General features: G+C 69.6%; 54 protein-coding genes, 1 tRNA gene and 1 other RNA gene (2 of these 56 only partly in view). 22 read left to right on the top strand and 34 right to left on the bottom strand.

What is annotated here, in order from left to right:
- Positions 1 to 876, top strand: the 3' portion of a protein-coding gene (locus RC2_RS16375) for an EamA family transporter (protein ID WP_082895536.1). Its footprint begins 78 nt before the window's first position; the window shows 876 of its 954 coding nt (coding positions 79-954); the start codon falls outside the window, past its left edge; the stop codon is at positions 874 to 876.
- On the opposite strand, the gene RC2_RS16370 is transcribed toward RC2_RS16375, so the two are convergent.
- The 10 genes from RC2_RS16370 to RC2_RS16325 form a co-directional block, all read right to left on the bottom strand.
- The gene (locus tag RC2_RS16370) at positions 867 to 2,354 is read right to left on the bottom strand and encodes an MFS transporter (RefSeq protein WP_082895534.1); all 1,488 of its coding nucleotides are present in this window, start codon (positions 2,352 to 2,354) and stop codon (positions 867 to 869) included. The genes RC2_RS16375 and RC2_RS16370 overlap by 10 nt on opposite strands.
- Complete coding sequence (locus RC2_RS16365) at positions 2,351 to 3,157, bottom strand: MBL fold metallo-hydrolase (RefSeq protein WP_139277436.1); 807 nt, start codon at positions 3,155 to 3,157, stop codon at positions 2,351 to 2,353. Before RC2_RS16365 ends, RC2_RS16370 begins: the two co-directional genes overlap by 4 nt.
- Positions 3,158 to 3,301: 144 nt before the next feature.
- Entirely contained in the window at positions 3,302 to 3,901 is a 600-nt protein-coding gene (locus RC2_RS16360; protein WP_068148957.1) for a TetR/AcrR family transcriptional regulator, read from the bottom strand.
- A gap of 66 nt (positions 3,902 to 3,967) precedes the next feature.
- The gene (locus RC2_RS16355) at positions 3,968 to 5,104 is read right to left on the bottom strand and encodes a thiolase C-terminal domain-containing protein (protein ID WP_068148960.1); all 1,137 of its coding nucleotides are present in this window, start codon (positions 5,102 to 5,104) and stop codon (positions 3,968 to 3,970) included.
- Positions 5,101 to 5,565 (bottom strand): Zn-ribbon domain-containing OB-fold protein, encoded by a 465-nt coding sequence (locus RC2_RS16350; RefSeq protein WP_068148965.1) that lies wholly within the window; start codon positions 5,563 to 5,565, stop codon positions 5,101 to 5,103. The genes RC2_RS16355 and RC2_RS16350 overlap by 4 nt, the downstream gene beginning before the upstream one ends.
- Before the next feature lie 59 nt (positions 5,566 to 5,624).
- The gene (locus RC2_RS16345; protein WP_083529700.1) at positions 5,625 to 6,431 is read right to left on the bottom strand and encodes an acyl-CoA thioesterase domain-containing protein; all 807 of its coding nucleotides are present in this window, start codon (positions 6,429 to 6,431) and stop codon (positions 5,625 to 5,627) included.
- Positions 6,428 to 7,270 carry a MaoC/PaaZ C-terminal domain-containing protein gene (locus RC2_RS16340; protein WP_068146290.1) on the bottom strand — a complete coding sequence of 281 codons (843 nt, stop codon included), beginning with the start codon at positions 7,268 to 7,270 and terminating at the stop codon, positions 6,428 to 6,430. The genes RC2_RS16345 and RC2_RS16340 overlap by 4 nt, the downstream gene beginning before the upstream one ends.
- Positions 7,267 to 8,199: an SDR family oxidoreductase gene (locus RC2_RS16335; protein ID WP_068146287.1), complete on the bottom strand. Its 933-nt coding sequence runs from the start codon at positions 8,197 to 8,199 to the stop codon at positions 7,267 to 7,269. The genes RC2_RS16340 and RC2_RS16335 overlap by 4 nt, the downstream gene beginning before the upstream one ends.
- Positions 8,196 to 10,367, bottom strand: a complete 2,172-nt coding sequence (locus RC2_RS16330; protein WP_068146314.1) for an acetate--CoA ligase family protein — start codon at positions 10,365 to 10,367, stop codon at positions 8,196 to 8,198. Before RC2_RS16330 ends, RC2_RS16335 begins: the two co-directional genes overlap by 4 nt.
- 16 nt (positions 10,368 to 10,383) lie before the next feature.
- On the bottom strand, positions 10,384 to 11,556 hold the full coding sequence (locus RC2_RS16325) for an acyl-CoA dehydrogenase family protein (RefSeq protein WP_068146284.1): 1,173 nt from the start codon (positions 11,554 to 11,556) through the stop codon (positions 10,384 to 10,386).
- 328 nt (positions 11,557 to 11,884) lie between these two features.
- Here RC2_RS16325 and RC2_RS16320 point away from each other — a divergent pair, with 328 nt between their 5' ends.
- From RC2_RS16320 to RC2_RS16290, 7 genes are all read left to right on the top strand, one after another.
- Positions 11,885 to 13,438, top strand: coding sequence for an ABC transporter substrate-binding protein (locus RC2_RS16320; protein WP_068146281.1), 1,554 nt, complete (start codon positions 11,885 to 11,887; stop codon positions 13,436 to 13,438).
- Positions 13,439 to 13,472: 34 nt separating this feature from the next.
- Positions 13,473 to 14,417, top strand: a complete 945-nt coding sequence (locus tag RC2_RS16315; protein WP_068146278.1) for an ABC transporter permease — start codon at positions 13,473 to 13,475, stop codon at positions 14,415 to 14,417.
- Positions 14,414 to 15,346 carry an ABC transporter permease gene (locus RC2_RS16310; protein WP_068146276.1) on the top strand — a complete coding sequence of 311 codons (933 nt, stop codon included), beginning with the start codon at positions 14,414 to 14,416 and terminating at the stop codon, positions 15,344 to 15,346. Before RC2_RS16315 ends, RC2_RS16310 begins: the two co-directional genes overlap by 4 nt.
- Positions 15,343 to 16,491 (top strand): ABC transporter ATP-binding protein, encoded by a 1,149-nt coding sequence (locus RC2_RS16305; protein WP_245811156.1) that lies wholly within the window; start codon positions 15,343 to 15,345, stop codon positions 16,489 to 16,491. Before RC2_RS16310 ends, RC2_RS16305 begins: the two co-directional genes overlap by 4 nt.
- Entirely contained in the window at positions 16,488 to 17,477 is a 990-nt protein-coding gene (locus RC2_RS16300) for an ABC transporter ATP-binding protein (RefSeq protein WP_068146274.1), read from the top strand. The genes RC2_RS16305 and RC2_RS16300 overlap by 4 nt, the downstream gene beginning before the upstream one ends.
- Positions 17,478 to 17,555: 78 nt before the next feature.
- Positions 17,556 to 18,866, top strand: a complete 1,311-nt coding sequence (locus RC2_RS16295; protein WP_068146309.1) for a Mur ligase family protein — start codon at positions 17,556 to 17,558, stop codon at positions 18,864 to 18,866.
- Positions 18,859 to 19,563 carry a type 1 glutamine amidotransferase gene (locus RC2_RS16290; protein WP_072681639.1) on the top strand — a complete coding sequence of 235 codons (705 nt, stop codon included), beginning with the start codon at positions 18,859 to 18,861 and terminating at the stop codon, positions 19,561 to 19,563. Before RC2_RS16295 ends, RC2_RS16290 begins: the two co-directional genes overlap by 8 nt.
- A gap of 88 nt (positions 19,564 to 19,651) precedes the next feature.
- On the opposite strand, the gene RC2_RS16285 is transcribed toward RC2_RS16290, so the two are convergent.
- The 4 genes from RC2_RS16285 to RC2_RS16270 all read right to left on the bottom strand — a co-directional run bounded on the left by RC2_RS16285 (position 19,652) and on the right by RC2_RS16270 (position 23,605).
- Positions 19,652 to 20,737, bottom strand: coding sequence for an AbrB family transcriptional regulator (locus tag RC2_RS16285; protein ID WP_169818362.1), 1,086 nt, complete (start codon positions 20,735 to 20,737; stop codon positions 19,652 to 19,654).
- 5 nt (positions 20,738 to 20,742) lie between these two features.
- On the bottom strand, positions 20,743 to 21,141 hold the full coding sequence (locus tag RC2_RS16280) for a universal stress protein (RefSeq protein ID WP_068146269.1): 399 nt from the start codon (positions 21,139 to 21,141) through the stop codon (positions 20,743 to 20,745).
- 27 nt (positions 21,142 to 21,168) lie between these two features.
- Positions 21,169 to 22,548, bottom strand: coding sequence for a CitMHS family transporter (locus RC2_RS16275; RefSeq protein WP_068146266.1), 1,380 nt, complete (start codon positions 22,546 to 22,548; stop codon positions 21,169 to 21,171).
- Positions 22,549 to 22,621: 73 nt separating this feature from the next.
- The gene (locus RC2_RS16270; RefSeq protein WP_245811155.1) at positions 22,622 to 23,605 is read right to left on the bottom strand and encodes a Bug family tripartite tricarboxylate transporter substrate binding protein; all 984 of its coding nucleotides are present in this window, start codon (positions 23,603 to 23,605) and stop codon (positions 22,622 to 22,624) included.
- A 143-nt stretch (positions 23,606 to 23,748) separates the two neighbouring features.
- On the opposite strand from RC2_RS16270, the gene RC2_RS16265 reads away from it, so the two are divergent.
- Together RC2_RS16265 and RC2_RS16260 are read left to right on the top strand one after the other, a co-directional pair.
- Entirely contained in the window at positions 23,749 to 25,425 is a 1,677-nt protein-coding gene (locus tag RC2_RS16265) for a sensor histidine kinase (RefSeq protein WP_245811154.1), read from the top strand.
- A gap of 1 nt (position 25,426) precedes the next feature.
- Positions 25,427 to 26,107, top strand: a complete 681-nt coding sequence (locus RC2_RS16260) for a response regulator (RefSeq protein WP_068146264.1) — start codon at positions 25,427 to 25,429, stop codon at positions 26,105 to 26,107.
- 3 nt (positions 26,108 to 26,110) lie between these two features.
- On the opposite strand, the gene recR is transcribed toward RC2_RS16260, so the two are convergent.
- From recR to RC2_RS16240, 4 genes are read right to left on the bottom strand one after another with little or no spacing between them, the layout of a single operon-like run.
- Positions 26,111 to 26,722: a recombination mediator RecR gene (gene recR / locus RC2_RS16255; RefSeq protein WP_068146261.1), complete on the bottom strand. Its 612-nt coding sequence runs from the start codon at positions 26,720 to 26,722 to the stop codon at positions 26,111 to 26,113.
- Positions 26,723 to 26,732: 10 nt separating this feature from the next.
- Entirely contained in the window at positions 26,733 to 27,071 is a 339-nt protein-coding gene (locus RC2_RS16250; RefSeq protein WP_068104098.1) for a YbaB/EbfC family nucleoid-associated protein, read from the bottom strand.
- 39 nt (positions 27,072 to 27,110) lie between these two features.
- Positions 27,111 to 27,416, bottom strand: coding sequence for a hypothetical protein (locus RC2_RS16245; RefSeq protein WP_068146259.1), 306 nt, complete (start codon positions 27,414 to 27,416; stop codon positions 27,111 to 27,113).
- Positions 27,413 to 27,847 (bottom strand): SRPBCC family protein, encoded by a 435-nt coding sequence (locus tag RC2_RS16240; RefSeq protein WP_068146257.1) that lies wholly within the window; start codon positions 27,845 to 27,847, stop codon positions 27,413 to 27,415. Before RC2_RS16240 ends, RC2_RS16245 begins: the two co-directional genes overlap by 4 nt.
- Positions 27,848 to 28,005: 158 nt before the next feature.
- Here RC2_RS16240 and RC2_RS16235 point away from each other — a divergent pair, with 158 nt between their 5' ends.
- Genes RC2_RS16235 through RC2_RS16225 form a run of 3 tightly spaced genes read left to right on the top strand, consistent with a single transcriptional unit; the run spans position 28,006 to position 31,901 of the window.
- Complete coding sequence (locus RC2_RS16235; protein WP_211266792.1) at positions 28,006 to 29,442, top strand: FAD-binding oxidoreductase; 1,437 nt, start codon at positions 28,006 to 28,008, stop codon at positions 29,440 to 29,442.
- Positions 29,439 to 30,752, top strand: a complete 1,314-nt coding sequence (locus RC2_RS16230) for a class I SAM-dependent methyltransferase (protein WP_068146254.1) — start codon at positions 29,439 to 29,441, stop codon at positions 30,750 to 30,752. The genes RC2_RS16235 and RC2_RS16230 overlap by 4 nt, the downstream gene beginning before the upstream one ends.
- Positions 30,753 to 31,901: an alpha/beta hydrolase family protein gene (locus tag RC2_RS16225; protein WP_068146251.1), complete on the top strand. Its 1,149-nt coding sequence runs from the start codon at positions 30,753 to 30,755 to the stop codon at positions 31,899 to 31,901.
- Positions 31,902 to 31,968: 67 nt separating this feature from the next.
- Here the strand turns inward: RC2_RS16225 and RC2_RS16220 are convergent, their stop codons facing one another.
- The 4 genes from RC2_RS16220 to RC2_RS16205 form a co-directional block, all read right to left on the bottom strand.
- Positions 31,969 to 34,119 carry a 3-hydroxyacyl-CoA dehydrogenase NAD-binding domain-containing protein gene (locus RC2_RS16220; protein ID WP_068146248.1) on the bottom strand — a complete coding sequence of 717 codons (2,151 nt, stop codon included), beginning with the start codon at positions 34,117 to 34,119 and terminating at the stop codon, positions 31,969 to 31,971.
- Between the two features lie 14 nt (positions 34,120 to 34,133).
- Entirely contained in the window at positions 34,134 to 35,345 is a 1,212-nt protein-coding gene (locus tag RC2_RS16215) for an acetyl-CoA C-acetyltransferase (protein WP_068146246.1), read from the bottom strand.
- A 148-nt stretch (positions 35,346 to 35,493) separates the two neighbouring features.
- Complete coding sequence (locus RC2_RS16210; protein ID WP_072681637.1) at positions 35,494 to 36,180, bottom strand: GAP family protein; 687 nt, start codon at positions 36,178 to 36,180, stop codon at positions 35,494 to 35,496.
- Complete coding sequence (locus tag RC2_RS16205; protein ID WP_072681659.1) at positions 36,177 to 36,368, bottom strand: hypothetical protein; 192 nt, start codon at positions 36,366 to 36,368, stop codon at positions 36,177 to 36,179. Before RC2_RS16205 ends, RC2_RS16210 begins: the two co-directional genes overlap by 4 nt.
- 109 nt (positions 36,369 to 36,477) lie before the next feature.
- On the opposite strand from RC2_RS16205, the gene RC2_RS16200 reads away from it, so the two are divergent.
- Positions 36,478 to 37,623: a sensor histidine kinase gene (locus RC2_RS16200; protein WP_072681636.1), complete on the top strand. Its 1,146-nt coding sequence runs from the start codon at positions 36,478 to 36,480 to the stop codon at positions 37,621 to 37,623.
- Positions 37,620 to 38,255 (top strand): response regulator, encoded by a 636-nt coding sequence (locus RC2_RS16195; protein WP_072681658.1) that lies wholly within the window; start codon positions 37,620 to 37,622, stop codon positions 38,253 to 38,255. Before RC2_RS16200 ends, RC2_RS16195 begins: the two co-directional genes overlap by 4 nt.
- On the opposite strand, the gene RC2_RS16190 is transcribed toward RC2_RS16195, so the two are convergent.
- The 5 genes from RC2_RS16190 to ffs all read right to left on the bottom strand — a co-directional run bounded on the left by RC2_RS16190 (position 38,252) and on the right by ffs (position 43,980).
- A complete protein-coding gene (locus RC2_RS16190) occupies positions 38,252 to 40,504 on the bottom strand; it encodes a DNA polymerase III subunits gamma/tau (RefSeq protein WP_072681634.1) in 2,253 nt (750 codons plus the stop codon). The two genes, RC2_RS16195 and RC2_RS16190, sit on opposite strands and share 4 nt — an antisense overlap.
- A gap of 38 nt (positions 40,505 to 40,542) precedes the next feature.
- Positions 40,543 to 41,127, bottom strand: coding sequence for an HhH-GPD-type base excision DNA repair protein (locus tag RC2_RS16185; protein ID WP_068150972.1), 585 nt, complete (start codon positions 41,125 to 41,127; stop codon positions 40,543 to 40,545).
- A gap of 185 nt (positions 41,128 to 41,312) precedes the next feature.
- Positions 41,313 to 42,224 carry a hypothetical protein gene (locus RC2_RS16180; RefSeq protein ID WP_068150974.1) on the bottom strand — a complete coding sequence of 304 codons (912 nt, stop codon included), beginning with the start codon at positions 42,222 to 42,224 and terminating at the stop codon, positions 41,313 to 41,315.
- 339 nt (positions 42,225 to 42,563) lie between these two features.
- Positions 42,564 to 43,844: an aspartate aminotransferase type Ic gene (locus RC2_RS16175; protein WP_068150977.1), complete on the bottom strand. Its 1,281-nt coding sequence runs from the start codon at positions 43,842 to 43,844 to the stop codon at positions 42,564 to 42,566.
- 41 nt (positions 43,845 to 43,885) lie between these two features.
- An RNA gene (gene ffs / locus RC2_RS16170) (signal recognition particle sRNA small type) lies at positions 43,886 to 43,980 on the bottom strand.
- A gap of 94 nt (positions 43,981 to 44,074) precedes the next feature.
- Here ffs and RC2_RS16165 point away from each other — a divergent pair.
- Positions 44,075 to 44,162, top strand: a tRNA-Ser gene (locus tag RC2_RS16165).
- A gap of 39 nt (positions 44,163 to 44,201) precedes the next feature.
- Here the strand turns inward: RC2_RS16165 and RC2_RS18985 are convergent.
- Together RC2_RS18985 and RC2_RS16160 are read right to left on the bottom strand one after the other, a co-directional pair.
- Positions 44,202 to 44,354 carry a hypothetical protein gene (locus RC2_RS18985; RefSeq protein ID WP_156509765.1) on the bottom strand — a complete coding sequence of 51 codons (153 nt, stop codon included), beginning with the start codon at positions 44,352 to 44,354 and terminating at the stop codon, positions 44,202 to 44,204.
- A gap of 39 nt (positions 44,355 to 44,393) precedes the next feature.
- Positions 44,394 to 45,305 (bottom strand): DUF2797 domain-containing protein, encoded by a 912-nt coding sequence (locus RC2_RS16160; protein WP_082895661.1) that lies wholly within the window; start codon positions 45,303 to 45,305, stop codon positions 44,394 to 44,396.
- Between the two features lie 28 nt (positions 45,306 to 45,333).
- Here RC2_RS16160 and RC2_RS16155 point away from each other — a divergent pair, with 28 nt between their 5' ends.
- Both RC2_RS16155 and RC2_RS16150 read left to right on the top strand, forming a co-directional pair.
- A complete protein-coding gene (locus tag RC2_RS16155) occupies positions 45,334 to 45,873 on the top strand; it encodes a hypothetical protein (RefSeq protein WP_068150979.1) in 540 nt (179 codons plus the stop codon).
- Between the two features lie 157 nt (positions 45,874 to 46,030).
- Positions 46,031 to 46,939, top strand: coding sequence for an alpha/beta fold hydrolase (locus tag RC2_RS16150; RefSeq protein ID WP_245811153.1), 909 nt, complete (start codon positions 46,031 to 46,033; stop codon positions 46,937 to 46,939).
- A gap of 77 nt (positions 46,940 to 47,016) precedes the next feature.
- On the opposite strand, the gene RC2_RS16145 is transcribed toward RC2_RS16150, so the two are convergent.
- The gene (locus RC2_RS16145; RefSeq protein ID WP_072681656.1) at positions 47,017 to 48,396 is read right to left on the bottom strand and encodes an MFS transporter; all 1,380 of its coding nucleotides are present in this window, start codon (positions 48,394 to 48,396) and stop codon (positions 47,017 to 47,019) included.
- A gap of 145 nt (positions 48,397 to 48,541) precedes the next feature.
- Here RC2_RS16145 and RC2_RS16140 point away from each other — a divergent pair, with 145 nt between their 5' ends.
- From RC2_RS16140 to RC2_RS16125, 4 genes are all read left to right on the top strand, one after another.
- Positions 48,542 to 49,480: a LysR family transcriptional regulator gene (locus RC2_RS16140; protein ID WP_245811152.1), complete on the top strand. Its 939-nt coding sequence runs from the start codon at positions 48,542 to 48,544 to the stop codon at positions 49,478 to 49,480.
- The gene (gene gluQRS / locus RC2_RS16135) at positions 49,477 to 50,370 is read left to right on the top strand and encodes a tRNA glutamyl-Q(34) synthetase GluQRS (RefSeq protein WP_072681632.1); all 894 of its coding nucleotides are present in this window, start codon (positions 49,477 to 49,479) and stop codon (positions 50,368 to 50,370) included. The genes RC2_RS16140 and gluQRS overlap by 4 nt, the downstream gene beginning before the upstream one ends.
- A gap of 120 nt (positions 50,371 to 50,490) precedes the next feature.
- The gene (locus RC2_RS16130; protein WP_072681631.1) at positions 50,491 to 51,120 is read left to right on the top strand and encodes an RDD family protein; all 630 of its coding nucleotides are present in this window, start codon (positions 50,491 to 50,493) and stop codon (positions 51,118 to 51,120) included.
- 88 nt (positions 51,121 to 51,208) lie between these two features.
- Positions 51,209 to 51,946 carry a queuosine precursor transporter gene (locus RC2_RS16125; protein ID WP_068150161.1) on the top strand — a complete coding sequence of 246 codons (738 nt, stop codon included), beginning with the start codon at positions 51,209 to 51,211 and terminating at the stop codon, positions 51,944 to 51,946.
- Positions 51,947 to 51,989: 43 nt separating this feature from the next.
- Here RC2_RS16125 and tgt read toward each other — a convergent pair whose 3' ends face one another.
- The 4 genes in view from tgt to RC2_RS16105 are tightly spaced (at most 38 nt apart) and all read right to left on the bottom strand, a layout consistent with a single transcriptional unit that may run on beyond the window.
- The gene (gene tgt, locus RC2_RS16120) at positions 51,990 to 53,219 is read right to left on the bottom strand and encodes a tRNA guanosine(34) transglycosylase Tgt (protein WP_068150164.1); all 1,230 of its coding nucleotides are present in this window, start codon (positions 53,217 to 53,219) and stop codon (positions 51,990 to 51,992) included.
- A complete protein-coding gene (locus RC2_RS16115) occupies positions 53,216 to 55,096 on the bottom strand; it encodes an ABC transporter ATP-binding protein (protein ID WP_083529704.1) in 1,881 nt (626 codons plus the stop codon). The genes tgt and RC2_RS16115 overlap by 4 nt, the downstream gene beginning before the upstream one ends.
- Positions 55,097 to 55,134: 38 nt before the next feature.
- Positions 55,135 to 56,868: an ABC transporter ATP-binding protein gene (locus tag RC2_RS16110; protein ID WP_068150173.1), complete on the bottom strand. Its 1,734-nt coding sequence runs from the start codon at positions 56,866 to 56,868 to the stop codon at positions 55,135 to 55,137.
- 4 nt (positions 56,869 to 56,872) lie between these two features.
- A protein-coding gene (locus tag RC2_RS16105) for an MMPL family transporter (RefSeq protein ID WP_068150177.1) crosses the window boundary here: on the bottom strand, positions 56,873 to 57,671 show its final stretch. The gene runs 1,517 nt beyond the window's last position; only the last 799 of its 2,316 coding nucleotides appear in the window; its start codon lies off the right edge, out of view; the stop codon is at positions 56,873 to 56,875.

The following is a 57,671-nucleotide window of genomic DNA, read 5'->3' as shown; positions in this document are numbered from 1 at the left end:
CTCGACCAGTACCCCCCGTTCTTCTTCGCCGCGCTGCGGTTCGCCGTCATCGCCGTCCCCGTCGTGCTCTTCGTCCGCCCGCCTCGCGTGCCGATACGCTGGCTTCTGCTGTACGGAACCGGATTCGGACTCCTCCAGTTCGCCTTCCTGTTCGCCGCCATGAACGCGGGCATGCCCACCGGACTCGCCTCTCTCGTTCTGCAGTCCTCCGCGCCCTTCACGGTGGTGCTCGGGGCGCTGCTGCTGCGCGAGCACGTCGGACCACGTCAGTGGCTCGGCATCGGCGTCGCCGTCGGCGGCATGGTCCTCATCGGCTGGGACCGCGCGCAGACGGCCACCCTCATTCCCGTCCTCCTCACCCTCCTCGCCGGCCTGAGTTGGGCCTTCGGCAACCTCGGCAACCGCCTGGCCAAGTCCACCGAACCGATGCGTCTCATGCTGTGGATGACCGTCGTCCCGCCGCTCCCGCTCTTCGCGCTCTCCGCCGCCGTGGAAGGCCCGACGGCCGGCTGGTCCGCCCTCGCGGTGTCCGTCACCACCGGACAGCTCTGGGGCCTGGTCGGACTGGCCTACATCGTCTTCCTCGGCACCATCGTCGGCTCCGGGCTGTGGACCGTGCTCATCGCCCGCAACCCCGCCGGGGTGGTCGCGCCGTTCTCTCTGCTGGTGCCGGTGGTGGGCATCGCCGCCTCCTGGATCGTGCTGGACGAGACACCGTCGGTGCTGTCCCTCGTCGGCGCCGCCGTCGTCATCGGCGGCTGCCTGTGGGGACTCGGGACCACGCGGCGCAGCGCCGAACTCGTGCGGCCCGAGCTGGCCGCAGTCGCACGCTCCGGTCAGCAACACGAACCCGTCGCACGCTCCGGTCAGCGCTGATCCAACGACCGAGAGCGCCTCGCCACGATCGACGTCACCACGGTCAGCATCGCGACGCCGATCATCGCGACGAACGTCCGCCCGTACCCCTGCAACAACTGGTCGACGGCGGAATCGCCGATCTCACTGATGGTTCCGGCGAACACGAAACGACGCAGCTCGATCGGCAACGTACTCGTGACCACCGACAGGATCACGGCCGTGCCCACCACGAATCCGCTCGACTGCAACAGCAGCCGCATGGCGTTCGCGATGCCGAGGCGTTCGTCGGGAAGGTCGCGCATCAGAGCGGTGGCGTTGGACGGCATGAACAGACCGGATCCGATACCGGCGAGCGACAGTCCGACGAGCAGCACCGCGACGTGCAGCCGACCCGTCGCGGCCGCGAACAGGACGACGAGCGCGACCACGGTGACGACGTTTCCGGTCACCGTCAGGGTCGACGCGGAGATCCGTCGTTGCAGCGGCCCCGACGACAGGGACGCGATCAACGCTGCGATGGCCACCGGCAGCACCATCACCCCCGCGACGACCGGCGACACTCCCAGCACCGCTTGGAAGTAGAGCGCCATCAACAGGACCACGCCGCTCTGCGAGATGGAGTTGAGGAAGGACGCGATCAGGCCGAAACCGAAGGGCCAGTAGAGGAACAGCGCCGTGTCGATCAACGGATCCGGCACGGTGCTCTCGTACCAGAGGAACAGCGGTATCACCACGCAGCTCAGGGCGATGCCGCCGATCACCAGGGGGTGGCTCCACCCCAGCGACGTCGCCTGCGACAGCGCAGCGAGGCCACCGGTCAGGGCCACCAGAATCATCGCGTTGCCACGCAGATCCAGAGACTGCCGAGCACGCTCCGTCGGCACGGACTTCAGGGCCACCGCTCCCCAGATCAGGCACAGCACGCCGATGGGCACGTTGAACCAGAACACCCAGCGCCAGCCGGCCGACTGCGCGAGCAGCCCGCCCAGGGTCGGGCCGGCCAGTTGCGCGATGGAGAACGAGGCGAGGTAGATGCCCATCCCCTCGCCCAGTCGGTGCCGAGGGAACGCGGCGGTCACCAGCGCCGCGCTGTTGGTGAGCAGCATGGCGCCGCCGGCCGCCTGGATCACTCGGAACCCGACCAGCCACCACGCGCTCGGCGCCAGCCCGCACGCCACGCTGCCCAACGTGTACAGCGCGAGACCGGTCAGATACATCGTGCGCCGCCCGAACATGTCCGCCAGTCGGCCGAAGATGACGAGCAGGACGGTGTTGGTCAGGAGGTACGCGAGCAGGATCCAACTGGCCGCGACGCTGCTCGCATCGAAGTGCCGAGCGACCGTCGGCAGCGCCACGTTCAACGCACTTCCGGACATGCCCGAGACCATGCTGGCGAAGGCGACCACGCTGAGCGTCCGCCAGGCGTCGCGCATGACCTGGGGATCGTCTCGCGTCGGCGCGTCGTCGGCGCACTCGAGGTCGGCTCGAGCGGTCACGCGCGGGCCTCCGACCCCACCGGTTCGGACGTCGCGAGGTAGCGCAGTATGGCTTCCACGGACGACGCCGCCGCGCGGCGGACGTCCGGGTCGTCGAGATGCGGGTACATCGCCGTCACCAGCTCGTCGACCGTCAGCCCACTGTTCTCGCCGGTGAGGGCCTCGACCTGGGCGATCCGACGCAGGCGTGCCGCCAACCGTCGGTCCGCGGCGTCGGCCAGGCTGTCCAACACGGGTCCGTGCCCCGGGCGCACGGTCAGGTGCGAGCGGGTGCCCAACTCCGCCAGGCTGCGCAGGGTGCGCAGCATGTCGGCCATGAGCGACGGCCGAACCATCGGCGATCCGGAGCCGAGAATGGTGTCACCGGTGAAGATCTCGCGATGGGCCGGGAGCACGATGCACACCGAGTCGCGGGTATGGCCGGGCGTCGACAGGACCGTCGCGTCGATGCCGTCCGCGACCGTTACGCTGCGCTGCTCGGCGGCGGTCGCGTCCAGCAGGGTCGCCCCGCTCCACCGCAGTACGGCGTCGGTGGCCCCGTGGTGATCGTCGTGGTCGTGGGTGATCAGCACGGTCGTCACGGACCGGCGACCCACCGCGCGACGCAGGGCGTCGACGTGGCGGGCGTCGTCGGGACCCGGGTCGATCACCGCGCACGTCGACCCGCCGGGCACGCCGACGATCCAGGTGTTGGTCCCCTCGAAGGTCCAGGCACTCGGGTTCGGCGCCAGCAGCCACTCCACACACGACGCCACGCGCATCGGCTCGCCGGCCGCGGGTACCTCGCCGAGAAACGTCCCCATGTCGAGCACCTCTCTAGAAGTTACTTCTAGAATCGTACTCGACTATTGACGGTTGGCGCACAGAAGATCTCGAGATCGCGTGCCGGTCCACGCACGCGAGAAGGGCCGGCTCCCGTCACGGGAACCGGCCCTTCTTCCTCTCGGTCAGACCGAGAGCTTGCGTATCAACTCGCACATGAAGTCGGCCACCACCGTGGCCTGCTTGCGGGTGCGACAGTGCACCACCACTTCTCGCGACGACTCGACGATCACGTCCGTGAGGACGCCGAGCGTGATGCGATTGCGGCTGGTGTCCGCGGGACCGAGCAGCGCCGAGTTCTGCCGGATCCACTCGATCCGACCTTCCCGCCGGCGACGCTCGAACCCGGGCGGTCCGTCGTTGTCCAGGAACACCGCGGCCACGTCACGGCGCTGCCAGCTCCCGGCGAGGAATGCCCGGGCTCCGACACAGAACAGCTCGAGAGGATCGTCGGTACCGGCCCGACGCTCGGCGGCCACAGCCGCCCGAACCTGCTCGAGGTGCGCCGAGTTGTGTCGGTCCCAGAGGGCGGTGTAGAGCTCGGACTTCCCACCGAAATGGTGGTAGAGACTGCCCGTGCTGGATCCGGCGCGCTCGACGATGTCCGAGATGTTCGCATTGAGGAAACCGGATTCCGCGAAGACGTCCTGGGCGGCGTCGAGCAGCCGACGCTGCGTCTCTCCGGTCTTGCTCCACTGCCACGACGCGGCCTGCTTCTCGGCCATGGTTCCCCCCTGGTTCTCCGACCCGATGACAAAGCGTAATTCTAGAATTCGGGTCCGTCAACCAGGTCAGGCGGCGCCCAGCACCAGGGTCGCCCCTGCAGCGAACATCCCTCCGTTCCCCTGGACGAGCGAGGTTCGGACATCCGACACCTGCGCGGCGGCCCGACCCTGCAGCTGACGGACGGACTCGATCACGGCGAACATCCCGTACATCCCGGTGTGGGTGTAGGACAGTCCACCACCGTTGGTGTTGACCGGGAGCGAGCCCCCGGGGGACGTGTGACCCTCACGCACGAACTCGCCGGCCTCGCCTCGTCCGACGAACCCCAGATCCTCGAGACCGTAGAGAGGCAGGTGCGCGAACGCGTCGTAGATCATGACGTGGTCGATGTCCTTCGGCCTCAGGCCCGCGGAGGCGAACGCCGCCGCGCCGGATCGCGCGAAACCCTTGAACGACGTCATGTCCTCCATCATCGAGATGCCGGGGCCCTCGTAACCCTCGCCGGTGCCGAGGACACGCACCGGCGCGACGTCGAGGTCGCGGGCACGATCGGCCGTGGTCAGGATCAGGGCGCCACCCCCGTCCGTGACCAGACAGCACTCGAGCAGGTGGAAGGGCCAGGCGATCCACGGCGACGCCTCGACGTCGTCCACCGTCAGCGGGTCCCGGAACTTCGCCCGCGGGTTCATCGACGCCCACTTGCGTTGTGCCACTGCCACGTCGGCCAGGTGACGCCGTTCGGTTCCCGTGTCCTTCATGAACCGGGCGAAGGGGAGGGTGAATCGGCTCGGCGGACCCGTCACCCCGTACGGTGCCTCGAACTGCCCCACCGGCGACGCCGGGTCCGGCGCGTACCGCGGCGCCCCGACCCGGGAGCGGCCCGATTCACCGTGCGTGATCAACACGACCGAGCACTGCCCGGCCTCGAGTGCGGCGACGGCGTGCCGCACGTGGGTCAGGAACGAGGTCCCGCCGACGCTGGTGGTGTCCATCCACCGCGGCTCGAGTCCCAGGGCGTGGGCGACCGTCAGCGGCCCCGGCGCCGAGACGCCGGCGATACCGTCGATGTCCCTCGGATCGATCCCGCTGTCCGCGATGGCGTTCCGCGCAGCCTCGGTGTGCAACATCAGCGTCGAGTGGTCGGGGAGACGCCCCAGGGTGTCGGTCTCGGCCGCGCCCACGATCACCACCCCGCCGCTCATCGCGCCGCTCCGGTCGCCGGCTCGAACATCGGGACCGCGATCTCGCCCCGTCGTTCGAAGACCACCGTCAACGGCATGTCGAGCTCGAGCGAGTCCGGATCGGGATCGACCCCCACGATGTTGGTCATCATGCGGGGTCCCTCCTCGAGGTCCACGACGGCCACCACGTAGGGCACGTCGTCCTCGTAGCCCGGGCCCGGCCGATGCTCGATCACGAAGGTGTGCAACGTCGCCCGCCCCGAGCACGGCATCCAGTCGACGTTCGTCGACAGGCAACCGGGGCAGAAGTCGCGGGGGTAGAAGTACGCGACGTCGCAGTCGAGGCACCGCCGGACCACGAGACGGCCGGCGGCCGCCTCCGTCCAGTAGAACTCGGTGTCGGGGGTCGGAGTGGGCACCGGGCGACGGGACCGGGTGCCGGTCGCGTCCGTCGTCCGGGCCGTGGAGATCGTGCTGGTCATGCTCGCTCGCTTCTCTTCGAGGGCGGAGCCCGGGCACACGGCGCCGGGCGTGAGGTGGGTCAGTACGGGAGTGCCGCGGCGGAGGCGCTGCCGATCCGACCCGTGACGTCGTGCAGGGCGCAGGTGGAGACGGCCACTCCGTCGGTGACGACGCGGTCGATGTTCTCGAACCCGATCCACGGTCCGACCGGCAGTCGCGACAGATACAGCGTCACGTCGCCGTTGATGTAGTGCAGGCGCGTCGCACCCATGTTGGTGAAGGGGCTGACCCAGTCCGCGGCCATGGCCGCCACCTCGAACGGACTGTCCGCGGAGTTCTCCACCATCGGTGCCGTCTCGCGGAACCAGGCGAAGCGGCGGTCGTCCGGATCGGTCACTCGACGGACCTCCCCGAAGTGACGCGGCGCCGTCCGCACCGGCGGTTCGACCAGATCGGGGTCCGGCGGCCGATGCGAGGTGTGGGTCCAGGCCACCTCCTCGTCGGCGGCGCCGGAGCGCAGGGCCAGGACCGAGGCCCGTGCCACCACCACCCCGTCGACCGACGCGTCGACGTCGACCACGCGGATGCGGCGACCGTCGCGCACGGTGTGCGCCGCGATCGTCATCGGCCGCAGCGGAATGGGGCGGAACAGGTCGACGGTCATCCGACTGGGCACGAATCCCTCGGCCGGTAGGGCGTTCTCGACCTCCCTGGCCATCACGCCGCACACGAGCCGGCCGGCGACGAGGCTCTCCGACCAGGGGCTGCGGGCGTGCGGCCGGGGCTCGTACCGGCCGTCGCCGCCGACGAAGAACGCCTCGGTGGAGCCGCTCGGGGCCTCCGCGGAGCCACCCGCCGCCGTCCCGTCCCCCACGGTGGCGGTCATGCGACCACCGCGCTGCCACGATCGAGGACCACGGTCCCGTCGTCCAGCGACGTCCGGAATCGGATGCCGCCCGGCATGTTCCACACCTCGACGGTGAGACTCTGGCCGGGGCGGACGGGACGGGTGAAGCGTCCCGACATCGAGGTGAGGCGGTCTCCGTCGGATTCGCAGGCCGTGCGGATCAGCGCCCGTCCGGTGATCCCGTAGGTGCACAGCCCGTGCAGGATCGGGCGATCGAATCCCGCCCTCGCGGCGAACGTCGGATCGGAGTGCAACGGGTTCCGATCCCCCGAGAGTCGGTACAGCAGAGCCTGTTCCGGCCGGGTCGGGTAGGTGACGACGGCGTCGGGTGACGTCGTCGGCAACGCCTCGGCGGTCGGCGGCGCGGCACCCCGCCCGGCCACGCTCTCGCCCCGGACGAACATCGAGGACCGGGTCGTGACCACCGGGACGCCGTCGGCCGTACGCGACGACGACTCGACGGTGATCAGCGCACCCGACCCCTTGTCCACCATCGAGGTCACCGTGGACGTGACCTCGACGTCGCCCTCCACGGGCAGGGGGGCGTGCAGGTCGAACGATTGCTCCGCGTGCACGAGCATCGCGGGATCGAAGGATCCCATCGGGCGGCCGAGTCCGCCCTGCCCGACCAGGACGCCGTAGGTCGGCAGTACCTTCTGCTCGATGCCGGCCGAGTTCTCGGTGACGTAGGGCAGCTCGGCCGGGTCGGCGTCCTGGCCTGCCCCGACGCCGACCGCGTACAGCAGCGCGTCCGCCGACGACCACCGACGTCGGCGGGTGGGGCCGGGCGACCCCACCAGGTCGGTGTCGAGACTCATGGTCCGACCGTCTCGGGGACGAGTCCGTTCATGCCCGCGTTCGGTGCCGCCTCGGCCACCAGGCCCGGGATGACCGACCCCAGCTCACCCGGGTTCCACCGCCCGCCCCGGTCGACCGTCGGGCCCGCGCGCCACCCTTCCGCGACGCTGATTCGACCACCGCGCACGTTGAAGACCCGGCCCGTCACCCCCGCCGCCTCCGGAGAGGCCAGCCAGACCACGAGCGGCGCGATGTTGTCGGGCGCACTCTCGTCGAACGCGCCCTCCGGCAGCGGCGTTCGCGCCGAGGCACCGGGAAGGTTCTCGGTCATGCGAGTCAGGGCGGCCGGCGCGACCGCGTTGACGGTGACGCCGTAGCGCGCGAGTTCCATCGCGGCGATGATCGTCAGGGACGCGATGCCGGCCTTGGCGGCGCCGTAGTTGCCCTGGCCGATGTTGCCGTAGATGCCCGACGACGACGTGGTGTTGACGACGCGGGCGTCCACCGCGGCACCGGCCTTCGCCCGGTCCTTCCAATGGCGGGCCGCGTGGTGCAGGCAGAGGAACGTCCCGCGCAGATGGACTCGGATCACGTCATCCCACTCGGCTGCGGACATGTTGACCAGCATGCGATCCCGCAGGATTCCGGCGTTGTTCACCAGCGCGTGCAGTTCGCCGTACTGCTCCACCGTGCTCTCGATCAACCGGCGTGCGCCGTCCTCGTCGGACACGTCCGATCCGTCGACGCGCGCGGTGCCGCCCATCGACCGGATGAGGTCCACCACCTCGCCGGCGGGCCCGGCGGCGGTACCGGACCCGTTCACGTCCGCGCCGACGTCGTTCACGATCACCGTCGCGCCCTCGCGGGCGAATTCGAGCGCGTGTCCGCGACCGATGCCACGGCCGGCGCCGGTCACGACGACGACGCGTCCTTCGCACACTCCACTCACAGCGTGTTCTCCGTTCCGGGGTTCGGCAGAGTCCAGGTGATGAGCGCGTCGAGTGCCTCGCACTCGCCGCCCGTCACGGACAGGGGATTGATCTCGAGGGCCTGCAGACGGTCACCCAGTCCGTGGGCGACCGCAGCGATGCGCTCGACGACGAGGGCGAGCGCCTCCACGTCGACCGGGGCCCGTCCGCGCGCACCGCGCAACAACGCCGTGCCGCGCAGGCTCTCGATCGCCCGCACGATGTCGCGTCGACCGACGGGGAGAACTCGGATCGCGGCGTCGTCGAGGATCTCGACCCAGACGCCGCCCAGACCCACGGCGAGCGTCAACCCCCACACGGGGTCCCGCACCACGCCCACCAGCATCTCGAGGCCATCCTGCGAGCGGTGCGGCTGCACCAGGAGCGCGACGGGCGCCGTGGTGCGCTCGGACAGGGCGTCGAACACGGACCGGGCTGCCTCCGAGACCTCCTCCGGCGTCCGCAGATTCAGCTTCACGCCGCCGATGTCGCTCTTGTGGCCCAGTCCGTCCGCCGAGGCCTTGACCACCACGGGGTATCCGAGAGCGTCGGCCGCCGCGACGGCCTCCGTCACCGTGGTGACCCGCTCGGTGGGGACGACGGGAACTCCGTGCGACGCGAGGAATCGACCCGCGTCGTACTCGGTCCACATGCCGCTGGGTTCGGAGTCGAACACGCTGGGCCGAGGCTCGGGTGCATCGTCCGCGCCCGCGGCGCGGCGGCGCACCTCCTCCCACCGAACGGCATTGGCGATGGCCGAGATCCCGTGCTCGATCCCGCCGACGACGTGCGGGAAGTTCGTGCGCCGGGCGACCTCTCGGCCGTACTCGGTGACGTCGGTGAGCACGGTGCTCAGCACCACCGTCGGGACGGCGGTCGAGCGGACGCTGCGCGCCGAGTCGCCGTAGGCGGTCACGGTCAGCTCGGGATCGTTGCCGGGAACCCGCGGCAGTTCCGAGAGCAGGACCGCGAAGTCCACCTCGGGATCGCGGGCGACGACCTCGAGCGACCGACGCATGAGAGTCCGGTCGATCACCACGTAGCCGGTGACGTCGAGCGGGTTCTGCACGGTCGCGAACGCCGGCACGATCGCCTGCAGCTCGCGCGTGGTGTCCGCACCGAAGGTCGGCAGAACGAGACCCTCGTCCTCGGCGCGGTCGGCGATGATCTCCGACGCGCCGCCCGACGGCGTCACGACGCCGAGGCGCGGGCCCGGAAGTCCGCCGCCGAGACCGGCCATCAGCCCGGCGGTGAGAATCAGATCTTCGAGGGACCGCACCCGGACGACACCCATCTGTTCGAAGGCCGCGTCGATGACCGCGTTGTCGCCGACGAGCGCTCCGGTGTGCGCCAGAGCCGCTCGGGCACCGAGCGCGCTCCGCCCGATCTTCAGGGCGACGACCGGCTTGCCGGCCTCCAGCGCCCGCCGCGCGACCCGTCGGAATTCGTCCGGGTCGCGGACGGATTCGAGGAACAGCGCGATGACCGAGGTCGCGTCGTCGTCGACGAGGTAGTTCATGACGTCGGTGACCGACATCATCGACTCGTTGCCCATCGCCGTCAGGAAGCTGACGCCGACGTTGCGCGATTGCGCGAACTGCAGCACCGAGCTGGCCAGGGCACCGCTCTGCAGCACGAAGCCCACGGAACCGGTGATCAGGGGTCGCCCGATCGGTAGTCCGTACGGAGTGATGCCGGCGGAGGCGTTGATGAAGCCGTTGCCGTTGGGGCCCAGCACCGTCAGGCCGGAACTACGAGAGAATCGCACGATCTCGTCCTCGATGGCCTTCCCCTCGGGGCCGGTCTCGCCGAAGCCCGACGTGAGGATCACCGCGGCCCGCACCCCACAGGACACGGCCTCCTGCAGGGTCGGCAGGACGGCGGTCGTGGGGACCATGACGAAGACGAGGTCCACCACCTCGGGCAGCTCGCTCAACGACCGGAAGGTGCGTTCGCCGTGCACGACATCGGTCGATCGGTTGACCAGGTAGAGCGACCCTCCGAAATTGCTCCCCCTGATGTTCTGGAAGGTGTTGAGCGACCAGGGCGACTTGTCTGTCGCCCCGATCAGCGCGATCGAGCGAGGCTCGAAGAGCGCGCGGAGATCGAGGTCGCCCGGAGTCGGATCGGTCGCCGTCGAAGTCGTCAACGTCGTATTCGTCACCTCAGTGCCCGAAACCTTCCGTGTTGACGTGTCCCTTGATCAGGTTGCGCGCGATCGTGCGGCGCTGGATCTCGTCGGTTCCCTCGAAGATGCGCAGCAGGCGCAGCTCGCGGTACCAGCGTTCGATGGGCAGTTCCTTCGTGTAGCCCATGCCGCCGTGGATCTGCAGGACACGATCGACCACGTTGTTCGCGGTGATGGACCCGTGCAGCTTCGCCACCGACGACACGTGCCGGGCGTCCATCCCCTGCGCGACCGTCCACGCGGCGCGCAGGGTCAGCAGCTTCGTGGATTCGATCTCGACGTGGGAGTCGGCGATCTGCCACTGAATGGCCTGGTACTCGGCGATCGGATGACCCATCGACACCCGGTTCTTCGAGTGCTCGATGGCCATCTGCAGCAGGCGTTCCGCCGAGCCGATCGCGCGTGCCGGGATCATGTACCTACCCTGCCCGATCCAGGACATCGCGAGGTCGAAACCCTTGCCGACTTCCCCGAGCACGTTCGACTCCGGCACCCGGACGTCGACGAAGGACAGAGCGGCCGGACCCCACTGCCCCATGGTGGGAATCGGCGTGGACGTCCAGCCCATGTCGCGGTCGACGATGAAGCAGGTCACGCCGCCGTCCGCACCCTTGTCCCGGTCGGTGACGGCGAAGACCATCACGAAGTCGGCCTCGTTGCCGCCGGTGATGAAGATCTTCTCGCCGTTGATCACCCAGTCCGATCCGTCCTTGACGGCACGGGTCCGAATGTTCCTCGCGTCGGAGCCGGCACCCGGTTCGGTGATCGCGAAGCAGGATCGACGCTCGCCCTCGATGGTGGGAATCAGGTAACGCTGCTTCTGGTCGTCGTTCGCGCCGTAGAGGATGTTGTCGGCCGACCCGCCGAAGGAGAACGGGACGAACGTGCGGCCGGCCTCGGCGGCGATGATCGCGCTCATCACGGGGCCGAGTTCCGCACCGCCGTATTCCTCCGGAGTGTTGATTCCCCAGAATCCGGATTTCCGCGCCTTCGCGCGCAATTCCTTCACCACCGAATCCTCGAGACCGGGCCGGCCCTCGCGTTCGTTGCGCAGCACCTCGGACTCGAGCGGGATGACTTCCTTCTCGAGGAATGCGCGGACGGACTTGCGCATCAATTCTTCTTCTTCGTTCAGTGCGAAATCGACCATGTCGCGTGCTGCCTTCCGGGTGGGGCGTACGGGTCGGCCGGGCCGGAACGCGAGGTCGTGGCGGCGCCGGAGCCGATCCAGAACGGGATTCTAGAACTGCGATCTAGGGCAGCGTGCGGCAGCCGGTGCGGTTTGTCAACCCCCGCCGGCCGGGTCCTCGGCATCGCTTGACACCCGTGTCGTTTTAGAACATTCTTCTAGAAATCGCACTGAGACGCAGATCACTCCACCGGTGGTGCAGGACTCGGTTCCGCACTCCCACAGGCTTTTCGACTCACGGCGACGACAGCCCCCACACCACTCGAACGCTTGTTGGAGGGAGAACCCGATGACGCGACGATCGGCTCTGAAACGAGTCCTGACGTTGCTGACCGTCTCCGTACTCGCCGCCTCGTGCGCGGACATCGACCAGCGCACCTTCGACCCGGCCGCTCTCGACCGCGACGCGTCCGTCGTCTACGCCCAGATCGTCGTGCCGAGCAGCATGGATCCGCACCGCGGCGTGACGGAGAACGACCTTCCGCTGCTGCAGGTGATCTACGACCGCCTCACCGACGTCGACACCGACGGCAACCCCATCCCGATGCTCGCGGAGTCCTGGGAGCTCGACGACGAGGCCGGCACCTTCACCCTGACCATGCGGGACGGGGCCACGTTCTCCGACGGAACTCCCGTCGACGCGGCGGCGGTCAAGGCGAACATGGACCGCATCCTCACCGACCCGAAGTCGACCATTCGCAGTCAGGTCGATCGGACCATCGGATCGGTGGCCGTTCTCGACGAGCGTCGAGTGCGATTCGATCTGGTCGGACCCGGCGGCGCATTGCCGACACTGCTCGCCTCACGGCCGGGCATGATGGTCTCCCCCGCGGCACTGAACAATGCGGACCTGGATCAGAATCCCGTCGGCGCGGGTGCATTCGTGATGACCAGCAGCATTCCGGGCACCGCCTATCACTTCGATCGACGCCCCGACTACTGGGACGACGACGCCTACCGATTCGCGAAGCTGACCTTTCTCATCCAGCTCGACACCGCGACCAGAATGAATTCGCTGCGCGCCGGCGAATCCACCATGACCGGCGTCGTGGGCCCGCAGAAAGAAGAGGCGCGAGCCGGTGGACTGCAGGTCTTCACCGCGACGGGCGCCAGCACCAGCATGGCCCGTATCTCGCTGAACTCCGCCCGCAGCGAATTCGGCGACAAGCGCGTCCGGCAGGCGATGAACCTCGCGATCGACCGCGAGGCGATCTCCCGCGTCCTCTACTCCGGGGACTGCATACCCGGGGCGCAGCCCTACCCCGAGGGCTACTTCGCACACAGCGACGCGCTCGACGACTCCGGCTGGGCCGACCACGACCCCGACCGTGCCCGCGCGCTGCTCGAGGACGCCGGCCTGTCGAACGGATTCACCTTCACCGCAGCCGTCCCCAGCCTGTCGATCTACCAGAACAACGCCCAGGTGGTGCAGCAGAACCTCGCCGACATCGGCATCGACATGAAGATCGAGGTCATGGACGCGACGCAGTCACGCGCCCGCTTCGTCTCCGGCGAGGCCGATGCCCTGGTGGGCCAGTTCGGCGGCGGAACCGACCCCGGCCTCTACGCCCGGGCCGCCTACCTCCCCACCGGCGGAGACAATCCCGGCGGCCTCACCACCGACCGCATGCCCGCCCTGCTCGACACGACGGCGCGCAGCACCGACGTCGCCGAGCGCGCCCGCGCCTACGAGGACCTGCTCGCCGAGGCCTTCGACATGGGGCCCGCCCAGATCGTGCTGTGCCACTCGGTGACGTCCGTGGCCAGCCAGGGCAACGTCGGCAACTACGAGTTCTACAAGACCGGCGGCACCGGGCTTCGCACCATGGACGTCAGCCGATGACCACCCGACCCCCGACCACCGAGGTGACGTTCCCGTGCTGATCTTCGTCCTGAAAAGGATTCTCGCCGCCGTCCCCGTCCTGCTCATCGTGACGGTTCTCAGCTTCTCGATGATTCACCTCATCCCCGGCGACGCCGCGGTCGTCGCCGCCGGAGACAACGCCTCGGCGGACCAGGTGGCCGCCACCCGAGCGCAACTGGGCCTCGACCGCAACATCGTCGTCCAGTACCTGTCCTGGGTCGGCAGTCTCGCGACCGGCGACTTCGGCACGTCGTTGCTCAGCAGCCACCGCAACATCGACGCCATCCTCGAGGCACTGCCCGTCACGCTCTCCCTCGCGTTCGTCGCGCTGTCGTGGTCGCTCGTGGTCGGCGTCGTCGCCGGGGTCCTCGCCGGCCTGCGCCGTGGCACGTGGATCGACCGGACCCTGACGGGCCTCACCACCCTCGGCATCTCCATGCCCAGCTTCTGGCTCGGCATGATCCTGGTGACACTGTTCTCGCTGCAGTTCCGGTTGTTCCCCGCCACCGGCTACTCCCCGCTCGGCGAGGGCGTCGTGTCCTGGTTCTCGCACCTCGCGCTGCCGGCCTTCGCGCTCGGCACGGTGACGGCGGCCGAGATCGCCCGGCAGGCCCGAGCCGGGGTGGTCGACGTCCTCGAACGGGATTACATCCGCACCGCCACCGCCAAGGGACTGCCCCGGTGGAAGGTCGTCATGAAGCACACGACCAAGAACGCCGCCGTCCCCGTCGTCACGGTCTTCGGCCTCCAGACCGCCGCGCTCATCGGCGGCGCCGTGATCGTCGAGCAGGTGTTCGGCATGCCCGGCCTCGGGTCCGTCGCGCTCAAAGCCATTCTCGAGCGCGACTTTCCGGTGATCCAGGCCTTCGTGGTGGTCATCACGCTGTTCGTCCTGATCGTCAACCTCCTCGTGGACGTGTCGTACGCCTACTTCAACCCGAAAGCGCGGCAAGCATGACCATCAGACAAGTAGCGTCACCGCTCGACACGGTGCGACCACGCGTCGCGTCGCCGCCACGGCCCACCGGCCGCCGCACCACACCGTCACCGGGACGCGCCTTCGCCCGCCGGGTGTGGTCGTCGCGGACCAACAAGGTGTGCCTGATCTTCCTCGGCTTCCTCGTCGTCGTGGCGGCGGCGGCGCCCTGGATCGCGCCGTACGATCCGGCGCATCAGAAGCTGGCGTCCGCCTTCCTGCCGCTGTTCTCGGACGGGCACCTCCTCGGTACCGACCAACTCGGCCGCGACACCCTCAGTCGGCTGATCCACGCGACCCAGATCTCCTTGGTCGCCCCGCTCATCGCCGTCGGTTTCGCCGTCGTCACCGGACTTCCGCTCGGCCTGCTCGCGGGGTACCTCGGTGGCCGATTCGACTGGATCGCAGGGCGTGTCGCCGACGCACTGATCGCTCTGCCCGCCCTCGTTCTCGCCCTCGCCATCATCGCGATCTTCGGTCCCGGACTGGTCAACGCCATGCTGGCCGTCGGTGCGGCGTCGGCACCCCGCCTGTTCCGAGTGGTGCGGGGGTCCACGATCAACGTGCGCGAGGAAACCTATATCGAGGCGAGCAAGGTGGTCGGATGTTCCACCGCCCGCACGGTTCTCACCCACGTCCTGCCCAACGTCCGGTCCCCGCTGCTCGTGCAGGTGACCCTGATGATGTCACTCGCTCTGCTGGCCGAGGCCGGCCTGAGCTTCCTGGGCCTCGGCGTCCAACCTCCCACGGCGAGTTGGGGTTCGATGCTGCGCAGCGCGTTCGACAACCGGTTCCAGAGTCCGTGGATGGTCGTCCCTCCCGGCATCGCGATCGTGTTGACCATCCTCTCGCTCAACATGCTCGGCGACGGCATCCGTGACGCCGTCGGTCAGGAAAGGAGAAAGTCGTGACGCTGCTCGACGACGCCCCCCGCTCCCTCGGGACGGGCGATTCACTCCTCGCCATCGACGGACTGCGGGTCGAATTCCGCACCGAGGCCGGCTGGACCCCGGTGGTCACCGACGCTCACCTCGACCTCGCCCCCGGCGGCACCCGCGCCCTGGTCGGCGAATCCGGATCCGGCAAGACGGTCACCGCACTGTCCGTGCTCGGACTGCTTCCGAAGCACAACAGTCGCGTCGCGGCAGGGACGATCGAGTTCGGCGGCGACGACCTGCTGGGCAAGTCCGAGCGACAGATGCAGCGCATCCGCGGACGGGAGATCGCCATGATCTTCCAGGAGCCGATGACCAGCCTGAACCCGGTCTTCACCGTCGGCGAGCAGATCGCCGAAACCGTGCGAATCCATCGCGGCACCACCCGCAAGCGTGCATGGGCCCGCGCCGTCGAGGTTCTCGATCTCGTCGGCATCCCCGCCGCCGCACGACGCGCCAAGGACTACCCGCACAGCTTCAGCGGCGGCATGCGCCAACGCGCCATGATCGCGATGTCGATCGCATGCGAACCGAAGCTGCTCATCGCCGACGAGCCGACCACCGCCCTCGACGTCACCGTGCAGGCCGGCATCCTCGCCCTGCTCCGACGCCTGCGATCCGAGCTCGGCACCGCCGTGCTGCTGGTGACCCACGATCTGGGTGTCGTCGCGGACTTCTGCGACGACGTCACGGTGATGTACGCGGGCGAGCCCGTCGAGACGGGCCCCGTCGAACCGCTCTTCGCGAACCCGCTGCACCCGTACACCTCCGGGCTGCTGGCGTCACTGCCCCAGCGCATCGCGCCGGGCGACGATCTGGTGGCCATCCCGGGCATGGTGCCGCGGCCGGAGCAGATGCCCGTCGGTTGCCGATTCGCTCCGCGATGCACCCATGCTCGCGCCGGCGTCTGCGACGGCGACCATCCGCCTCTCGTCCCGATGGGCGGCGACCGCAGTACCCGCTGCGTCCGGGTGGTCGGGGGCGAGCTGACGAACCTGCTTCCGCCGCTGCCCGCGCGGGCGGTACCCGCGCGCCGCGCGGAGCCACTCGAGCCCACGGATTCGACCGAGGCCGTCGACCCGACCACGACCAGCACCGACAGCACGGAGGCTCGACCATGACCGTCACCGCGGACTCCTCCGTCCTCCTCGAGGTCAGAGACCTCGAGAAATCCTTCGTGCGATCTCGCGATCTGCTGGGTCGGCCGCGCGAACAGGTCCGCGCGGTGCGCGACGTCGACCTCACGCTGCGCTCCGGCGAGACCCTCGGCATCGTGGGCGAATCCGGCTCGGGCAAATCGACCCTCGGTCGCTGCATCCTCGGGCTGGACACCCCGGAGAAGGGTGAGGTGGTCTTCCAGGGCGAGAACCTGATGACGCTGTCCCGTCGCGCGCTGCGCCGCCGACGGCGCGATCTGCAGATGATCTTCCAGGACCCGTACGCCTCGCTCGACCCGACCAAGACCGTCGGACACGCGATCGCCGAACCGATGCGCATCTTCGAACGCACGTCGCGTCACGACGCCGAGGCCCGCGTCGCCACGCTGCTGACCAAGGTGGGGCTGCGGACCGAGTTCGCGCACCGCTATCCGGGTGAGATGTCCGGCGGTCAGCGACAGCGTGTGGCCATCGCCCGCGCACTCGCGCTCGACCCCAAGGTCATCGTGGCCGACGAGGCGGTCTCGGCGCTGGACGTCTCGACGCAGTCCGAGGTCATCAACCTCCTGGTGCATCTGTCCGAGGAATTCGATCTGACGTGTCTCTTCATCTCCCACAACCTCAGCGTCGTGCGGCACGTGAGCGACCGGATCGCGGTGATGTACCTCGGCCGCATCGTGGAGATCGGCACCGCCGAGGAGGTGTACGAGCGTCCGACGCACCCGTACACCCGAGCGTTGCTGTCGGCGATCCCGGTCCCCGACCCCGCGATCCAGCGTGCGCGACCCAAGACGATTCTCGAGGGCGATGTTCCCGATCCTGCACACCCGCCCGCCGGGTGCGCCTTCTCGAGCCGGTGCCCGCTGGCGCAGCCCGTCTGTCGGACCGAGCAGCCTCCGCTGCTCCCCCGCGCGAACGGCACCGTCTCGGCCTGTCACTTCGCGCTCTGAGGCGTCGCCTGTCACCCCCGTCACCCCGGCCGTCCGCCGCCCGAGCGACACGGCCGGGGTGTGGGAGGATCGGACACCATGGTCGACAGCACTTCGTCCCGGCGCGCCGCCGCCCCCCGCGGCTCGATCGGCCTGCGGGGCAGGATCGCCCTGGGAGCCGCTTCGGCCACCGCCTGGGCCTCCCGCAAGGCCGGTCGCGGTCAGGGTTCGATGATCGGCGGTCTCGTCGCACTCAAGATCGACCCCGCGCTGATGACGCGTCTCGGCCGCGGCCGCCGCACCGCCGTGATCACCGGCACCAACGGGAAGTCCACGACCACCCGCATGACGGCCGCCGCCCTCGGCACCCTCGGCGAGGTGGCCACGCAGGCCGACGGCGCGAACATGGACGCCGGCATCGTCGCGGCACTGACGGCCCGCCGAGCCGCCCCGTTGGCGGCCCTCGAGGTCGACGAGCTGCACGTCCCGCACGTGTCCGACGCGGTGAACCCCGAGGTGGTCGTGCTTCTCAACCTCAGCCGCGACCAGCTGGACCGCGTGGGCGAGATCAACATGATCGAGCGGAAGCTGCGGGCGGGCCTGGCCCGTCACCCCGACACGATCGTCGTCGCCAACTGCGACGACGTCCTCGTGACCTCGGCGGCGTTCGACGCCCCGAACGTGGTGTGGGTGGCCGCGGGCGCGGGCTGGGTGAGCGACTCCGTCAGCTGCCCGCGCACCGGTGAGCCCATCGTGTGGGACGGGCCCCGCTGGCGCAGCACCGCCCCCCTGGCGGACGGGCGCGAGTTCGCCCGGCCGGAGCCGTCGTGGTGGTTGGACGACGAGAACCTGTACGGCCCCGACGGTCTCGTGCTGCCGATGTCTCTCGCGTTGCCGGGCCGAGCCAACCGCGGCAACGCCGCGCAGGCCGTCGCGGCCGCCGTCGCGATGGGTGCGCGCGCCGAGGACGCGGTCGCCGCGGTGTCGACGGTCGGGGAGGTCGCCGGCCGCTACGGCACGGTGCAGTACGGCCCGCACTCCGTCCGAATGCTGTTGGCCAAGAACCCTGCCGGGTGGCAGGAAGCACTGTCGATGATCGACCCCGAAGCCGACGGTCTGGTCATCGCCGTCAACGGTCAGGTCCCCGACGGTGAGGACCTGTCCTGGCTGTGGGACGTGCGCTTCGAGCACTTCGAGAACACCCGCGTCGTCGCGTCGGGCGAGCGGGCGACCGACCTCGGGGTCCGCCTCACCTACGCCGCCGCCGAGCACGAGGTCGTCGCGGATCCGTTGCGCGCCATCCGATCCTGCCCACCCGGACGGGTCGAGGTGTTGGCGAACTACACCGCGTTCCGCGACCTGGGTCGAGCACTGGCCCGCGAGACCGCCAAGGAGGCTCCCGGTGCCTGACACCGTCCGCATCGGCCTGGTCCTGCCCGACGTCATGGGCACCTACGGTGACGGCGGCAACGCCCTCGTGCTGCGGCAACGCCTGCGGATGCGAGGGCAGGACGCCGAGATCGTCTCCATCACGCTGAACGACCCGGTCCCGGAGTCCCTCGACGTCTACGTCCTGGGCGGCGCCGAGGACTCGGCGCAGCGGCTCGCGACACGGCACCTGACCCGATACCCCGGCCTCCAGCGTGCCGCCGAGCGTGGCGCCCCCGTGCTCGCCATCTGCGCCGCCATCCAGGTGCTGGGCCACTGGTACGAGACCAGTTCCGGAGAGCGCGTGGACGGGGTCGGCATGCTCGACCTCACCACCGCGCCGCGTACCGAACGCGCCATCGGCGAGGTGGTCACCCGGCCCGCGACACCGGCACTGAGCCAGACTCTCACCGGCTTCGAGAACCACCGCGGCGGAACCACTCTCGGCTCCGACGCCGCTCCCTTCGCTCGCGTCGAGCGTGGGGTGGGCAACGGTGTCGGTGACGGGACCGAGGGCGTGGTGCAGGGCTCCGTCATCGGCACCTACATGCACGGTCCGGCCCTCGCGCGGAACCCCGAACTGGCGGACCACCTGCTCGAGACGGCGCTGGGTCGGACCCTGGAGCCGCTGCACCTCCCCGATGTCGAGCAGTTGCGGACGGAACGCCTGCGCCGCTGAGTCAGGCGAGTTCTGCCACACGATCCGCCCCGAATCCGCGGATTCGCAGGATCTCCCCCGATGATGTGCGAAAACTCGCGCCCGGCGCTCAGACCCCGACGGTGTCCGTCCGCCGCGCGGCTCGGCGGGTGAGGAGCGAGGCGATGACGGGCGCGGCGATCAGCATGAGCACCAGCCGGATCAGCTGCACGCACGCGACGAAGGTGACGTCCGACCCCGTCGAGGCGGAGACGGCGAGGACCGCGGCCAGTCCGCCGGGCGTGGTGGCGAGGTAGCCGGTGAGCATCGAGGTCCCGGTCGACTCCGCGAGCAGCCACCCGAACAGCGCGCAGACCACCCCGACTCCGACCACGAGGGCCACGGCGTAGGGGAACAGGCGGCCGATCAGCCGCAGGCTCGGCAGGGTGAAGGCGAGCCCCGCCTGCCATCCGATGACGAGGAACGCCACCGGCAGCACCGCCGCGGGAACGTCCAGGTCGCCGGGCCACCCCGACAGGCCGCACGCCCCGGAGACCAGCAACGGACCGAGGGTGGCCGGCGCGGGCAGCCGCAGGAGCCGACCCGCGACGATGCCCACCACGACCGCCCCGGCGACGAAGCCGAGTGCCACCCACCACGGCAACGACCGACCACCCGCGTCCGGAGCCGCCACCGCCCCGGTGTCGGCGTGGAACGCGAAGGTCACCACCAGCGGCATCGTGACCACCACGAGCGCGACCCGCAGGTACTGCACCACGGCGACGACCCGCTCGTCACCGCCGAGTTCCCGAGCCGCGGCGACGAGGCCGGTGGCGCCGCCCGCGATGAGCGACAGCATCCCCGTCGCGGCGGTCACCTCGCGGTGCAGCGCGAGGAGGGCCCCGGCGCCCGCACTGATCACGAGCGTCGCGACTCCCACGAGCACCGCAGGAATCACGTTGTCGCCCAACGCACCCAGCGTGTCGGGATCGATCATGAGCCCGATGGTCACCGCGAGCGTGCCCTGCGCCGCCATCGATCCGAGCCGCGGCACCCGCGCAGGTCCCAGTCCGGTGAGCGCGAACACCACCGCGATCACCAGCGCTGCGAACAGCGACGGCGCCGTCAGTCCTGCGGCGTCGAGCGCGACCCACCCGACCACGGACACGACCGTGAGCGCCACCCATCGGGCGGCGCTCACGGCGACGGTACGCACGCGGGTCACTTGACCAGCAGCACCGGAATCGAGGTCTCGAGCAACAGTCGCTGGACCGACTGGCCCATGAGGAACTTGCCGACGGCGGAGCGGTGGCGCGAACCCACCACCAGCAGTTCGGCTTTCGCGTCCTCGACCAGACCCAGGAGGGTGCTGACGGCGTCCGGATCCGGCTGGCCCGCCAGCAGCGTCCACGCCGCGTCTGGTTCACCGATCTCCGCGAGGCCGGCGACCACTGCATCGCGGACCGCGGCCGATTCCTTGGCCTCCGACGCCGGGTCCGGGGATCCCGAGAAAGCGTGCAGGACAACCAGGTCGGTTCCGAGCACGCGGGCCTGTGTCAGGCCCGAGGCCAGGGCACGACGTCCTTCCACAGCGGTGTTGTGCACGACGGCGACACTCATGACGTGTTCTCCTCTCGACGGTCGGGGTCAGCCCATGGGGATCTGGCCGAGGAGCACACCGACGGCCAACATCGCCAGCGAGACGACGGTCGCGCGCCAGAGCACCTTCTTGTGGTGATCGGCCAGCGAGACACCGGCGAGGGTGACCAGCAGGAGGATGGCCGGGACCAGCGGGCTCTGCAGGTGGACGGGCTGACCGGTGATCGAGGCCCGTGCCATCTCGACGGGCTCGATGCCGTACTGCGCGGCGGTCTCGGTGAGGACCGGGAGGATGCCGAAGTAGAAGGCGTCGTTGGTCATGAAGAACGTCAACGGGATCGACAGGACACCGGTGATGACGGCGAGGAACGGACCCATCGAGCTCGGGATGACGCCGAGCAGCCACTCGGCCATGGCCTCGACCATGCCGGTGCCGGAGAACACACCGGTCAGGACCGCCGCGGCGAGCACCATGGCGACGACGGAGACGATCGAGGCGGAGTGCCGAGCGATGGCCTCGCCCTGCTCCTTGACCTTGGGGAAGTTGACCGTCAGCGCGATGGACGCGGCGATCATGAACAGCACCGGGATGGGCAGGATGTCCATGACCAGGACGACGAGAAGCGCGACGGTCAGAGCCGCGTTGAACCACAACAGCTTCGGGCGCAGGGTGTCGCGCTGCGGGTCGAGCCCGTCGATGAACTGGCCGGCGCCACCGTCGGAGTCGCCACCCGCACCGCCACCGGTACGACGAGCGGGACGTCCGGTGTCGCCCCCGCCACCGACGGAGACCATCTCCTGGTCGAACACCAGCGAGCCGAGACGACGACGCTCCATCAGACCGAGGTGGATCGAGAACAGCAGGACGATCACCAGGCCGGCGATCAGCGACGGCACCATCGGGACGAAGACCTCGGACGGCGAGATGCCGAGCGCGGACGCCGCACGCACCGTCGGGCCACCCCACGGGATGATGTTCATGGTGCCGTTGGCCAGACCGGCCACGACGGTCAGGATGACCGGGGAGACACCGAGTTTCAGGTAGAGCGGCAGCAGCGCGGACGTGACGATGATGAACGTCGTCGAGCCGTCGCCGTCGAGCGAGACCACCATGGCCAGCACGGCGGTGCCGACGACGAGCTTCATGGGGTCGTTGCGCACCAGGCGCAGGATTCCGCGCACCAGCGGGTCGAACAGGCCGACGTCGATCATGATGCCGAAGAAGATGATCGCGAAGAACAGCAGGGCTGCGGTGGGGGCCAACGACTTGATGCCGTCGGTGATCATGTCCCCGATGCCCAGGCCCGCGCCGGCGAAGAGGCCGAAGATGACGGGCACCAGGATCAGGGCGACCACGGGGGTCGCACGTTTGGTCAGGATCAGGAACATGAAGGCGGCCACCATCAGGAAGCCGAGTATCACCAACATGGGGTACTCCTCGTTCGGGGTCGGGCAGGGCTGGGCAGCGAAGAAGACAGCAGGACGGAATCGGAGAACGCGGTCAGGCCGCGGGGTCGAGCGTGGCGGCGACCATGTCCGCCTGGTCGCGCAGGAACGCGCGGAAGTCGTCACCGGTCAGGAGGGCGTCGTGCCATCCGTTCCGTTCGGTGAGCCGGGCCCAGTCGTCCGAGGCGACCAGCTCCCCGACCTGCCGGATCAGGGTCTCCACCCGGTCCGGCGGCAGGCCCGGCGGCGCCATCAGGCCCCGCCAGTTGTCGAAGACCAGGTCGACGCCCTCCTCGCGCAGGGTGGGAGCGTCGACCCCCGCCACGGCGTCGTCGGAGCTGACGGCCAGGGCACGGACGGTGCCCGACGCGAGCTGGTCCAGGTATTCGCTGACGCCGGTGGTGGCCACGTCCACCTCGCCGGTCAGCAGCGCGGGGAGAAGCTCACCGCCGCCATCGAAGACCCGGTAGCCGGTGGCGTCGGGATCGACGCCGACCGCGCGCGCCAGCCGCGTCCGGAACAACCCGTCGGGCCCACCGGTGGCCGACCCGCCGCCGAACCGCAGGTCGTCACCGGCCCGCCACCGAGTCACCAGGTCGTCGAGAGTGCGCAGCGGCGAGGCCGCCGGCACCAACACCACTTCGGGCTCGGTGACCAGGCGGGCGATCGGCGTCACGTCGTCGAGCGTGTACTCGGACGGAATGGTCGCCAACGCGCCCACCAGGCCGAGGCCCATCATCAGCAGCAGGCGTTCGTTTCCGCGTTCCGCGGCGAGCCGGCCGAGACCGACCACGCCGCCCGAGCCGGGCAGCACCAGGACGTCGTCGACCGCGACGCCCCGGGCCGCCCAGGCTCGGGACACGCTGCGGGCGGTCAGGTCGTAACCGCCCCCGGCGACCGACGGGGCGATGATGCGCAGCCCGGGTTGGGGCGCACCGGTCACCATCGACGTGACCGACCCACCGCACGCGGAGAGCGCGAGGGTCAGCGCCGTGAGCATCACGAGGATGCCGCGGCGAACACGTCGGATGTCGGTCACGAGTCTCACTCTGACGCAGCTTGTGACTGTGGTCACCCTTTGGTGCACAGTTCGCGTTGTGTTCATTCTGCGCGCTGCGTCCGCTCCTTTCGGCCCTCCCGATCGGAACGTCTCGCCGACGCGTCGGCGGTACGGTGCAGGTCGTGAGTCGACGGCTGCGGGTCAGACGGACCCTGTCGGCCCAACTCCTCGCGCTCCAACTCCTGATCGTGGTGGCGGTGCTCGTGGTGGTGGGTGCGCTGTCGCTGGCGCAGTCGTCGGCGACGTTCCAGCGTGAGCAGGGACTGCGGGTGCAGTCGGCGGCGGAGAATCTGGCCGCCAACCCCACGGTGCGACAGTTGCTTCCGAGCGCCCAGCCGCGCATCCGCTCGGGACTGCAGGGGGCCCTGGACTCGGTGCGCGCGGTGTCCGGCCTCGACTACGCGCAGCTCACGGACACCGACGGCCGCATCGTCGCCGCGACCGATCCCACGCGGATCGGGGAGACCTCGGCCGACGAGGGCGCGGGGGCGCGCGTCGGGCGCAGTTGGACGGGGCTGGCCGAGACGAGCGAGAACACGGCACTCGAGCCGGGGAGATCGGTGCAGTCGCAGGTGCCGGTGCTCGGTCCCGACGGAGGCATCGTCGGGGTCGCGATCGTGGGCCGTGAGTACCCGTCGGTGTGGTCGAGGCTCGCGCAATCGACGCCGGACCTGGTGATCTATCTGGCCGTGGCGACGCTGCTCGGTGGTGTGGGCTCGCTCCTGCTGGCGCGCCGCGTCAAACGGCAGACGATGGGCCTCGAAGCCGGCGAGATCGTGGACCTGGTCCGTCAACGCCAGGCGATGCTCGAAGGTCTCAAGGAGGCCGTCGTCGCGCTGGACCCGAAGGGCACGGTGCTCCTGCTCAGCCGCAGCGCCCACGACATGCTGGGCCTCGGGGCCGACAGCGTGGGCAAGCAGGTCGACGCCCTCGGCCTCGACGATCGCCTCGAACGCGTGCTCCGTTACCCCAGCGACGACGGTGACCAGCTGGTCCTGACCGGCGATCGCATCCTCGTCTTCAACACCGTTCCCATCGAGGAGTCCGGCCGCATCGTCGCCACCGTGACGACGTTCCGCGATCGCACCGAGCTCAGCGAGGTCGAGAGCAAGCTCGACATCAGCCGCACCAGTTCGACGGCGCTGCGCGAGCACATCCACGAGTTCGACAACCAGCTCCACACCATCTCCGGATTGGTCCAGCTCGGTGAGTACGACGAGGTGGAGCGGTACGTCGACGGGATCACCGAGCACCGTGAGCGGCTCACCTCGGCCGTCACCGACCGCGTCGCCGATCTGGGGGTCGCGGCGCTGCTCATCGCCAAGATCGGTGCGGCGGCCGCGCGCTCGGTGTCGGTCGAACTCACCGAGGACTCGTCCCTGCGGCGCGCCGACGACGACGCCTCGCGTGACCTGTGCACGGTGGTGGGCAACCTCGTCGACAACGCGGTCGATGCTCTCCTCGAGCACGGGACGCCGCATGCGACGGTGCGGGTGACCATCGCGCAGGACGAGACCGACCGCGTGACGGTGACGGTGGCCGACAACGGTCCCGGGATCGCCGACGCCGACGTGGACCGCGTCTTCGACCAGGGCTGGAGCACCAAGGGGACGTCGACGGACGGACACGGCTTCGGCCTCGCCCTGGTTCGGGTGGTGTGCCGACGCGGCGGCGGTGAGGTGCAGGTGCGCACCACCGTCACCGACGGGGCGGAGAATGACCGGTGGACGGTGTTCGTCGCGACGCTCGACGTCCCGTCCCGTGCACACGAGGCGGCGAGCGCGGGGAAGGAACGATGACGTGCTGAAGGTCCTGGTGGTCGACGACGACTTCATGGTCGCCCGCGTCCACACCGGTTTCGTGGGCAAGGTGCCCGGGTTCGAGGTCTGCGGCGTCGCCCACACGGCGCAGGAAGCGCTGGAGAAGGTGGAGTCCGCCCGGCCCGACCTGGTGTTGCTCGACGTGCACCTGCCGGGGGTGACGGGCCTCGACCTGATCGCACCGTTCCGCGAGATCATTCCCGACCTGGACGTTCTGGTGATCACCAGCGAGCGCGAGGCCGAATCCGTGCAGCGGGCCCTGCGCTCGGGTGCGGTGCACTACCTGATCAAGCCGTTCAAGTTCGCCGCACTGCAGGAGCGGCTGGACCACTATCGGCACACCCGCGAGGCGCTGGCGGCTGCGCAGGAGGCGGAGCAGGACGCGGTGGACAAGGCGTTCGGCCTCCGCGGCTCGCCGTCCCGGCTGCCGAAGGGACTGAGCACCGAGACGCTCGCCACCGTCGAGCAGCAGCTCCGCGAGGTGGAGAGCGACGACCCCGGGCGCGCGGTGTCGGCCAGTGCGATGGCCGACCGCACCGGCATGTCCCGGTCCAGCGCGCGTCGCTACCTGGAGTACCTGTCCGACATCGACAAGGTGCTCGTGTCGCTGGATTACGGCAGCGTGGGACGACCCGAGCGTCTGTACCGATTGCGTCGGTAGGGACTACCCCATCACGCGGCGGCCCGCCACCGCACGACCCAGAGTGAGCTCGTCGGCGAACTCGAGATCGCCGCCCATGGGCAGCCCCGACGCGAGCCGAGTCACCGACAGGCCGGGGAAGTCGCGCAGCATGCGGAGGAGGTACGTCGCGGTCGCCTCGCCCTCGGTGTTGGGGTCGGTCGCGATGATGACCTCGGTGACGTCGACCCCGTCCTCCTGAGTGCCGATGCGCGTCAACAACTCTCGGACCCGCAGTTGATCCGGACCGACGCCGCTGAGGGGGTCCAGGGCGCCCCCGAGCACGTGGTAGCGACCCTTGAACTCGCGGGTTCGCTCCACGGCCTGAACGTCTTTCGGCTCCTCCACCACGCAGATGATCGAGCGGTCACGCCGCGAATCGGCGCAGATCCGACATAATTCCTTGTCCGAGACGGTCCCGCAGATCGTGCAGAACTGCACCCCGTCACGGATGCGGGCGAGCGCGTTCTGCAACCGGTCGATGTCCGGCGCCTCGACACCGAGGAGATGAAACGCGATGCGCTGCGCGCTCTTCGGACCGACGCCGGGCAGCTTGCCCAACTCGTCGATCAGATCCTGGACCGGTCCTTCGTACACCCCGTGCGACCTAGAAGCCGGGCAGACCCGGCATGCCGCCGCCACCCAGCCCGGCCAGCGGCCCGAGCTTCTGCGAGGCCACCTCGCCGGCCGCGCGCGAGGCATCGGCCAGGGCGCCGACGATCAGGTCCTGCAGCGTCTCGACATCCTCGGGGTCGACCACCTTGGGATCGATGGTGATGCCCGTGACCTCGCCGCTCCCGGTGACCGTGGCGACGACGAGCCCGTTGCCCGCGCTGCCGGTGACCTCCGTCGCGGCGATCTCGGCCTGCGCGGCCATCAGTTGCTGCTGCATCTGCTGCGCCTGCTGGAGCAGCTGGGACATGTCGGGCTGATCGCCGGGTTGCACCGTCGGTGTCCTCTCGGAGGGGGAAAACGTGAGTCCAGCCTAGTCGTCCGCACCGACATCGCCCGGCCGTGGGACCCGGGCCTCCCAGCGTCGTCGGCGATCGTCGTCGCTCTGCTCCCACCACGGGGTGCCGCGCTCGCCGAGCGCAACCTTGGCCGCCTGCACGCCCGCGCGGGATTCCGGGGCGCCACCGGTGCGGCGCACGTCGCGTCGCCACGCCATGAGGATGGACCGCAGTTCGGCCTGGCGGTCCTCCGGTATCGCCGGGTCGGTCGCCCGCCAGCGACGCCCGTCGATCACCACGAAGTGGCCGTCGGGCGTCCGCTCGGGACCGGACTCGCTCACCCGACCTGGCGGGAGAGGTTCTCGAGGACCTGCGCCTGGATCTTCTTCAGGCCGAGCGGGGCGAACGTCTTCTCGAAGAACCCGCCGATGCCGCCGGCACCCGTCCATTCGGTGGTCGTGGTGACCTCGCTGCCCTGTCCGGCCGGCGTCACACGGTAGGTGGTGACCATCGAGGAGTTGGCGTCCGTCTCGGTGATCGTGTCGCCCGCGACGCGGACGGTGGCGCGGACGTCGCGCGCGCGCTTCTTCGTGGCCTGCAGCGTCCAGGTGGCCACGGTGCCGTCGCCCTGACCGCCCTCGACGACGGTGAAGTCCCGGTACTGTTCGGGCAGGATCCGCGGGCGCACGGTCTGGTAGTCCGACAGTGCCGCCAGCACCTGCTCCGGGGTCGCGGCGACGGTGTGGGACGTGCTGGCGCTGACCTTGGCCATGAACGCATTCCTCCTGAGCATCGGGGGTCTTTCGTCCCATTCTTCCACGGTGCTTTCGGTCCCCTCGACGCTGCCGAAAGACGTCCGTCCGGCAACGGTTACGTGACGGACCCCCACCATCCGTAGTCCTGCGAACGATCGCGATATAGCGTTCTCGCGTGGATCGCACCGTTCAGTCTCCGACCGGCAACTCTCCGGGCCCGCACGAGGTGGGCGCGGCCGCGCACGCCGCGGGCGTCCGACGCCTGGTCGCGAGCTACCGGGCCATCCCGCGCGAGCAGACCGTCCGGCTGGCCAAGAAGACCTCCAACCTCTTCCGAGCCCGCCAGGACACCAGCGTTCCCGGACTCGACGTGTCCGGTCTCGGCAAGGTGATCTCGGTCGATCCCGTCGCGCGCACCGCCGACGTGCAGGGCATGTGCACGTACGAGACCCTGGTGGACGCGACCCTGCGCCACGGACTGGTGCCGCTGGTGGTGCCGCAGCTCAAGACCATCACCCTCGGCGGCGCGGTCACGGGCCTCGGCATCGAATCGACGTCCTTCCGCAACGGCCTCCCCCACGAGAGCCTGCTCGAGGTGGACGTGCTGACCGGCGCGGGCGAGGTGGTCACCGCGCGCCCCGAGGGCGAGCACGCGGACCTGTTCCACGCGTTTCCCAACTCTTACGGCACGCTCGGCTACTCGACCCGCCTGCGCATCGAACTCGAGGCCGTCCCGCCCTACGTCGCCCTGCGCCACGTCCGGTTCCACGACCTGCAGTCGGTCCAGGACGCGATGGATGCGATCGTCGACGCGGGTGAGTACCGCGGCGAGCGCGTCGACTACCTCGACGGTGTGGTGTTCACCGACTCCGAGGCGTATCTGACCCTCGGCCGACAGACCGACGAGCCCGGGCCGGTGAGCGACTACACCGGCATGCAGATCTACTACCGGTCGATCCAGCACGACGGCGCCACCCCGCGGACCGACCGGCTCACCGTGCACGACTACCTGTGGCGGTGGGACACGGACTGGTTCTGGTGCTCGCGAGCGTTCGGCACCCAGAATCCGCGGATCCGACGGTTCTGGCCGCGCCGCTACCTCCGCAGCAGCGTCTACTGGAAGCTGATCGCGCTCGATCGGAAGTTCGACATCGCCGACCGCCTCGAACGCCGCAAGGGCAACCCGATCCGCGAACGCGTGGTGCAGGACATCGAGGTTCCCATCGAGAACACCGCCGCGTTCCTGCGGTGGTTCCTCGACGAAATTCCCATCGAACCCCTGTGGCTCTGCCCCCTGCGCCTACGGGACGGCACGCGGGAGTGGCCGCTGTATCCACTACGCGCCGGCCACACGTACGTCAACGTCGGGTTCTGGTCCTCGGTGCCCGTCGAGGAGGGCGCCGACGGTGTCGTCGAGGGCGCCACGAATCGCCGCATCGAGCGTCGGGTGTCCGAGCTCGACGGCCACAAGTCCCTCTACTCGGACTCGTTCTACGACCGGGACGAGTTCGACGCGCTCTACGGCGGGAATCACTACTCCCGCGTCAAGAAGATCTACGACCCCGATTCACGTCTGTTGGATCTGTATTCGAAGGCGGTGCAACGTCGATGACTCTGTTCCGAGAAAGCTACAAGGACTATCAGGTCGGCTCCCCCAAGCTGACCATCGCGGGAATTCTCGAGCAGTTCACCGAGGGCGACATCCCGGTGCGCTTCAGCGCGTACGACGGTTCCGTGGCCGGCGACCCGGACTCGGCCTACGGGCTGAACCTGCTCACGCCCCGCGGAACGACGTACATCGCCACGGCCCCCGGCGATCTCGGGATGGCGCGTGCGTACGTCTCCGGTGACCTCGAGATCGTCGGCGCGCACCCGGGCGACCCGTACGACGTGCTGCGCATGCTCGGCGACGACCTCCACTTCAAGCGCCCGTCGGCGCGGACGTTGGCGGCGATCACCCGCTCGCTCGGCTGGGAACTGTTGCGGCCCATCGCCCCGCCGCCGCAGGAGTCGCTGCCGCGGTGGCGGCGGATCGCCGAAGGACTGCGGCACAGCAAGACTCGGGACGCGGAGAGCATTCACCACCACTACGACGTGTCCAACACGTTCTACGAGTACGTGCTCGGCGACTCCATGACCTACACGTGCGCGGCGTACCCGACGGAGGACGCGACCCTCGAGGAGGCCCAGGAGAACAAGTACCGCCTCGTCTTCGAGAAGTTGCGCCTGAAGGAAGGCGACCGGCTGCTCGACATCGGGTGCGGGTGGGGCTCGATGGTGCGCTACGCCGCCCGCCGCGGCGTCCGCGTCATCGGCGCGACCCTGTCGGCGGAGCAGGCGGAGTGGGCCCAACGGGCCATCGAGGCCGACGGCCTCGGCCACCTCGCCGAGGTGCGTCACAGCGACTACCGCGACATCGCCGAGACGGGCTTCGACGCCGTGTCCTCGATCGGGCTGACCGAACACATCGGCGTCGCCAACTACCCGGCGTACTTCGGGTTCGTCGCGAGCAAGCTCCGGCCCGGCGGACTGGTGCTCAACCACTGCATCACGCGTCCGGACAACCGGTCCGCCGCCCGCGCGGGTGGGTTCATCGACCGCTACGTGTTCCCCGACGGGGAACTCACCGGATCCGGCCGCATCATCACCGAGATGCAGGACATCGGCCTCGAGGTGCGGCACGAGGAGAACCTCCGCGAGCACTACGCCCTGACCCTGCGCGACTGGTGCCGCAATCTGGTCGACAACTGGGACGCCTGCGTCGCCGAGGTCGGCGAGGGCACCGCCCGCGTGTGGGGTCTCTACATGGCCGGCTCGCGACTCGGCTTCGAGCGCAACGTCGTTCAACTCCATCAAGTACTCGCGGTCAAACCCGACGGCAATCGCTCTCACCTGCCGCTGCGTCCGTGGTGGAATGGCTGAGTGACCCTTACCTTCCGCCGCGCCGCCGCCGTCGTCACCTGCGTCGTCGCGGGCCTCGCGCCCACCGTTCTCACCGGACCGGCAGCGTCTGCCGCACCGACTTCAGAGCCCGGAGCGCTGCTGTCGAGCTCGCCGCTCGCGGAGGAGCTGCTTCCCGAGGGTGCGGCGTCCGGCACGCTGGTGCGCTACGGCACGCTGCGCACCGCGGGCCAGGCCGGGGAATCGACCGGGCTGGTCTTCGTGCCCGAGGGCGAGACGCCGGCCGGCGGATGGCCGGTGGTCTCGTTCGCGCACGGCACCACGGGCGTCGCCGACGCGTGCACGCCCTCGCTGACCGGCGGGACGGAGTACGAACGGCCGGCCATGACCGAGTGGCTCCGGAACGGCTACGCCGTCGCCGCCACCGATTACGCCGGCCTGGGCACGCCGGGTGTACACGCATACCTCGACGGTCCCGCGTCGGGAGCCAACGTCGTCGACATCGTGCGCACCGCACATCGGCTTCTCGGTGACGAGCTGTCCCCGCGATGGCTCGCCACGGGGCTCTCGCAGGGCGGCAACGCCGCGTACTTCGCCGCCGCCGTCGGGACCGAGCGCGCACCGGAACTCGACTACCGCGGCGCCGTTCCCATCGCCGGGCCGACGCAGCTGGACACGCTGCTGCCGCCGTCGGGACCGGTCTTTCCGCCGATCGCCCCCAGCGGCTACGTCGGGTACGTGATGTACATCCTGGCCGGATTGAACGATCAGCGGCCGGACCTGAACGTCCCGAGCTACCTCACGCCCCGCGGACTGGATTACCTGAACGCCGCGACCACGCTGTGCGGCAACGACTTCCGAGCGTTCCGGGAGGCCAACCCGGTGGTGCTGCGCGATCTGCTCACGCGCCCGCTCGACGACCCCGCGATGAACGCGACGCTGCGCGAGATGCAGGCCGTACCCGTCGCGGGCTACGACCGGCCCCTGCTGGTCACGCAGAGCCTGGTCGATCAGACCGTGCCGGCGCCGCTCACCTTCGCGCAGACCGCGCGAATGTCCGCTGCGGGCACGGATTATCGGCTCCTCACGTTCCCGGACGCCGATCACGTGGGCACGCTCATGGCGTCGATGCCGGCGGCCCTGGACTTCGCCCGCACCGTCACCGGCTGACCCCGACCAGCACGCGACCCCCGCACTCCCGGCGTCGGGAGTGCGGGGGTTGCGTCGTTCTCGTGCGTCAGCGCAGGGACTGGGGCGGGGTGAAGCGCTCGCCGTACTGCTTGGCCAGCTCCTCCGCTCGGGCCACGAAGGCCTCCTTGCCCACGGTGCCGTCGGCGGCCTCGTAGCCGACGATGTACTGGTGCACACCACCGGTCCACGCCGGGAAGCCGATGCCGAAGATCGAGCCGATGTTGGCGTCGGCGGTGGTGTTCAGGACGCCCTCGTCGAAGCACTTCTGCGTCTCGATGGCCTCGATGAACAGCATGCGCTCCTTGAGATCCTCGAACGGGATGTCGGCGGTGCCGGACTCGAACGCGTCGCGCAGTCCGGACCACAGACCGGCACGCTTGCCGTCGACGTACTCGTAGAAGCCGGCGCCCTTGGCCTTCGACGGACGCTCGAACTCGTCGACCATCTTGTCGATCACGGCGCCCGCGGGATCCTCCGGCGGCGTGCCACCGGCGGCGACCACGGCGTCGTAGGTCTCCTTGCGGATCTTCTGCATGAGGGTGAGCGTCAGCTCGTCCGACAGCTGCAGCGGCGGAGCGGGGTAGCCCGCCTGGAGACCGGCCTGCTCGATCGACGACGGCTCGACGCCCTCGCCGAGCATCGCGATGGCCTCGTTGATGAAGGTGCCGATCACGCGCGAGGTGAAGAAGCCGCGGCTGTCGTTGACGACGATCGGGGTCTTCTTGATGGCCTGCACGAGGTCGAATGCCTTGGCCAGAGCCGCATCCGAGGTCTTCTCACCGCGGATGATCTCCACCAGCGGCATCTTGTCGACGGGCGAGAAGAAGTGGATGCCGATGAAGTCCTCCTGCCGCTTCACGCCGGTCGCGAGACCGGTGATCGGCAGCGTGGAGGTGTTGGAGCCGAGCAGCGCGTCGGGTACCACCAGGTCCTCGATCTCCTGGAAGACCTTGTGCTTGAGGTCCTGCGACTCGAAGACGGCCTCGATCACCAGATCCGCACCCTCGACGTCCTTCGGGTCGGCGGTGGGGTGGATGCGCGCGAGCAGCGCGTCGGACTTCTCCTGCGTGGTCTTGCCGCGCGAGAGCGCCTTGGCCTCGATGGCCTCCGAGTACGCCTTGCCCTTCTCGGCGGACGCGAGCTCGACGTCCTTGAGCACCACGTCGATTCCGGCCTTGGCGCACACGTAGGCGATGCCGGCGCCCATCATGCCGGCGCCGAGCACGGCGACCTTGGAGAACTGCGTCTTGTCGTACCCGTCGGGACGCGACTTGCCGGCGTTGATCGCCTGCAGGTCGAAGAAGAACGCCTGGATCATGTTCTTCGAGACCTGACCGGTGACCAGCGAGGTGAAGTAGCGCGACTCGATGGTGGACGCGTTGTCGAAGTCGACCTGCGAACCCTCCACGGCGGCAGCCAGAATGGCGAGCGGAGCCGGCATGTTCGCGCCCTTGATCTGCTTGCGCAGGTTGGACGGGAACGCCGGAAGGATCTGTGCCAGCTTAGGATTCGACGGCGTGCCGCCGGGGATCTTGTAGCCCTTCACATCCCACGGCGCGACGCCGCCCTCGGGGTTGGCCTTGATCCATGCCTTGGCGGCCGGAACCAGCTCCTCGACACTGCCGACGACCTCGTCGACCAGGCCGAGCTCCTTCGCCTTGGCCACGCGGAATCGGGTGCCCTGCGAGAGGACCGACATGAAGCCGTTCTGGATGCCCATCATGCGCGTGATGCGGGTGACGCCGCCGCCGCCGGGGAGCAGGCCGAGGGACACCTCGGGCAGACCCAGCTGCACACCGGGCACGTCGGCGACGATGCGGTGGTGCGTGGCCAGCGCGATCTCGAGACCGCCGCCCAGGGCCGCGCCGTTGATGGCGGCGACGACGGGCTTGCCGAGGGTCTCCAGGCGGCGCAGCTGCGACTTGATCAGCTGCACCTCCTCGAACACCTGCGCGGCGTCGTCCTTGGTCGCCTTGACCATGTTCTTGAGGTCGCCACCGGCGAAGAAGGTCTTCTTCGCCGACGTGACGACGACACCGGTGACGGAGTCCTTCTCGGCCTCGAGGCGGTCCACGGTGGCGCCCATCGAGTTCTTGTAGGTCTCGTTCATCGTGTTGGCGCTCTGGCCGGGATCGTTCATCGTCAGCGTGACGATGCCGTCGGCGTCCTTATGCCACTCGATCATGTTCTCGCTCATGTGTTCTCGGTTCCTCAGACTCGCTCGATGATGGTGGCCACGCCCATGCCGCCGCCGATGCACAGGGTGATCAGTGCGTAGCGGCCGTTGCGACGCTCGAGCTCGTCGAGCACGGTGCCGGTGATCATGGCGCCGGTGGCACCGAGGGGATGGCCCATCGCGATGGCGCCGCCGTTGACGTTCAGCTTCTCGCCGGGGATCTTCAGATCCTTCTGGTAGCGCAGCACCACGGAGGCGAAGGCCTCGTTCAGCTCGAACAGGTCGATGTCGTCGACCGTCAACCCGGCCGCGGCCAGCACCTTCTTCGACGCGGGCGTCGGGCCGGTCAGCATGATCGTGGTGTCGGCACCCGAGGTGGCCGTCGCGACCACGCGGGCGCGCGGGGTCATCCCCATCGACTTGCCCGCGTCCTCGCTGCCGACGACCACCAGCGCGGCGCCGTCGACGATGCCCGACGAGTTACCGCCGGTGTGCACGTGATGGATCTTCTCGACCCAGTGGTACTTCTGCAGCGCCACGTCGTCGAAGCCGCCCATCGCCGCGACGCCCTCGAAGGCCGGCTTGAGCTTGCCGAGCGACTCCGTCGTCGTCCCGGGACGCATGTGCTCGTCCTGGTCCAGGATCACCAGACCGTTCTGGTCCGTCACCGGGACCACCGACTTGGCGAAGTAGCCACCCGACCACGCCGCCGCGGCACGGTCCTGCGACTGCACGGCGTACGCGTCGACGTCGTCACGCGTGAATCCCTCGATCGTGGCGATGAGATCGGCACCGATGCCCTGGGGCACGAAATACGTGTCGTACGCGGTCTGCGGGTCCATCGCCCACGCGCCGCCGTCGGAGCCCATCGGCACGCGGGACATCGACTCGACGCCGCCGGCGATCACCAGCTCGTCCCAGCCCGAGCGCACCTTCTGCGCGGCCAGGTTCACGGCCTCGAGGCCGGAGGCGCAGAAACGGTTCAGCTGGAATCCGCCGACGGTGTCGGGCATCTTCGCGGCCAGCACGGCCGTGCGGGCGATGTCCGCGCCCTGGTCGCCCACGGGGGAGACGACGCCGAGGATCAGATCGGAGATGCGGTCCTCGTCCATGTCGGGAAAACGACGACGGAGCTCGTCGATCAAGCCCGTGACCAGCGAGATCGGCTTGACGGAGTGCAGCGCGCCGCCCTTGCCCTTCCCGCGCGGTGTTCGGATCGCCTCGTAGATGTATGCCTCTGTGGTCACTGCGCGCAGTTCCTTCCGAGAAGTGGATCGGGCATCTCGACGCAGCGCGTCGGAGCCCACGAGGTACAGACCTCGACGATGGTCACACTAGGCGGGCGCGGACGTGCCCGACAGGTCCGAAACGAGCACGAGAGATGACCGCGGAGGGTCACGCGAAGACGAGTGCGTTCGCCGCCGAGGCCGCGAGCACGAACCCGACGATGCCGATCACCCAGCCGACCACGGTGTCCGCGCGCGCCGAGAGGTAGCCGTCGATCCGGCCGAGCGGACCGTCCAGCCGACGCCCGACGGCCAGCCGGGCACCCGTGATCGCCGCGGCCGGCGCGACCATGAGCAGGCAGTACGCCGCCAGGGTCGCCGCCGCCGTCGGCGGTGACACGTCCGCGGACACCAGCAACCCGATCGCGCCGAGATACGGCAGCATCGTCGCCACCTCGGACAGCCCGGCCACCAGAGCGAGCCCGACGACCGGCCGCACACCGGTCCCGGACGTCGTCACCCGCTCGCGCCACCGCGCGACACTGCTCGCGCCGCGCCGCGAATCGAACCGGAAGCTCCAGGCGAACAGGGCGAGGCCCAGCACCAACTGCGCCACACGGACGGCCGGATGATCGAGCGATCCGGACGCCACGGTCACCCCGAGCCGGGCGAGCGACCACAGGGCGATACCCACCACCGCGTAGAACGACGCCAGCACGGCCAGGTAGCCGGCGAGCACCCGGACCCGGGGTCGGCCCGGCGCCAGCAGGAACCACAACGGCACCACGAGCGTCCCGAGGGACGTGCTGTCGACGAGCGCCAGCCCGGCGAGCGCCGCCGCCAGGGTGGCTGTCACTCGGCCCGCCGACGGTCACGGGACCACAGCGAGCCCACCAGGTCGATCGCGCCCACCACGACCAGCACCACGCCCAGCGGTCCGCCGCGGAACCACAGGAATTCGGTGTCGCGGGCGAACAGCCACAGGCAGCCACCCACCACGATCAGGGCCAGGGAACCGAGAACCTTCCAGAGTTGTGTCGTCATACGGATCAGCGTCGATCGTCGGGCGGCCTGCCACATCGGCCGACCGAGCCACCCGCCGGTCATCCGAAGGAATGACGACCGCCGTCCCCGGCCGTGCTGTGATGAGGCGGTGAGATCGCGACGCGTGTCCCTCGACGTCGTCATCGCCGCGGGCCTGTTCGGCGTCGGAGTGGTCCTCTACCTCTCCGGGCTCTTCTCGCTGGGCACCGAACGCACCGACGTACCGCTCGCCGTACGACTCGTCCTGCTCGCCGCCCTCTGCCTCGTCGGGTGCGCCCGACGCGCCCGGCCGGGAGCGGCCCTCGCCCTCGGCACCGTGCTGTTCGCCGTGGATCTCGTCCTCGGCCCATCGGTGCCCGTCTGGATCGTCCTCGCCGACCTGCTCTACGCCGCCGTCCGACACGGGTCGCCGCGGGTGGGGCGGGCGGCCACCTACGCGACGGGCATCGGCGTCGTCGTGCTGGCGGGCGTCGTGCTGGCCGCGGAGCACGACGTCCGACCCGCCGCCGGCGCGCTCGTGGTGAGTGCCCTGTTCTTCGGGACCTCCCTCTGGTGGGGCCTGGCCATCAAGCGGCAGGTGGAGCTGACCGACATCGAACGCGAACGGGCCCGCGCCCACCGCATCCTCGCCGACCGCGACCGCGAGGCCGCCGTCGCCGAGGAGCGCAACGCCATGGCCCGCGACCTGCACGACGTCATCGCCGGGCATCTGTCCTCCATCGCCATCCACTCCACCGCGGCGCTCTCTCGCGACGTCGACCCGGCCGTGCGCGAATCGCTGATCGCGATCCGCACCGGAAGCACCGCCGCGTTGACCGAGATGCGCGCCATGATCGACGTCCTCCACGCCGACGCCGCCGATCCCGCCGTCGCCCCGCCCCGCTTGGCGGACCTGCACGTCGTCGTCGACGCGGCCCGCGCGACCGGCACCGACGTCTCGGTCGACCTCGAGGTCGGGGACCTGCCCACCGTCGTCGACCACGCGGCCTACCGCATCGTCCATGAAGCCGTGGTCAACGCTATGAAGCACGCAGCTCGTCGGCCCATCGACGTCGCCGCGAACCGCACGGGCACCGAGCTGCGACTGATCGTCCGCAACGACCTCGATGCGGACGCCGACAAGACCCGGCGCGTCGGCCGCGGGCTCGCGAACATGAAGCACCGCGCGCAACTGCTCGGCGGCGACTGCAGCGCGGGTCCGTGCGGCGGGCACTGGGTGGTCCGAGCGCACCTCCCGGTGGGGTCGGCGTCGTGATCACGGTGGTGCTGGCGGACGACCACGCCGCGATCCGCGCCGGTCTTCGCATGCTGCTGGATGGGCACGACGACATCGAGGTGGTCGCCGAGGCCGAGAACGGCGCGTCGGCGGTCACCGTCGCCCGGACGCATCGTCCCGACGTGGTGCTCATGGACATTCGCATGCCGGGGATGGACGGCATCGAGGCGACCCGGCACATCGTCGAGACGACGTCGAGCCGAGTCCTGGTGCTCACCACGTTCGACGTGGACGACTACGTCTTCGCCGCCTTGCACGCCGGCGCCTCGGGTTTCCTGCTCAAGACGGCGTCGGCCGACGAGTTGCTCGGCGCCGTGCGCAGCGTCGCGGCGGGGGACGGCGCCCTCGGGCCCGGCGCCACCCGGGCGGTGATCGAGCGGTTCGTCAGCAGCCCCCGTTCGACGACCGCACCGGCGGGATACGACGACCTCACGCCCCGCGAACGCGACGTGCTCCACCTGTTGGGCCAGGGTCTGTCCAACCACGAACTGTCGACGGCGCTGCAGGTCAGCGAGGCGACAGTGAAGACCCACGTGTCGCGCGTACTGGCCAAACTCGGACTGGAGTCCCGCGTGCAGGCCGCCATCGCCGCCGCCGAGGCCGGCCTCTAGACCTCCTTGATCGGCGTCGCGCCCAGCTCGGTCTGCAGCAGTTCCAGGGCCACCTCGTCGGGGTCACGACGCGTCGCAGGATCCACCGGCTCCTTGGCCTGCTTCATCATCTCCTCCTGCTCCTCCGGACTTTCCGGGGGCGGAGGGCCGTCGTAGGAGTCGTACCCCGGATCCGGATAGTCCGGCTCCTCTGGAGGCGGTGGGATGTCGTCGGACCCGTCGCGGCCGTCCGGGGATGCCCTCGAGGGCGCGGGCGGCGGGGTCGACCGGGACGGGCGCGAGAACCGGGGCGGTGCCGGACGCTCCTTCGGCGCGGCCGCGGGAGCCGCGGCGGGTGCCGGGGCAGCGGCAGCACCGCCCACCTCGCACTGCACCGTCCACTCGACCCCGAACACGTCGCGCAGCGCGTCGACGATCACCGCGGCGTTCCGCGGCTCGACCAGTCGCTTCGCCAGCGGGGCCGAATCGTGGGCGAGGACGAGCGTGCCGTCGGTGACCGCGCGAACGGTGGCGCCGGACAGCATCACCTCGACCGTCCGACTCCGCTCCCGCACCTTGGTGCGCACCTCCGACCAGACAGCGCGGATGTCCGCGGCGTCCGGGCCCGATGCCGCGATCGGCTCCGGATCCGGCTCGGCCGCGGGTTCGGGTTCGTGCGCGTACTCGGGAGCGGCGGCGGGTTCCGGCTCGGGGGTCGGGGCGGGAACCGGATCGGCCGGGGCCACCCGAGTCGGCTCCGGGGGTTCCTGGCGCGGCGGCTCCGGCGATTCCTGGTGCGGCTGCTGCGGGGGTTCCTGGCGTGGCGGCTCCGGGGCAGGGGGGCTCTGCCGCGGCGCTTCCGCAGCAGGGGGTTCCTGGCGCGGCGGCTCCGGTGCAGGGGGTTCCTGGCGCGGCGGCTCCGAGGTAGGGGGTTCCTGACGCGGCGGCTCCGGTGTGGGGGGTGCTGCGGCTGCCCGCTCGGACGGCCGGACGAATCGCGGCGCGGCCTCCGTCGCGGCCGCGGCGCGCGGGGCGTCGGCACGCGGAGCCTCGGCCGCCGCGCGGTCCTGCCGGTGCTCGGCGTCCACCGCAGCCTGCTCGCCGACCGGGAGGCTGACGTCGAGACGTCGTTCCAACCGTTCGATGCGGTGCAGCACAGCACTTTCCGCGTCGGACGCCGCCGGCAGCAGCATGCGAGCGCACATGACCTCGAGCAGCAACCTCGGCGCCGTGGCACCCCGCATCTCGCCCAGGCCGGCGTGCACCGTCTCGGCGTACCGAGCCAGTGTGGCGGGGCCGATGCGCTCGGCCTCGTCCCGCATCCGCTCGATCATGTCGGCGGGGGCGTCGACGAGTCCGCGCTCCCCGGCGTCGGGCACCGCGCGCATGAGGATCAGGTCGCGGAAGCGATCGAGCAGATCGACGGCGAAGCGGCGCGGATCGTGGCCGGCGTCCATGACCTTCTCCACGGTTCCGAACAGCGCGGCACCGTCCTGCGCCGCCAGGGCGTCGACCGCTTCGTCGATCAGCGCGACATCGGTGACGCCGAGCAACATCAGGGCGCGGGAGTACTGGACACCCTCGTCCCCCGCGCCGGCCAGCAACTGGTCGAGCACGCTGAGGGTGTCACGCGGCGACCCCCCGCCGGCCCGAATGACCAACGGATACACCGCATCCTGGACCGTCACGTTCTCTTCGGCGCAGATGCGCTCCATCAACCCGCGCATCGCGACAGGCGGAAGCAAGCGGAACGGATAGTGGTGCGTGCGACTGCGAATGGTCGGCAACACCTTCTCCGGCTCCGTGGTGGCGAAGACGAAGATCAGGTGCGCGGGCGGCTCCTCGACGATCTTGAGCAGCGCGTTGAATCCCGCCGTGGTGACCATGTGCGCCTCGTCCACGATGAAGACGCGGTACCGCGACTCGGCCGGGGCGTAGAACGCCCGATCCCGCAATTCCCGGGTGTCGTCGACACCGCCGTGACTGGCGGCGTCGAGCTCGATCACGTCCAGGTTGCCGGGACCACCGGGCGCCAGGGCCACGCACGAGGAGCAGACACCGCACGGCGTCGACGTCGGGCCCTGCACGCAGTTGAGCGACCGGGCGAGAATGCGCGCCGACGACGTCTTGCCGCACCCGCGCGGGCCGGAGAACAGGTAGGCATGGTTGATGCGGCCAGAGTCCAGCGCGACCGACAGCGGCTCGGTGACGTGCTCCTGGCCCACCACTTCCGCGAACGACGCAGGACGGTACTTCCGGTACAAGGCCACGTCGAGGAGACTACCGACGTCGTCCGACAGTCGAGAATCTACGAGCCGGCGCTCTCCTTGGCCGCCTTCTTCGCGGCCTTCTTGAACTCGCGGACCTGCCCGAGCGACTCCGCGTCGACCACGTCGGCGATGGACCGCCGCGACCCGTCCTCACCGTAGGCACCGGCGGCCTCGCGCCACCCGACCGGCTCGACGCCCATCTGCTTGCCCAGCAACGCCACGAAGATCCGTGCCTTCTGGTCGCCGTATCCCGGCAGCGCTGTGAGCCGCTTCAGAACTTCCTTGCCGTTGGGCTCGCCGTCGGTCCAGATGGCGTCGGCGCGACCGCCCCACTCGTCGACGATGTACGCGCACAACGCCTGGATCCGCTTGCCCATGGAGCCGGGGAAGCGATGCACCGCCGGCGTGGTGCTGCAGTACTCGAGGAAAGTGTCCTCTGGCATCTCGGCGATGGTGTGCACGTCGAGAGACCCGATCCGATCGACCAGCTTCTTCGGTCCCGCGAACGCCGACTCCATCGGCACCTGTTGGTCGAGCAACATCCCGATCAGCAGGGCGAGCGGGTCGGAGGCGAGCAGTGCGTCGGCGTCCGGGTCGCCGACCAGATGGAGGGTCCTGGCCATGGGGTCCAGTGTGGCACGGGGGTGCCGGGTGCTCAGGTTTCCGCCATCCTCACCGGTTGCAACCCGTGTAGGTGACCAGAACCTGCGCAGGTGCTCGGCAGCCCCCACCCGCTCAGGTTTCCGTCACCCTCACCGGTTGCAACCCGTGCAGGTGACCAGAACCTGCGCAGGTGCTCGGCAGCCGGTCACCGACCGACCAGAGCAGCGAGGACCCGTCGTGCCAGCCGGCCGTCCGCGAGGTCCGCCCAGGTCCAGCGGATCACCACGTATCCCGCGGCCCGGAGCGCGTCCTCGCGCAGCTTCTCGCGGACCACGGCGTCACCACCCTGGTCCCCGGCGTACTTGCTCAGGCCGTCGAACTCACCCACGACCCCGTCCCAGAGAAAGTCGACGCGGTAGGTCTTCCCGTCGACCACGATCTCGACCTGCAGGTCCGGAGCCGGGACGTCGAACCGGTCGAAGTACACGCGGCTGCGGGATTCACCGACACTCTCGCTGCGGCTGTCGAGGAAGGACAGAACCCGTCGCGCCTTGGCGGTTCCCCGACGACGACCGCAGCGTGCAAGCGCTGCTGCCAGCAGTTCGGGTGTGGCCAGCTGAGAGCGCAGTGCCGAATCCCCCACGCAGACCGCCTCGTCGAACGGTAGGGCGCACGCAAGGTCGGCGATGGTGCGTGCCGCCGTCGTGATCGGGAGTCCGAGCCGCTCCGTGACGTCCACCGCGTCCAGCAGATGCGCGTGCACGTGTCGCATACGGTCGACCCGTCCGCCGGTCGGACGATCGGCGGTGAGGTGCACGATCTCGGGCGCGCCCCGCCAGAGATCGAAGCCCCAGGCCAGGGCGGCGGACTGGTGACTCAGAACCAGACCCGACGAGGCCGCGTCGAGTGCCGCACGAGCCAGGAGTAGGTGCCGCTCCTCCGGAGTGGCAGCAGTGATCTGCACCGTCTCGGCGAAGCACCCGCGCCGGATCGGAACGATCGTGCCGCCCCGCTTGGCGGTTCGAATCTCCGCGTCCGTCACCCCACGGCGGAGGAGAGCACGCCGGGTCAGCAGAAGGTCGTTCTCGTCCGAGGTGAACTCGGGCTGTGCACTCATTCGAGCAGCATGACGGGCTGACGGACGGCGACGAGGCCGTCATCCACAGGGCTCGGAGTTGTCCACACCCACCGAGCGGCGACACCTGCTCAGGTTTCCGCCACCCTCACCAGCTGCAACCTGCGCGCCTGACCAGAACCTGCGCAACTGCCGGAACCGCGCCACCTGCTCAGGTTCCCGCCACCCTCACCAGCTGCAACCTGCGCGCCTGACCAGAACCTGCGCAGCAACTCCGCAAGCCCCATCTGCTCAGGTTCCCGCCACCCTCACCGGTTGCAACCCGCGCACGTGACCGGAACCTGCGCAAGTCAGGGCGCGCTGCGCAGCCCAGCCGAACGACTACCCCCGCAACTTCTCCGTCGCGGCGAGCAGGACACACGTCGCCACCCCGTCCATGGCGGCGGCGAGCTCGTCGGTGGAGGGGAAGCTCGGGGCGAGGCGGATGTTCTTGTCCTCGGGGTCCCGCTTGTACGGAAACGCGGAGCCGGCGGCGGTGAGGGCGATGCCCGCGTCCTTGGCCAGGGCGATGGTGCGGGCGGCGGTGCCCTCGAGCACGTCGAGGCTGACGAAGTACCCACCGGCGGGCTCGGTCCAGGACGCGACCTTCGATGCGCCGAGCCGGTCGTCGAGAATCTGCTGCACCAGCGCGAACTTCGGCGCAAGGATCTCGCGGTGCTTCGCCATGTGGGCGCGCACACCGTCGGCGTCACCGAAGAAGCGCAGGTGGCGCAGCTGGTTCAGCTTGTCGGGCCCGATGCTCTTCTTGCCGAAGTGCGACAGGTACCAATCCAGGTTCGCAGTCGAGGCACCCAGGAAGCTCACGCCGGCGCCGGCGAACGTCACCTTGGACGTCGACGCGAACACGTACGGGCGATTGGGGTGACCGGCCTCCTCGGCCATGCCCAACACGTCGTATGCCGGGGGGAAGGCCTCGGCGAGCGGATGCACGGCGTAGGCGTTGTCCCAGAACAGACGGAAATCGGGGGCGGCCGCGGGCATGGTCGCGAGCGCCCGCACCACCTCGTCGCTGTACACGGCGCCGGTGGGGTTGGCGTAGTTGGGCACGCACCACATGCCCTTGATCTGCGGATCCGCGGACAGCAGCCGCTCCACCTCGGCCACGTCGGGGCCGTCCGGGTTCATGCGCACCGGGATCATCTCGATGCCGACGCTCTCGGTGATCGCGAAGTGCCGGTCGTACCCGGGGCTGGGGCACAGGAAGCGCACGACGGGCTCCTGCGACCACGGCCGCACCGAGTCGACGGTGCCGTGCAGCAGCGCCCACACCACGAGGTCGTGCATGATCTCGAGGCTCGCGTTGTTGCCCGCCACCAGGTTGGCCACGGGGATCGACAGCAGCTCACCGAAGATGGCCCGCAGCTCGGGCAGCCCCTGCAGGCCGCCGTAGTTGCGGCAGTCGGTTCCGGACCCGTCGCGGAAATCCGCCCCCGGGAGCGTGAGCAGATCGGACGCCAGATCCAACTGCTCGGGCGACGGCTTGCCGCGGGTGAGGTCGAGGGCGAGGCCACGGGCCTGCAACGCTCGGTACGCCTCGGTCTGCTTCTCGTGCTCCGCAGCCAACTCGTCGGGATTCATCAGTCCGAGTTGCGTCGTGGGCATGACGAGAGGGGCCTTTCGAAGGGCGACCGCGCGGGAGTGAAGTAAGGGGACCCCGCGCACCCGGCAGAGCCCGTTGACCCTTGCTGCCTTCCGGCCCTGGGGGAGTTCACAGGATGCGCGCCGCGCGGGATCCGCAGACGAGTCTAGTCATAGTCCCGGCGCGGCACCGAACTCCCCTGGTCGCGGGTCCGATTGGCTCCGAGCGGGGTGCCGCCGGTATGGTGGCCCACGGAGGATTCGCCTAGTGGCCTATGGCGCTCGCCTGGAACGCGGGTTGGGTTAACGCCCTCAGGGGTTCAAATCCCCTATCCTCCGCCACGTCGAGGCCCCGCACAGCATGTGCGGGGCCTCGATGCGTCACTGGTCCCGTTCCAGCACCCACGTCACCGGCGCGGGATCGGCGTCGTTCACCACGACGGCCGCCCACGCCTCGGCGGTGGAGACGTCCTCGTGGACCGCGGTGGCCAGCACGTCGTCGGTGGCGGTGTCCCTGATTCGATACATCGGCATGGCCGTCGAGTGCCCGGACGGGCGAACCCGAAACGGCTGTCAGAACAGCGCTTCCTGCACCGCGGGCAACGCCGTCTCGTAGTCACCGAACTCCACCCGGCGCCCCCGCAGACGGGACAGGTCGGCGACGTACACCGTGCCGGGATCGGCCGTCACCTCGGCGCCCACCGCCGACCCGACGCCCCATCGCACGTCCAGCCCGTGGGTCCCGACGCCCGGATCGAGGGGGTACGACGAGCGTCGCCCGGAGAACACGTCGTCGCGCGTCGGCGCCTCCCACCGTTCGTCGACGACGGAGAAACTGTCGTCGGCCACCTCCGTGGACGGGTCGGCCGCCACCTCTCTCAGCACCTCGCGGGCGAACGACGCGGCGTCGGCGTTGGCGGCGTCCAGGGCGGCGAGGTGGACGGGTCGCGCGAGTCCGGCGGCCTTGGCCGAGGCGCGCACGGCCTGCCGCAGCCCGGCGACGTCGGTGGCGGCGTCCTCGAGGATGCGCACCACGCGTCCGTCGACGGCACGGGCGACGTAGCGCCCGACCAGGGCGCCCTGCTCGAGCAGTCGGGCACTCTTGCGCGGATCCGCCGCGGTTCCCACCTTGGTCTCGCCACCGGCGAACGTGGCCACGTACAGCCAGTGCGGTTGCAGCACAACGCGTTCGAGGGACTTCGACAGGAAGTTCTGCCGGTGGACGATGTGGACGAAGCGGTACGGATCGGCGGCGGCGCAGTCGGCGCAGTGGACGCCGGACGACGCCCGGTTCCCGCGCGGGCAGGCGGTCGCGCGGCCGTCGTCGTCACGCCGGCCGATGCACCACACGATTCCGGCGTCGTCGATCGCGCGGTAGCGCAGCGAGCCGAGGACGTCGCGGGTGGTCGTCTCGCCCGTCCGGACGTTCGTGAGCGCGAGCCGCGGCCCCGGCCACTGCACTCCGCGGACGACGTGCCGATCCATGTGTGTGCTCCCCTGTCATGATTCGGCGATGCCGCTGCCGTCCCTCGTCCGGTCCGCCCGTCGACGCCTCACCACTCGGCACGGGGGAACCATGTCGCCGGAGCGGGCGGCGCGGCGACTGTCCGCCTACGTGTACGGCAACGTGCTGGTGCTGGCGGCGGCCGCGGCGTCCCCGCTGGGCTACGTCGAGGACGGTACGGCCGCGCTCCTCGTGCTGGGGACGGGGGTCTCGACGTTCCTCGCCCATATCTTCGCCGACACGGTCGCGGCGAGCGCCATCCGCGCGGACCGTCGTCACGTGCTGGAGGAACTGCGCGACGCCGTCCCCATCGCGTCGTCCGCCGCGGTGCCCGCCGCCCTGCTGGCGCTGGCCACCACGGACCTGGTCTCCGCGGCGCTCGCGCAGGCCCTGTCGGTGGGTCCGATCGCGCTGCGCGTGTCCGGAATTCCCGTCGTCGTGCAGCGGTTGCGCGGCAGCGAGGTGTCCTTCCGCGTCGTGATCGCCGGCGTCGTCCTCGCGCTCGTGGCGGCGATCGTCACGGCCGCGAAGATCGTCCTGACCCACTGACCTGCGCCGATCCCGACGCGACGATTCGTTCGCGTCGCAAACGCCTTGTGATCCATGACGCTCTGCCCCCGGGAATGTCGGACTTCTCGTTTCCCCGGAACGCCCTCCGAACCGCTCCGCCGGGGCACACTGAGGGAAGATCTACGGAGGGACACTCATGGCGGAATTCGAAGCCGCGCATCCGACGATGCACACGCTCGTCGTCCACGGCGACGCGCTGCGCTATCTCGACGTGGGCTCGGGCCCCGTGGTCGTGCTGATCCACGGGCTGCTGGGCAACCACCGCAACTGGGCGCCCCAGGTGGAGAGGCTGTCGCAGCACTACCGCGTCATCGCGCCCGATCTGCTCGGACACGGCGAGTCCGACAAGCCCGCGGGCGACTACTCGATCAGCGCCCATGCGGCGACGGTGCGAGACCTCCTGCGGTCGCTGGACATCGAGTCGGCCACGTTCGTCGGGCACTCGCTGGGCGGTGGCATCGCGATGCAGACGCTGTATCTCTTCCCGGAACTGGTGGAGCGCATGGTCCTGGTGGCCAGTGGCGGCCTCGGTCCCGAGGTCAGTCCGCTGCTGCGGGCGGCAACGCTCCCCGGCAGTGAGCTGGTCCTGCCGTTCATGGTCAACCGGGCGCTGCGCGGCATCACCGACCGCGCGCTGAGCGGCCTCGACAAACTGGGCCTGCCGGTGATGAGCCCCAGCGCCGCGGAGGCCTGGGACGCGTTCGGCAGCATCGAGGACCGCGGAACCCGCCGCGCGTTCCTGGCGACGGCCCGGTCCGTGATCGGCTTCCACGGCCAGACCGTGTGCGCCACTCCGCACTTCGCGAGCTTCCCCACCATCGACGCGATGCTCGTCTGGGGCGAGCGGGACACCATCATCCCGCTCTCGCACACCGACAACGCCCGCGCGGAGCTCCCCACCGGACGCGTCGAGATCTTCCCGCGCGCCGGGCATTTCCCGCATCTGGACTACCCGGACCGCTTCCACCGCGTGTTCGAGGAGTTCATGGCGGAGACGGCGGGATCCCCGCGACCGGACCTGGTCGCCGCCGACACCGGCGCCTGACCGACACGCCTCACACAGAACGACGGCGGGCCCGCACCGATGTTCCGGTGCGGGCCCGCCGTCAGTTCCGCGGCGACCTACTTCAGACCGACCTTGGCCAACTCGGCCTCGGTGGCGAGGGTCTTGGCGTCGGCGACGTCGATGGACTCGAGCGCGATCCCGCGCGTCTCCCGCGCCACGATGACCGCGACGAACGTGATGGCCGCGGACGCGAAGAGGTACCAGGCGATGGGCACCGAGGACCCGTAGACGTCGAGCAGCTTGACCGCGATGATCGGCGCGAGCGACCCGGCGACGATCGAGGTCACCTGGTAGCCCAGGGACACACCGGAGTAGCGCATCCGCGTCGGGAACATCTCGGACATGATCGCCGGCTGCGTCGCGTACATGAATGCGTGGAACACCAGGCCGATGATGATGGCCAGCATGATGACCACGTTGTGACCGCTGTTCATCATCGGGAAGGCGAAGAAGCCCCACGACGCCGTGGTGACGGCACCGACCAGGTACACCGGACGACGTCCGACCGTGTCCGCGAGCTGGCCGACCATCGGGATGACGGCGAAGTGAACGGCGTGCGCGGCGAGCATCCACCACAGGATGGTGCTGGTGTCCGTCCCCACCTCGACCTTGAGGTAGGTGATGGAGAAGGTGACCACCAGGTAGTACATGACGTTCTCGCCGAAGCGCAGCCCCATCGCGGTGAAGACGCCGCGCGGGTACCGCCTGACCACCTCGAACACGCCGTAGGACGCCGCCTTGATGATCTCGGTCTGCTTCTGGGCCTCGAGGAAGATCGGGGCGTCGGTGACCTTGGTGCGGATGTAGTAGCCGACGAAGACGATCACGGCGGACAGCCAGAACGCCACGCGCCAACCCCAGGAGAGGAACTGATCCTCGGGGAGCGTGGTGGTGAGCACCAGCAGCACGACGGTCGCGAGCAGGTTGCCGCCGGGCACGCCCGCCTGCGGCCAGCTGGCCCAGAAACCACGACGCGCGTTGGGGCTGTGCTCGGCGACGAGCAGCACGGCACCGCCCCACTCACCGCCGACCGCGAAGCCCTGGATGAAGCGCAGCGCGACGAGCAGTGCGGGAGCCCAGTAGCCGATCTGATCGAACGTCGGCAGACAGCCCATGAGGAACGTCGCGCTGCCGACCAGCACCAGGGAGAACTGCAGCAGCTTCTTGCGGCCGTACTTGTCGCCGAAGTGGCCGAAGACGATGCCGCCGAGCGGGCGGGCGACGAAGCCCACGGCGTAGGTGACGAACGCGGCCAGGATGGCGTCGAGCTCGCTCGTGCCCTCGGCGAACATGATCTTGCTGAAGACCAGAGTCGCTGCCGTGCCGTAGAGGAAGAACTCGTACCACTCGACCACGGTGCCCGCCATGGATGCGGCGACCACCTTCTTCAGACCCGACGGTTCCTCGTCGCGGTCGACCCTGTCGGCAACCGACATGTCCCACTCCTCGCCTGATGGACCCCGTGACCGGAGTCCGCTGTCGCCGGCTCCTGTGACCAGGAGCACACGTGCCGAGTATCGGCGGTCGTGCGCCCGCTCCACAATGGACGCTCCCGCACGACGAGCCTGCAAAGATGCACACATGTTCCCGATCGGTCGGTCGCTCCCCAGCGCCGACGACCTCCTCGTACTGCTGGCCGTTGGCCGCAGCGGACGGTTCACGACGGCGGCGGACACGCTCGGCGTCAACCACACCACCGTCTCGCGACGCATCGCCTCGCTCGAGCGCGCCCTGGGCGGCCGGGTGCTGGTGAAGACGTCCGGCGGGTGGGAACTGACCGCCCTCGGTCGGCGGGCGCTCGACGCCGCAGAGCACGTCGACGGCGTGGTGCGCGGATTGGTCGACCCCGACGGCGCTCCCCTCGGCGGCGTCGTCCGCATCTCCGCGACCGACGGGTTCAGCGCCTACATCGCCGCACCCGCCGCAGTGGAGGTCCGACGGCGACACCCGGCCGTCTCGGTGGAACTGATCGCGGCCACCCGTCGAGCGTCGGAGGCGCGGTCGGGCATGGACATCGAGGTCGTGGTCGGGCAGCCGCGCGTGCACCGGGCGGAGGCCATCCGAGTGGCCGAGTACTGCCTCGGGCTCTACGCGACCCGCGACTACCTCGACCGCCACGGCACACCGGCCGACCGGACCGACCTTGAGGCGCATCCCCTGGTCTACTTCGTCGACTCCATGTTGCGGGTCGACGACCTCGACCTCGCCCATACCGGCGTCGGCACCGGGGTCCGACTGCCCGCGATGGCGGGATCCGTCAGCTCGACCAACGTCTTCGTCCACGTCGAAGCCACTCGCGCCCACGCGGGCATCGGACTGCTCCCCTGCTTCATGGCGGACCGGCACGACGACCTGATCCGCGTTCTTCCCGACGACGTCACCGTCACTCTGGCGTACTGGCTGGTGGCCCGGACCGACACGTTGCGACGTCCGGAGGTGGCCGCCGTCGTCGACGCGATCCGGGCGCAGGCACTCGCGCGCGCCGACGAGCTTCAAGGCCGCGCCGGGGCGGCGCGGTGACGGGTGCGGGCCGGTTCGCGCCCAGCCCGTCGGGCGATCTGCACCTCGGCAATCTGCGGACCGCGGTGCTGGCGTGGCTGTTCGCACGGCGGAGCGACCGCGCGTTCCTGATCCGGATGGAGGACCTCGATCGGGTGCGCGAGGGATCGGCGGAGCGCCAGCTGGCCGACCTCGCGGCCCTCGGACTCGACCCCGACGGGCCCGTCCTGACCCAGTCGTCGCGCCGGGACGCGTACGACCACGCGATCGACACCCTCCGGTCCGCCGGCCGCGTCTACGAGTGCTTCTGCACCCGTCGAGAGATCCAGCAGGCGGCGTCGGCTCCGCACGCGCCGCAGGGCGCGTACCCCGGCACCTGCCGGAATCTGACGGACGCGGAACGCGACGAGCGCCGACGTGCGGGCCGACGCGCGGCGCTGCGCCTGCGGGCCGACGTCACCACCGCGACGGTCCACGACGTCCTGCTCGGCGACCACACGGGCGTCGTCGACGACTTGGTGCTGCGGCGGACCGACGGCGTGCCGGCCTACAACCTCGCCGTGGTCGTCGACGACGCGTTCCAGGGTGTCGATCAGATCGTTCGCGGCGACGACCTGCTGTCGTCGTCGCCGCGTCAGGCGTATCTCGCGGGCCTGTTGGGCCTGCCCGTTCCCGAGTACGTCCACGTTCCCCTCGCCCTCGGGCCGACAGGTACGCGCCTGGCCAAGCGGGACGGCGCCGTCACGCTGCGTGATCGACTGGACGCGGGCGAGTCCGCGGACGACGTACTGGCCGAGATCGCGGCATCCATCGGGGCGCCGGGCTGCCGCACGGTGGGCGATCTCGTAACCCGGTGGCAGCCCGACCTGCTGCCGCGGGAGCCGTGGTACGTGCTCGGCCACGACGCCTAGAGGTCTCGACTGTGCGTCACACCTGACACCAGGGACGAGGTCGCCCTATTGTGAGCGGGAACAACAGGCATTTCCCACCCCAGCGACCCCCAGCGACCCCCAGCGACGAGGTAGGCAGCGATGACCAGTGGCGGTTTCGACCCCGGCAAGGATCCGCAGAACCCCGGTGGCTATCCCCCGCCGCAGGGCAACTACCCGCCCCCGCAGGGCAACTACCCGCCCCCGCAGGGCAACTACCCGCCCCCGCAGGGCAACTACCCGCCCCCGCAGCAGCCGTACCAGGGCGGCGGGTACCCCACGCCGCCGCAGTTCCAGAACCCGGGCCCCGGCGGCGCACGCCCGGGCACCCTGGGTCGACGGTTCGGAGCGCGTCTGATCGACGGCATCATCGTCGGCATCGTCGCCGCGGTGCTGTCCTTCCTCACCGGTAACGAGAACAGCATCCTGGTGACGGGCCTGTTCTCCGGCCTCCTTCTCTTCGTCTACTTCGTGGCGATGGAGGTCACGCAGGGGGCGACTCTGGGCAAGAAGTTTCTCGGCCTCTCGGTGCGCGGACCCGGCGGAGGGACGATCACGCTGCAGCAGTCCGCCATTCGGAACGCCTTCATGCTGCTGACGATCATCCCCTTCATCGGCGGGCTGCTCGCGTTCATCGCGTACATCGTCATCGCGGTGACCATCAACTCGAGCCCCACCAAGCAGGGCAAGCACGACGAGTTCGCCGGCGGCACGCAGGTGGTCGAAACCTAGTCCGCCCCGACACCGCACGACCACACGACGGGCGCGCATCCCCTCCCGGGATTCGCGCCCGTCGTCGTCTCGGTGCTTGGATCGACGGGTGACTGCTACCGACACCACCGACAACGACGGTGACACCAAGTCTGGGCAGGTCGCGTTCGCCCATGTCAGCCGCGGGTACTACCCGACGATCGTCGCGCTCTTCGTCGCGACGCTGCTGATCTCGAACGTGGCCGCCAGCAAGGGTGTCGCCTTCTTCGGCTCGTCCGACCTCACCCTCGGACCTCTCCAGATCCTGCCCATCAACACCGACGGCGCGTTCTTCCTGTTCCCGCTGGCCTACATCCTGGGCGACGTGCTGTCCGAGGTGTACGGCCTGAGGGCCGCGCGCCGCGCCATCTACCTCGGCTTCGGCTCGCTGCTACTGATGTCCGTCTGCTTCTGGGTGGCCATCGAGCTGCCCGCCGCCTCCTTCTACGAGAACCAGGCGGCCCTCGAGACCGTGGTCGGCGTCGTGCCGCGGCTGGTTCTCGCCGGGCTCGCCGGCTTCGTCGTCGGCCAACTGCTCAACGCCGTCGTGCTGGTGAAGATCAAGGAACGCACCAAGGAGAAGCATCTCTGGGCGCGTCTGATCGGCTCCACCGTGGTCGGCGAGTTCTTCGACACCCTGATCTTCTGCGCCATCGCCGCCGGCGTCATCGGCATCTCGACGTGGGCCGACTTCGTCAACTACGTCGTTGTGGGCTTCCTGTGGAAGACGCTGGTCGAGGTGATCGTGCTGCCCGTCACCTACGCCGTGATCGGCTACATCAAGAAGCGCGAACCGACGTACGCCTGACCCCCGAGGACCCCTGCGCGTCCCCGTCGGACGCGCGGGGGTCTCATCGGTAGAAGCGGCCGAGCGTCTCGGCCTTGAACTCGTCGAACCGCCCGTCGTGGATCGACGCCCGGATGTCGTCGACCAGGCGCACCGTGAACCGCTCGTTGTGGATCGTCGCGAGCGTGGAGGCCAGCATCTCCTTGGCCTTGAACAGGTGATGCAGATACGCCCGCGTGTAGTGCGCGCACGTGTAGCAATCGCAGTCCGGATCGAGCGGCGTGAAGTCCCGGCGGAAGCGAGCGGTGTTGACGTTGAAGCGGCCGTCGCGCGTGTAGATGGCCGCGTTGCGGGCGACGCGGGACGGGTTCACGCAGTCGAACGTGTCCGCCCCGTTCTCGATGGCGACGAAGAAGTCGTCCGGCTCGCTGATCCCGAGCATGTGACGCGGTTTGTGTTCGGGCAGTTCCTCGTTCACCCACCGGACGATGGTGCCGAGGTTCTGCTTCTCCAGCGCGCCGCCGATGCCGTAGCCGTCGAATCCGCGGCCCGACTCGCCGACGATCGATTCCAGTCCGCGCGCGGCCGTGCGGCGCAGATCCTCGTACTGTGCGCCCTGCACCACTCCGAACAGCGCCTGATAGGGCTTGTCGGCGCGCTCGCGCGTCAGGCGCTCGTGCTCGGCGACGCACCGCACCGCCCAGGCCTGCGTCCGGTCCAACGAGAGTTCCTGGTACGCACGGGTGTTCATCAACGTGGTCAGCTCGTCGAACGCGAACATGATGTCCGCGCCGAGCTGGTGCTGGATCTGCATCGACACCTCGGGGGTGAACCGATGGCGCGATCCGTCCAGGTGGGACTTGAACGTCACGCCGTCGTCGTCGACCCGGGCGAGGCGCTCCTTGCCCTCGGCGATCACGTCGTCGGATTGCACGCGGGAGGCATCCATCGAGATGACCTTCTTGAACCCCACGCCGAGGGACATCACCTGGAACCCGCCGCTGTCGGTGAACGTCGGTCCGTCCCAGTTCATGAAGGCACCCAGCCCGCCGGCCTCGTCCACGATATCGGGTCCAGGCTGCAGGTAGAGGTGATAAGCGTTGGCCAGCACCGCCTGCGCACCGAGTTCCCTCATCGTCTCCGGCAGAACGGCTTTCACCGTCGCCTTCGTCCCGACGGCGATGAACGCCGGCGTCTCGATGGTGCCGTGCGGTGTGCGCAGCGTGCCGGTGCGGCCGAGCCGTCCGTCGAGTCGGGTTCCGACGGTGAAGAAGTCGTCCTGCGGTGCGCTCACGATCCCATCGAACCAGATGCCGCCTGCTGCTCCTGCAGGCCCGACGCGGACAGCCGGTGGTAGGCGCCGCGGGCGGCGAGCAGTTCCTCGTGCGTGCCCTGCTCGACGATGGACCCGTCCTCCATGACGAGGATGAGGTCCGCGTCCCGAATGGTCGAGAGCCGGTGTGCGATCACGAAGCTCGTCCGATCGCTGCGCAGCGCCGCGGTGGCCTTCTGCACGAGCAGCTCGGTCCGCGTGTCGACGGAGCTCGTGGCCTCGTCGAGAATCAGCACGGCGGGGTCGGCCAGGAACGCTCGCGCGATGGTGATCAACTGCTTCTCGCCGGCGCTGACGTTGCCGCCTTCCTCGTCGATGACCGTCTCGTACCCGTCGGGCAGCGAGTGGACGAAGCGGTCGACGTAACTGATCCGTGCGGCCTCCATGACCTGCTCGTCGGTGGCGTCGACGTTGCCGTAGCGAATGTTCTCCCGAATGGTCCCGCCGAACAGCCAGGTGTCCTGGAGAACCATGCCCGTCCGCGATCGCAACTGCGCGCGGGTCAGGTCCCGCGTGTCGACGCCGTCGAGGGTGATGGACCCGGAATCGACGTCGTAGAACCGCATCACGAGGTTGACCAGGGTGGTCTTGCCGGCGCCGGTCGGGCCGACGATGGCGACCATGCGGCCGGGCTCGGCGACGAACGACAGGTTCTCGATCAGCGGCCGCTCGGCGTCGTAGCGGAAGGACACGTCGCGGAACTCGACCCGTCCACCGCCGGCGGAACCCGGGGCGCCCGCCGGATCGGCGTCCTCCTCCTCGGCGTCGAGGATCTCGAAGATGCGCTCGGCGGAGGCGACGCCGGACTGGAGCAGGTTCACCATCGACCCGATCTGCGTCAGCGGTTGGGTGAACTGCCGGGAGTACTGGATGAACGCCTGCACCTCACCGAGACTCAGGCTGCCCGACGCCACCCGCAGACCACCGACGACGGCGATGGCCACGTAGTTCAGATTCCCCAGGAACATGATGGCGGGCATGATGATTCCGGAGATGAACTGCGCGCGGAAGCTCGCGCGGAAGAGTTCCTCGTTGCTCTCGTGGAACACCCGCGCGGTCTCGTCCTGACGGCCGTAGGCCTTCACCAGCTCGTGTCCGGTGTAGGCCTCCTCGACCTGAGCGTTCAGCGAGCCCGTCTGCTTCCACTGGGCCACGAAGTGCGGCTGCGACCGCTTGGCGATCACCGCGGTCACCAGCACCGACACCGGCACCGTGAGCAGGGCGACGAGGGCCAGCAGCGGCGAGATCCACAGCATCATGCCGAGGATGCCGACCACGCTGATGACCGAGATCACCAGTTGGCTCAGCGTCTGCTGCAGGCTCTGGGAGACGTTGTCGATGTCGTTGGTGACGCGCGAGAGCACGTCGCCACGCTTCGTGGAATCGAAGAAGCGCAACGGAAGTCGGTGAATCTTGGCTTCGACCTCGGTGCGGAGCTGCTTGATCACGCGCTGCAGGGCGATGTTCAGCAGGTAACCCTGGAACCACTGCAGCACCGCGGACGCGAGGTAGAGCGCGAGGACGATCAGCAGGACCCGCCCCACGGCGTCGAAGTCCACGCCTCGGCCGGGCACCAGGTCCATCGCCGAGATCATGTCGGCGCGCGAGGACTCCCCCTGCGCACGAAGACCCTCGACCACCTGCTCCTTGCTCAGCGACGGGTCGAGCGACCGCCCGACGATGCCGTCGAAGATCAGGTCGGTGGCCCGGCCGAGCACGCTGGGCGCGATCACCGTGAGGATCACACCGGCGACGGCGAAGAACAGCACGACCGCGAGCACGGCGCGTTCCGGCGCGAGTCGACGGACCAATCGCTTCACCGACGGGCCGAAGGTCATCGCCTTCGTGCCCGGCGCCCCGGGCCCGGCGGGCCGCGTCACGACACACCTGCCGCGCTGCGCTGCGAATCGACGATCTCCGCATAGGTCGGACAGGTCTCGAGCAGCTCGTCGTGCGTACCGGTCCCGACCATCCGGCCGTCGTCGAGCACGACGATTCGGTCGGCGTCGCGCACGGTCGAGATGCGTTGGGCCACCACCAGAAAGCACGACTCACGGGTAATCGGCGCCAGTGCCGCTCGCAGGCGGGCATCGGTGGTGAGGTCGAGAGCGGAGAACGCGTCGTCGAAGACGTAGACGGCGGGCCGGCGGACGACCGCGCGGGCGATGGCGAGGCGTTGGCGCTGGCCGCCCGACACCGTGGTTCCCCCCTGCGCGATCGGAGTGTCGAGTCCGTCGGGCATGGCCCGGACGAAGTCGGCCGCCTGCGCCACCTCGAGTGCTTCCCACATCTCGGCCTCCGTCGCATCCTCCTTGCCGTAGCGCAGGTTCGACGCCACCGTGCCCGAGAACAGATACGGACGCTGCGGCACCAGACCGATCTCGGCCCGCAGCACGGCGGGATCGAGATCGCGCACGTCGGTTCCGCCGACGCGGACGACACCCGCCGTCGCGTCGATCAGGCGGGGCACCAGGTTGATCAGCGTCGACTTGCCGGACCCGGTGCTGCCGACGATCGCCGTCGTCGTTCCGGGGCCGGCGCGGAACGACACGTCGCACAGCACGGGCGATTCCGCTGCCGGGTAGGAGAATCCGGCGCCGACGAACTCGACGGTGGAGGGAGAGGCGGCGAACGGACGCGGGTTCGCGGCGGGCACCACCGAGGACGACGTCGCGAGCACCTCCGAGATGCGCTCGGCGCAGACACCGGCGCGGGGAATCATCATCGCGATGAAGGACGCCATGATGACCGACATCAGGATCTGCATCATGTAGCTCAGCAGCGCCGTGAGCGAGCCGATCTGCATTCGGCCGTCGTCGACGGCCTGCCCGCCGAACCAGATGACGGCCACGCTGGTGAGGTTGGAGATGAGCATCACGATGGGGAACATCAGGGCCATCAACCGCCCGACCTGCAGAGCGGTCGCGGTGAGCGCGGTGTTCGCCTCGTCGAAGCGCCGGATCTCGTACGGTTCGCGGACGAACGCACGGACCACCCGGATACCCGTGATCTGTTCGCGCAGAATGCGATTGACCGAGTCGATCCGTTTCTGCATGACCTTGAACGCCGGGATCATGCGCGCCACGACGATGCCCATCGCGATGGCCAGCGCGGGCACGGCGACGCCGAGCAGCCAGGACAGCCCGAGATCCTCGCGCAGCGCCATGACGATGCCGCCGACGCACATGATTGGGGCCATCACCAGGATGGTGCAGCCGGCGAGCACGAGCATCTGCACCTGCTGCACGTCGTTGGTGTTCCGGGTGATGAGCGACGGCGCACCGAACGTGCCGACCTCGCGCGCGGAGAACGTGCCCACGCGATCGAGCAGCGCACCGCGCAGGTCTCGTCCCGCTGCCATCGCTGCCTGCGCGCCGCAGTACACGCCACCGATCGAGCAGGCGATCTGCACGGCCGAGACCGCCAACATGATCGACCCGGTCGACAGGATGTAGCCGGTGTCGCCCAGCGTCACGCCGTTGTCGATGATGTCGGCGTTCAGGCGCGGCAGGTACAGCGAGGCGGCGGTGGCGACGAACTGCAGCACCACCACGCCGAGCAGGAGCCGTCGGTACGGCGCGAGGTAGCGACGGAGCAGCGGGATCAGCACGGCATCAGCCTGTCACCTGTTCCTTCTCTCGTTCCACCGTGCGCACCAACTTCTCGCCCTCGATGTCGACGTTGGGCAGGATACGGTCGAGCCAGCGCGGCAGGTACCACGCCTTGTCGCCCAGCAGCGCCATGACCGCCGGGATGAGGACCATCCGCACCACGAAGGCGTCGAAGAAGACGGCCGCGGCCAGGGCGAAGCCGATGGATTTGATGAACGCGTCCGGTTCGAGCATGAACGCCGCGAACACGGAGATCATGATGACCGCGGCGGCCGCGACGACGCGCGCTCCGTACTTGAAGCCGGTCACGATGGCCTCGCTCGCGTCGGCACCGTGCACGTAGGCCTCCCGCATCCGCGAGACCAGGAACACCTGGTAGTCCATCGCCAGACCGAACACCACACCGATGAGGAAGATCGGCATGAAGCTGACGATCGGCTGCGGGTTGGACACCAGGCCCAGTCCGCCTTCCTGGAACAGGAACACCGTGGCGCCGAAGGTCGCGAGCACGCTGAGCAGGAAGCCGAGCGTCGCGGTGAGGGGCACCAGGATCGAGCGGAAGACCACCATGAGCAGCAGGAACGCCAGGCCGACCACGACGGCGAGGTAGGGCACCAGCGCATCCTGCAGCCGCTCCGAGACGTCGATCTCGAGCGCGGTCTGTCCGGTGACGCCGTAGGTCACGCCGTACTGCGACTCCAGGTCACCCTCGGCGCCGCGCAGGGCGGTGACGAGATTCTGCGTGTCCTCGCTGATGGGCGAACTCTTCGGGGTGACCGACACCAGCGCGGTGTCGCCGGCC

The sequence above is a fragment of the Rhodococcoides corynebacterioides NBRC 14404 genome, from assembly GCF_001894765.1.
GTDB classification, from domain to species: domain Bacteria; phylum Actinomycetota; class Actinomycetes; order Mycobacteriales; family Mycobacteriaceae; genus Rhodococcoides; species Rhodococcoides corynebacterioides.
This window is presented reverse-complemented; position numbering and strand designations above follow the sequence as displayed.

Bases quoted from the DNA above. Each gene is read 5' to 3' on its own strand.
- RC2_RS16300 (WP_068146274.1), top strand. From the start codon at position 16,488: ATGACCGTCACCGCGGACTCCTCCGTCCTCCTCGAGGTCAGAGACCTC.
- RC2_RS16325 (WP_068146284.1), bottom strand. From the start codon at position 11,556: ATGGTCGATTTCGCACTGAACGAAGAAGAAGAATTGATGCGCAAGTCC.
- RC2_RS16365 (WP_139277436.1), bottom strand. From the start codon at position 3,157: ATGGGGACGTTTCTCGGCGAGGTACCCGCGGCCGGCGAGCCGATGCGC.
- RC2_RS16340 (WP_068146290.1), bottom strand. From the start codon at position 7,270: ATGAGTCTCGACACCGACCTGGTGGGGTCGCCCGGCCCCACCCGCCGA.
- RC2_RS16280 (WP_068146269.1), bottom strand. From the start codon at position 21,141: ATGAGTGTCGCCGTCGTGCACAACACCGCTGTGGAAGGACGTCGTGCC.
- RC2_RS16180 (WP_068150974.1), bottom strand. From the start codon at position 42,224: ATGAGTGCACAGCCCGAGTTCACCTCGGACGAGAACGACCTTCTGCTG.
- RC2_RS16205 (WP_072681659.1), bottom strand. From the start codon at position 36,368: ATGACGACACAACTCTGGAAGGTTCTCGGTTCCCTGGCCCTGATCGTG.
- RC2_RS16240 (WP_068146257.1), bottom strand. From the start codon at position 27,847: ATGGCCAAGGTCAGCGCCAGCACGTCCCACACCGTCGCCGCGACCCCG.
- RC2_RS16130 (WP_072681631.1), top strand. From the start codon at position 50,491: ATGACCAGTGGCGGTTTCGACCCCGGCAAGGATCCGCAGAACCCCGGT.
- RC2_RS16185 (WP_068150972.1), bottom strand. From the start codon at position 41,127: ATGGCCAGGACCCTCCATCTGGTCGGCGACCCGGACGCCGACGCACTG.
- RC2_RS16230 (WP_068146254.1), top strand. From the start codon at position 29,439: ATGACTCTGTTCCGAGAAAGCTACAAGGACTATCAGGTCGGCTCCCCC.
- RC2_RS16360 (WP_068148957.1), bottom strand. From the start codon at position 3,901: ATGGCCGAGAAGCAGGCCGCGTCGTGGCAGTGGAGCAAGACCGGAGAG.
- RC2_RS16175 (WP_068150977.1), bottom strand. From the start codon at position 43,844: ATGCCCACGACGCAACTCGGACTGATGAATCCCGACGAGTTGGCTGCG.
- RC2_RS16275 (WP_068146266.1), bottom strand. From the start codon at position 22,548: ATGTTGGTGATACTCGGCTTCCTGATGGTGGCCGCCTTCATGTTCCTG.
- RC2_RS16140 (WP_245811152.1), top strand. From the start codon at position 48,542: ATGTTCCCGATCGGTCGGTCGCTCCCCAGCGCCGACGACCTCCTCGTA.
- RC2_RS16355 (WP_068148960.1), bottom strand. From the start codon at position 5,104: ATGAGCGGCGGGGTGGTGATCGTGGGCGCGGCCGAGACCGACACCCTG.
- RC2_RS16350 (WP_068148965.1), bottom strand. From the start codon at position 5,565: ATGACCAGCACGATCTCCACGGCCCGGACGACGGACGCGACCGGCACC.
- RC2_RS16160 (WP_082895661.1), bottom strand. From the start codon at position 45,305: ATGGATCGGCACGTCGTCCGCGGAGTGCAGTGGCCGGGGCCGCGGCTC.
- RC2_RS16320 (WP_068146281.1), top strand. From the start codon at position 11,885: ATGACGCGACGATCGGCTCTGAAACGAGTCCTGACGTTGCTGACCGTC.
- RC2_RS16295 (WP_068146309.1), top strand. From the start codon at position 17,556: ATGGTCGACAGCACTTCGTCCCGGCGCGCCGCCGCCCCCCGCGGCTCG.
- RC2_RS18985 (WP_156509765.1), bottom strand. From the start codon at position 44,354: ATGCCGATGTATCGAATCAGGGACACCGCCACCGACGACGTGCTGGCC.
- RC2_RS16310 (WP_068146276.1), top strand. From the start codon at position 14,414: ATGACCATCAGACAAGTAGCGTCACCGCTCGACACGGTGCGACCACGC.
- RC2_RS16145 (WP_072681656.1), bottom strand. From the start codon at position 48,396: ATGTCGGTTGCCGACAGGGTCGACCGCGACGAGGAACCGTCGGGTCTG.
- RC2_RS16155 (WP_068150979.1), top strand. From the start codon at position 45,334: ATGCCGCTGCCGTCCCTCGTCCGGTCCGCCCGTCGACGCCTCACCACT.
- RC2_RS16220 (WP_068146248.1), bottom strand. From the start codon at position 34,119: ATGAGCGAGAACATGATCGAGTGGCATAAGGACGCCGACGGCATCGTC.
- RC2_RS16345 (WP_083529700.1), bottom strand. From the start codon at position 6,431: ATGACCGCCACCGTGGGGGACGGGACGGCGGCGGGTGGCTCCGCGGAG.
- RC2_RS16150 (WP_245811153.1), top strand. From the start codon at position 46,031: ATGGCGGAATTCGAAGCCGCGCATCCGACGATGCACACGCTCGTCGTC.
- RC2_RS16115 (WP_083529704.1), bottom strand. From the start codon at position 55,096: ATGACCTTCGGCCCGTCGGTGAAGCGATTGGTCCGTCGACTCGCGCCG.